Genomic DNA, 43,922 nt, shown 5'->3' on the forward strand with positions numbered 1-43,922 from the left:
AGATCTTTTCTTCAGTATGCAGGTGCAGGCGCTGCTGGCATCGCCTTGGTTGCAGCCGGTTGTAAAAAAGATCGTGGTTACGAGAATCCTATTATGGGAGGCGCAACCTTAGATTTTAAAGATGATTTCGGCGTATTAAATTATGCTTATGCTTTAGAGCAATTAGAAGCTGCATTTTATATAAAAGTTGCTTCAGCACCTCCTGCAAGTTTCACAGCTGCTCAAAAAGCATATTTCCAGGATATTCAGTTCCATGAGATTGCACACAGGGAGTTTTTTAAAGCTGCTTTAAGTACAGCTGCAATTGGAAGTTTGGAGGTAGATTTTTCATCAATTGATTTTACCAGTTCTGCTAGTGTTTTAGGTACGGCAATGGCTTTCGAAGATTTGGGAGTGGCAGCATACAATGGTGCCGGGCCAAGAATTAAAAATGGCACTTATTTATTGTTAGCAGGTAAGATTGTTTCGGTTGAGGCTCGTCATGCAGCTTATGTTCGTGATTTAATCTCAAACGGTTCATTTGCTGATCTCAATAGCCTGGCTCCATTGGGTGCCAATAACGCAGCTGGTTTAGATGCAGCTTTAACACCAGATAAAGTGTTAGCCATTGCTGGAAAGTATATTAAAACCAAAATTAATGTTATCAATCTTTAATTTTTAAAATCAGAAATTATGAATATCGTAAATATATTAGAAGAAATTGAAAAAGTTGACGGTGAGATCTATGAAAGATTAAATCCGAGAAGAGCTGCAATGAAAAGCTTTTTCAACATGGGCAAAAAAATCTCTTTGGCTGCTATGCCGCTAGCCCTAGGTTCAATGTTTCAAAAAGCGTATGGACAAACAGCTTTACCTGCTGTGGTTGTTGATGTATTAAACTTTGCTTTATCGCTAGAGTATTTGGAATATCATTTTTATAATCACTGTATTGTAGGCAAAACTCCAGGATCGGCAGTAACTGATGTTACTTTTAATTTTCCTAATGCCGCAAGTCAAGCAGCCATTACTACTATTCGTGATCACGAAAAAGCACACGTTGATTTATTGATAGGTGCTTTGGGAAGTTCTGCCCGTGCACCAATTGCCTATGCGGATACCGATTTTAGAGCAGGTGGAACGTTTTCTACTGTATATTCTGATTATGGTACTTTTTTAGCGGTAGCACAAGGTTTTGAAGATACTGGAGTTAGAGCATACAAAGGTCAGGCAGGAAACTTACTGGTAAGTCCGGGCGTATTACAAACCGCTTTACAGATCCACTCGGTTGAGGCACGTCATGCTTCGCACATCCGTCAAATGCGTACAGCAGCTGGTACAGCAATATATAAGCCATGGGTTAGTCTTGGTGCTTCAGGTCAGGCAAATGATTCTGGAGTTCCTCAGGTAGACGCAGTATATGCTGGCGAAGATTTAACGGTACAAGCTGGTGCAAATATTGTAGGTATAGGTGGCAATGCAGGCATAACCAAAGCAGTAGCAGTAGAAAGTTTTGATGAGCCTTTGGATAAAGCCAGTGTAATCACAATTGCTAACTTATTCTTGAAAGATGGTAAAAAGCTATCATAGCAAAGTTTTTACATTATTGATTAGGTAATGTTTTGTTTAAGGTAGGGAGGTAGAACTTGGTTTTACTTCCCTTTATTTATTAAGATTATTAAGATGATAGGATTTTAAAATCAATGTGTATAATAGAATATGTTTCCATCTTACATATTCCATTCACATTATCCATCTCTATCTCTAGTACGTGATCACCTGTTCTTCCAAATGCTCAGGCAAATCCCTGTAATTGTATTTTTGTCCGCGTAACTGAGGTTCGAAACCGGCAGCTTTGATTGATTGCTGGATACCATTCGCCGTAAAACGGTGTGGTGCACCAGCAGCCGATACTACATTTTCTTCGATCATAATCGATCCAAAATCATTTGCACCTGCATGTAAACAAAGCTGTGCGGTTGCTTTACCAACGGTTAACCAACTGGCCTGAATGTTTTTAATATTAGGCAGCATAATGCGGCTCAAGGCAATCATGCGGATATATTCATCAGCTGTTACATTGTTGCTGATGCCACGGAGTCTTTTTAATAAAGTTCCATCATCCTGGAAAGGCCATGGAATAAAAGCCAGGAATCCGTTTGCATCGGCTGGTTTTTCACTCTGTACCTGACGGATCCATACCAAATGTTCAAAACGCTCTTCGATGGTTTCTACGTGTCCAAACATCATTGTTGCTGATGTGGTAATATCTAATTGATGGCACGCGCGCATTACATCAAGCCATTCCTGTCCGCCGCATTTTCCTTTTGAAATTAAACGCCTTACACGGTCATTTAAAATTTCGGCACCTGCACCAGGAAGCGAATCCATTCCTGCTTCTTTTAACGCTTTTAATACTTCAGTATGCGTCATTCCTTCCAGCTTTGCAACGTGTGCAATTTCGGGTGGCCCCAAAGCATGTAATTTTAAATCAGGATATAATTCTTTTAGTTTTTTGAAAAGATCGGCATAAAAGGCTAAACCTAAATCTGGGTGGTGACCGCCTTGTAATAATAACTGATCTCCACCTAAACGGAAAGTTTCTTCAATTTTTACCTTATAGGTTTCGATATCAGTAATATAACTTTCCTCGTGGCCAGGCCTGCGGAAGAAATTACAGAATTTACAGTTGGCAATACATACGTTTGTCGTATTTACATTACGGTCGATCTGCCAGGTTACTTTGCCACTTGGTACCTGAATTTTCCTTAATTCATTCGCTACAAACATCAACGACGCCGTATCGGCATGATGGTATAAATGTACGCCTTCTTCAAGGCTCAAAAAATCGAAATGTAATGCCCGTTGCAGTAAATCGGCTGTATTCATACTACAAAGATAAGGAAAAGGGAGGGAAGGTTGAGGGGCTAAGGTTTAAGGTTTGTCAAAAAAATAACAAACACAGTTAATGCACCAAAATCTATTAAATCTTCCTCATCAGTGAAATCATTTATTATATCTTTACGGTTCTAAAAATTAATATGGTAGATTTTAATCGTTTTACACTTGCCAATGGTTTAAAAGTTTTGGTGCATGAAGATGCGACAACGCCAATGGCAGTTTTAAATATTTTATATGATGTTGGTGCCCGTGACGAGGACCCTGAAAAAACTGGTTTTGCGCATTTATTTGAGCATTTAATGTTCGGCGGATCGGTAAATATTCCGAATTATGATGAGCCTTTGCAACGCGTAGGTGGTGAGAACAACGCTTTTACGAGCAATGATATTACCAATTATTACATCACGCTGCCTGCAGAAAACATAGAAACGGCATTTTGGTTGGAAAGCGACCGTATGCTGAGCCTGGCTTTTTCTGAAAAGAGTTTAGATACGCAAAGAAATGTGGTGAGTGAGGAGTTTAAGCAACGTTATCTTAACCAGCCTTATGGCGATGTTTGGTTAAAGTTGCGTCCGCTGGCTTATAAAAAGCATTCTTATCGCTGGGCAACTATTGGAAAAGAGCTTTCGCATATCGAAAACGCTACAATGGACGATGTAAAGGCATTTTTTAAAAAACATTATACACCACAAAATGCAATTTTGGTTGTAGGTGGAAATGTGAAAACCGAAGAGGTGAAAAAACTGGCTGAAAAATGGTTCGAACCGATCCCAGCGGGAGAGAAGTACAGCCGTGACTTAGTTCAGGAAGAACCGCAAACAGAAGCGAGACAAGAAACTGTGAAGGCAAATGTGCCTTTAAATGCAATTTATATGGCTTTTAAAATGCCAGGGAGGTTAAATCAGGATTATTATGCCTTTGATTTATTATCTGATATTCTATCACGTGGGCAGTCTTCGCGCTTGTATAATAGCTTGTTGAAAGAGCAGAAACTTTTTAGCGATATCAATGCCTACATTTCGAGCAGTTTAGATCCGGGTTTGTTTATTGTTGAAGGTAAATTGGTAGAAGGAATAACAACCGAAACTGCAGAAAAAGCAATCTGGTCTGAACTGGAAAAATTAAAAGCCGAGCTGGTTGCTGATAACGAATTAACCAAGGTAAAAAACAAGGTAGAATCTGTACTTGTTTTTTCTGAAATGAGTTTATTGGATAAAGCGATGAACCTGGCTTATTATGAGCTTTTAGGTGATGCGGCTTTATTAAATCAAGAAACAGAAGAATTTTTAAAGGTTAAAGCAGAAGATATTAAACGGATATCCAATGAAACTTTCCAACCAAATTCATCATCAACTTTATATTATTTAACTGAAGAAAATGCTTAACAGACAACAAGCGCCTGATTTTAAGCAGGTATCTACAATAAATTTTATCCATCCAGAAAAAAAAGCATTGGATAACGGAGTGCCCGTTTTTACAATCTATTCAGGAGAACAGGACCTGGTACGTATCGAATTTATTTTTGAAAATGTAAACTGGAAGTTCGAAAAGCCATTACAGGCCATTGCGGTAAGCGCATTGATCAATAATGGCACAAATAAATTATCGGCGAAAGAAATAGCCGAACAAATTGACTTTTATGGTGCATTTTTCCAAACAGAATATGTTCAGGATCAATCTTCAGTTACATTATACACTTTAAATAAGCATTTACATTCGGTATTACCCATTGTTAAAGATGTTTTATCAGAAAGCCAGTTTCCACAGCATGAACTTGATATTTACATTCAGAACCAAAAGCAAAAGCTACAGGTAAACCTAAAGAAGAACGATGTTCTTTCGAGAAAAGAATTTGCACATGCTTTATTTGGCGATACAGCTTATGGAGTAAACATACAAGCTGGTCATTATGATGCATTAAAACGCGAAGATTTAATTGAATATTTTAAAGCTGCCTACGCGCCAAATAATTGTACCATCATCGTTTCGGGTAAGTTTGATGATGCCAGTTTTAACCTGCTGAACGATGCTTTTGGACAAGATTGGGAAAAAAGTAATGCGGTAAAGAACAGTTTCAATTTTACTTCAACAAAAAAACAGTTTGTTTACACGGAAAAACCAGAAGCTTTACAGTCTGCGATCAGAATTGGTCAGTTGGCCATTAACCGTAAACATGAAGATTTTTCTGGTCTTCAGATTTTAAATACCGTTTTAGGTGGATACTTTGGTTCGCGCTTAATGAATAACATCCGTGAAGATAAAGGCTACACTTATGGCATTGGTTCTGGGATTTCTTCGCTACAACAGGCTGGTTATCTTTTTATTGCTACTGAAGTTGGTGCCGATGTTTGTTCGGCTGCATTAACTGAGATTTACAAAGAGATAGAGATATTGAAAAATGAACTGGTAGGGGAAGAAGAACTGGATCTTGTTCGGAACTATATGTTGGGTTCGATGTTGGGCAGTTTAGAAAATGTGTTCTCACATGCCGATAAATTCAAGAACATTTATTTCGCAGGATTGGATTATGATTACTATTCCAAATATATAGAGAAGGTTAAAACCATTACTGCCGAAGAATTATTAGCCTTGGCAAATAAATACCTTACTACTGATAGTTTTACCGAGGTAGTAATTGGGAAGAAATAATTATAAATATCCCCCGCTATTCGTCATCTCGACTGAAGCGTAGCGAAATGGAAAGATCTATCCAGATAGATTTTGCTTCGCAGAGCCTTCGGGTTCTCGGCTTCGTTACACTCCGCTCGAAATGACGACTTTTTCGGTTTGTTATTCTTTTATTAACTACCTATACTGGCATAAATAGGCCGTTTGAACACTAGCCTTTACTTTAAAAGATGAGTTTGCAGGCACTTCAAAATTACTACCGGCTTTAATGCTTTGCCAATCTGTAGTACCTGGTAAAAGCGCTGTTAGTTCACCCTCCATAATATGCATAATTTCTTTCTGGGCTGTTCCAAAAGTATATTCTCCTGGATTTATAACGCCGACAGTCGATTTTCCTTTAGCGGTTTCATAGCCTAACGATTTAACGTTGCCATCAAAATATTGGTTTTCAGTAATCATATGCTAATTTATAAAGTTTTTGCTAAAACAGCTTTTTGTTTATCAGCCTGGTAAATCTTTTTATAAAAATCTACATACTCACCATATTTTTCTGGTGGATACTTTTTATTGTTCATGGTTTGTATACGGCTATAAACAATCATATTATCCTTAATACTAAATTTCGCGGTGTACGATCCAAACTCAGAGTTAATCACAATATCTTTTGGAATAAACTCTACATTATACCCTTTTGGTAAAATGTAATTAATTTCATCATCGTCATTATAACTAAAAGGAACAGCAAAGTATGTTTTTCTTCCCTCTACTTTAAGCGGAACACTCTCGCGGCGGTTAACCTGGTTTACCACCAGAAATAATTTATCTCCACCTTTGGTTAACAGCGGATTAGTTTTAAAATTAATCTCTTCGGTAAGCACTGGTAACGTTTTATCTGGCTGTGCATACTTATAACTAATCAGCTCTGCTACCGGAATAGGACTATCTTCAATTATTTTTTTCCGGAGATCAACGGGTTCCATTAAAGTCATCGAAAAATTTTCTTCAAACTGTGCGTTGCCATAAGTAGATTTTATTTCAGAACTGGCTGTACCATCTTCTGCCAGTGTAATTTTGGTTCTTCTGATCTGATAATTTTCTTTGGCATTGTAAGCAGGGGTATGCACTATTTTTCCCCCATCTTCGGTAACCATTAATACATTCCGGTCAGAATTGCTGTAGCCGATAAATCCCATTGGCTTATATTGGCTGGTACATTCTAAAAAAGTAGTATCTTTTGCCAATGGAACACACAAAATCATGTGGTTCGCCTGCCCCATGCTCGAGTAATTCGGATTTAAACTGGGCATATCATTTCCAATTACAATTAGATTGGAAGCAATTCCTGCTTCGTTTAGTAAGGCCTTCATATAATTAGAAAGCGCTTTACAATCGCCGTAATTTACCTGGGCAACTTTTTCAGCTAAAATTGGTCTGAAGCCGCCAATCCCCAGTTGAACACTTACATAACGGGTATTTTGCTGCAAATGGTTATACAAAATCCGTATCTTTTCTTTTGGTGTTTTGGCATCCTTGATTAAATTCTGTACCATTAATTTGGTTGCTTCAGGAAGTTTATTCCCACCCTGATTTAAGGTAAACAGCCACGATCCGAAATTTTTCCAGTTATCGAAATTTCCTGTCGAACCATCGTATTCAAACTGATTAGGGGAGGCTTTAACCCAGGCAGAAATGTTATCGATGCCTGTACTTAAAGGCTCTTCAGCAACTGCTGCAACATTGGCACTTTTCCATTTGTACTGTACTTTTTCTCCGTTAATTACCGAGTCGGTCTGTAAATTCGAACTCGTAATGTACCGCATTTTGTAGTTTTTTGCCTTCTGGATAGTGTGGGCCGATTTCTCTACTGATACTCCAAAACCTTTAATGTCGTGCCACGAAGGAAAAGAAAGCAATCCTTTATAATCCTGGCTATAACTGTATTCTATGGTGTATGGATAAGTTATGCTTACGAATTTTAAGAGCTTAAGCCTGTTGTCTTCGAAGATCGAAAAATCCGAAATCAGGCTTTGGTCTTTAATATCAGAACTTTTATAGTCTTTTACTTTTTTTCCTGCTGCATCGTAAAGGGTAGCTCTAATATTGTATATGCTGCTGAATTTATCGTAAACTTCAGCCATTTCACCATATTCTTCGCCTGCCTTGTTCAAAATGGTTATCGCCACTTTATAATCCATTTTTGCTTCACCTAAACCCTTAACATCAAAGAAAGATTCTTCGTTTCTAATTACCACAACAGCATCCTTTTTAAGGTTTTCGGGGATCTTCGCCACATCGTAATCTATCTGTGCCAATGCAGTGTTAATGCTTACAATCGTAAGCACCAAACTTAAATAGTATTTCATTATACTTTCTTTTTAAATACGATTTGTTCAGCTTGTTTTTCTACAACAGCTTTAAATAATTCTTTTAAATCAAAATATTCTTCAGGTGTATAAAGCGATTTACTCACATTAATGGTACTTTTCACCATTAGGGTTTTACCTTCAGTTACATAATTAATGCTAAAGGTTCCGTTGTTTTCCGGAAGTTTGTAAATGCCTCCTTTAGGAAGTTTATCTATTTCATAATCATCAGGGAAGTTTACCGTAATGCGGTAGCTTTCTTTAAATGGATAAGCAAAATCGACCGGGAATTTTCGTTGTTCTAGTTTGAATAAATTTTCCTTGGTTCTTTCGAAAAGCAGGGGTGTAAAATACACCAGATTTCCGGCTTCTTCCACGTTATCTTCAATTACTGCATCCATGGTTTCAGTCAACAGCTCATCAAGATTGTCGAGGTTATCTATTTTATAATTAGAAACTTCAAGACCTGTTTTGTCTTTTTTTAAGTTTTTAACAAATTCGGTTTCGTTATTTGTTTTTCTGTATTTATTGCGAAGGTTTAATGCGCTATAACCTTTTGAGTATTGATTAATTTTTCCTGTTAACTTACGGTCTTTATCGAGCGTCATGTTATAAACAAAAATCTTTTCGCTCGATACACTTGGTTCAGTAGAAAGCCATTTCCCATTAAAGCTTTTTAAATCCATATAAAAGCCCTGGTGACTCAGGTTTTCATAATCTAACATGCCTGCTGGAAGATCTTTATCTGTAGCATCAAGAAAATATAAATTATTCCCAATTTGGGTAACACCAATTACGTTATTGAACGCCGATACTACCGGGTATCCTGGGTGTTCACCATTTTCTCTTGTGCTAATTAAAACAGGGTAGGCATCAATTTTTGCTTCCTTTAATAAGCTTAATAAGGCAAGGTTAATATCAGCAGATGAGCCTGTTTTCTTTTCGAAAATACTTTTTGGATTGGTTTCGTTAGCATACTTCGAATATTCCTTATTCCATTTTAAGTTGTTTTTAACATAGTTGACAATAAGCTTTACTGCAGCCAAGGTATCCTTTTCTCCTTTCAGAATGCCTGGAAGTACAGATTTGGAATAACTGTTTTTATTAATAAAACCACCAAAATTTTCATCTTCGGCCAGCCCTTGAATGATTTTTGGCCACGAACCATTAAAGTCTTTATATAGTTCGCCTGGGAATTGGGTCCCCCTAAGTTCAAATTCTATTTTAGGGGTATAATCAGCCATTGTGGTTACATATGGCTCTTCTTTTAGTGCAGGTACATTTGCAGCACAATATTTGTCATAAACAGCATTAGAACTTAAGCCAGGGATATAGGATGCAGTTACAGTTTCATGTACTGGATGCTCAATTTGGTAGTATCCGCTCATATTGTTTTTGTATACGAAGTAATCAGGAATTCTAACATTATACTCAGACCATAGGGTCGGAATATTTGATTGGAATTCCCATCCGCGTAGTGTAAATGTAAAATCGGATCTAATTTTATACTTAAATTCGATAATCGATCCTTCTTTAACATTAGGCAATGCAAATTTTTTGATCACAAAGTTTTTGTTAAATTCCTCAGTAAACTTGGCATCTTTGTTCAGTTTACTGGTAACCATTTTGCCATCAACCATATTATAAGTTGCGGCATCCATAAAGCTGAGATCTTCTTTTGCAGAATTACTACTTCTGTAAAGTTCTACGTGATAATTGGCCAGATCATAAGCATTTTTATTTAAGATCTTGTAACGAATATGTCGTTCAAACACATAAATAAATCCTCCAGTAGAGTTATATTCGAAATAACAGTTGCCAACATCAAACAGTTTAATCGCTGAGGCAGAAGAGTCTTGGCCAGAGGCTTTCACTTCGAATTCTGTTGGTGCAATTTTACCAAACTTAAATTCTCTTTTTATGGGTTGAGCGGTTTGGGCATAAGCGGTGCTAACTCCAATGCATAGCATTAAAGTCAGAAATTTGAGAGCATTTTTCTGCATTTATAAAATTAGTTTTTTGGTTACTGCAATATTAAAAAGATTTAATTAAATATGATCAATTAATTGACAACATATTTTTAATCCAGGACTTTTAAATCAGCCTAATAAGGTATAAGCAAAAATTTTATAAAGTAGTTCCGTTAGCTCATCCTATGAGTTAGCCATTTCAGGTTTGTAGTTTTTCAAATATTCCGATCTCACTATTTTTGCCGTTTTATGGTCTTTGGTATGGCTCCATCCGGGAGGCATAAAGATGTATAGAAACTTGTTTTTAATACCTGGTGCACGCCAAACATCCTTGGCCAAGAGAACAATTTCACCGAAATAAGCATCTAAAAAGCTGTGTTTTTTCATTTCTCTGGTAATACCATATTCAATTTTTACTGTTTTATCTTCTTCCTGATAGGTTTTAAAAACATGGTCCCAGATGGGTAACAGGTTACAGAAGTTGGTATCCATATACAATGCATTCTTGGCATGGTGTACACGATGGTGAGAAGGAGTAAGGATGATTTTATTTAAAAACCCAAAACGGCCATCTTTAGAAATGTTTTCTCCAATGTGGATAAAAGATCCCCAAAAACCGTCGATAAACATGATTAAAAAAAGCAGGGCAGGGCTTACCCCCAAAAGAATGCATGTTGTAGTTCTAATCAGGTCTGCATAAGGTGCTTCAAGAAAAAAATGTGCAAAATTTACCGATAAGTTCATGGTTTCAGGAGCGTGATGGGTGGAGTGCAAACACCAGAAAAGCCTTACTTTATGTGCTAAAAAATGATAAATAAAATGACCGAATTCCCAGATCACATAGCCATATATTAGCCAATACCAGGTAATCTCAGTTTTAAAAATGGCGTACCTGCCAAATAAACCAATACAGATAGACACCATTCCGATAGAAATAATGCGGCCGATAAAAGAATTAATCACCAGTGAAAAGAAAGAAATCCGGTAATCAACCACTTTAAAACGACGGTAAAATGCCATCCTGATGATTTCAAAAACTAATAAAAAAGGAATCAAAGGCCCCATAAGCGCGCTAATGCCATTCCAGCTCATAAACTGGCTATAATCATTGGTTTGCAGTAGTTTTAACAGCGCGGGTAAGCCGAAAAATCCAACGAGCCATTCCTTTACGCCCTCAAGAAAATCTATCATCTTATTATATTTGGTTTGTTGAAATTATATAAAACTAAAATTTTATTCAAATAAATTCGCTAAATAGTTAGGTCATTGCTACCATATACTCATTAAACCTTGATTTTGCTTTGTAGTGATAGCGATTGTCAGACAAGCTCAATATTTAAGCATTTTTATTATTATACTTTTATATTCCCTCAATTTTCGTATCTTTGCCTGGCAAATAATAAATCCTAATTTATTTGCTATGCAACTCGATTCCACAAAGTTTATTGCCACAGGTTTAACGTATGATGACGTACTTCTAGTACCCGCATATTCCGAAATTCTGCCCCGTGAAGTAAATACAGCCACTTTTTTAACAAAAAAAATTAAACTTAATGTTCCATTGATTTCTGCGGCAATGGATACTGTAACTGAAGCCGAACTAGCCATTGCCATTGCGCAAAATGGTGGTATTGGTATGTTACATAAAAACATGACTATAGAAAGACAAGCCGGAGAAGTACGTAAGGTTAAACGTTCTGAAAGCGGTATGATCCAGGATCCAGTAACCTTATTGGAAACAGCTGTTGTGGCCGATGCTTTCAAGATCATGAAAGAGCATAAAATTGGTGGTATTCCTGTTGTAAGCAGCGACAATAAATTGGTGGGTATTATTACAAATAGGGATCTACGTTTCCAAAAGGATATGAAAAGACCGATTTCTGAGGTAATGACTAAAGAAAATTTAATCATTGCACCAGAAGGTACTACTTTGGTTCAGGCAGAAGAAATTCTTCAGAACCATAAAATCGAGAAACTTCCTGTAGTAAGCAAAGATGGTTACCTAAGCGGTTTGATCACTTTTAAGGATATTTCGAAAGTTAAAAATTATCCTGCCGCCTGTAAAGACGAACGCGGCCGTTTACGTGTAGGTGCTGCGGTTGGTGTAACGGCTGATACTATACAACGTGTTGATGCCTTAGTTCATGCAGGTGTTGATGTAATTACCATCGATACTGCTCATGGTCACTCTAAAGGAGTAGTTGATAAATTAAAGGAAGTTAAAGCGAAATATCCTGATCTTCAGGTTATCGTTGGAAATATAGCAACTGGTGCTGCTGCAAAATTCTTAGCCGATGCTGGTGCCGATGCAGTTAAAGTAGGTATTGGTCCTGGTTCTATATGTACCACCAGAATTATTGCCGGCGTTGGTGTTCCCCAATTATATGCGGTTTACGAATGTGCCAAAGCTTTAAAAGGCACAGGTGTTCCTGTTATTGCCGATGGTGGCATTAAACACACAGGTGATATTGCCAAAGCAATTGCTTCTGGAGCAAGTACGGTAATGGCAGGTTCGTTATTTGCAGGAGTTGAAGAATCACCAGGCGAAACCATTATCTACGAAGGACGTAAATTTAAATCTTACCGTGGAATGGGCTCAATTGAAGCAATGGAGCAAGGTTCTAAAGATCGTTATTTCCAGGATGTGGAAGATGATATTAAAAAGTTAGTTCCTGAAGGAATTGTTGGCCGTGTGCCATTTAAGGGTACCTTAGCGGAAGTAATGTATCAATATATTGGTGGTTTACGTGCAAGTATGGGCTATTGCGGTGCAGCAAATATCGAGGCATTACAAGAAGCACAATTTGTGCAGATTACGGCTGCAGGTATGCGAGAAAGCCATCCGCACGATATTACGATTACTAAAGAAGCACCTAATTATACAAGATAAGGTATTTCCTTTCCAATAATCGTGATTGCGAGGAACGAAGCAATTTCAATTAGTCAAGATTTTTATAGAATTCAGCGGGGCATCGTTTACGATAGCCCCGTTTTGTTTTAGACCTTATAGGTTTTAAAAACCTATAAGGTCTGGAAATCAATTAAAAATAGAAAAATCACAAAATAAAATTTGGCAGATAAAATTTTTTAATATATTTGTCGACTAAATCTATAGGATTTATATAATAATCATGAAAACGAATCAAAAAACACGCTCGTATTGTTGTTGTAGCCATTCTAAAACAGTAATCGCATACTTTCGAACGAGTCATTAATCAACAACATTTAAACAAACTATATAACTAATCATGAACAAAAGTTTACTAATTCTCTTTTCATTTTTACTTTCGGCAAGTTTTACCTTTGCCCAAAGCCCAGTAACAGGTGTAATTAAAACAACAAATGGCAGTACAATACCACATGCTACTGTAAAGGTAAGGGGAACAAACCAAGCCGTAGTGGCTGATGATAATGGCGTTTTCAGTATAAATGTAAAACAAGAAACTCCATTTTACCTTCAAGTGAGCTCAGTTGGCTATAAACCACAGGATTTTCAGATTTTAAAACTTCAGGAAACACCAATAGAACTGGTTCTGGTAGAAAACGCATTATTGGATGAGATCGTTGTAACGTCGAGAAGACGTTCGGAGGTTTTACAGGATGTGCCTATTCCAATTACTGTAATTGGCGGCCAGGCAGCAGAAAATGCAGGTGCTTTTAACGTTAACCGTTTAAAAGAGTTAGTGCCATCTGTACAATTGTATGCTTCTAATGCCAGAAATACCACACTTAATATCAGAGGTTTGGGTTCAACATTCGGTTTAACAAATGATGGTATCGATCCGGGTGTAGGTTTTTACGTAGATGGTGTTTATCACGCGCGTCCGGCTGCTACCTCAACCGATTTCCTGGATATCGAACAAATAGAAGTAATCCGTGGTCCTCAAGGTACGTTATTTGGTAAAAATACTACTGCGGGTGCATTTAACATCACCACCACAAAACCTACCCAAACACCAAGTGCAAAAGTAGAATTGAGCGTTGGAAACTATAACTTTATCCAGGCAAAAACGTCAGTTTCGGGAGGAGTAGCAAAAAATCTTGCTGCAAAAATATCAATCTCCGGTACTCAACGCGATGGTACAATCTGGAATACCAGAGAAGAACGTAAATATAGCGGACAAAACAACCTTGGTTTTAAAGGCCAGTTGTATTTTACTCCTTCAGATAGGTTACAGATATTGTTGAGTAGTGATGTAAGTATTCAGCACCCTGCAGGTTACCCATTGGTAATTGCTGGTGTTGCACAGACAGAAAGAAGCGCTTACCGTCAGTACGCCAAAATTGTTTCTGATTTAGGTTATCAACAACCGAAAATTGATCCTTTTTCCAGAGAGATCAATACCAATACTCCCTGGAGACACAATCAGTCAATCGGTGGTATATCCTTAAATGTAGATTACAAGATTGGTGGCGGAACATTAACTTCTACTACTGCGTGGAGATTCTGGAACTGGGATCCTACCAACGACAGGGATTTCTCTGAATTATCAGCATTGACCAAATCTCAAGGTAACTCCCGTCATGATCAATATTCACAGGAAATTAGATACGCTGGTAATATCACCGATAAATTAAGTGGTGTAATTGGGGTGTTTGCCCTTGCTCAGAACTTAAAAGGTTTGGCCCAAACGGAAGAAGTAGGTAAAGATCAGTGGAGATTTGTACAAACCAGCAATACTGGTAGTCAGGCATTATACTCAACACCAGGTTTATTAGATGGCTTTGGGATCAAAACCAATTCGACCATCAAATCGTTGAGTGCAGCTATTTTTGCTCAGGTTGACTGGGAATTTTTAGAGCACTTTCACGTATTACCAGGTTTAAGATACACCTACGATAAAAAAGATGTGGATTACGACAGGGTAACTTATGGCGGATTGCAGACTACAGACGCCGCTTTGCTTGCACTAAAAGCCGCTGTGTATAGTAATCAGCAGTTCACTACTAAAGTAGATAACAATAATCTATCGGGTAACTTAACGGTTTCATACCGTCCTAACACAAAATTGAACGTTTATGGAACTTTCTCTACTGCTTATAAACCAGTTGGCGTTAACGTAGGTGGTTTACCAACTACTTCAACCGGACAGGCAGACTTATCAGTTGCTGTTGTAAAACCAGAATATGTTCAACATTACGAATTAGGTTTAAAAACAAAACCAGTTAAAGGTGCCATATTAAATGTTACCGCATTTAATACCGATATTAAAGATTACCAAACCAATGTTCAATCTCCACAGTTGGGTGTAAACAGAGGTTATCTTGCTAATGCTGAAAAGGTTAAAGTAAAAGGTTTAGAAATTGATGGAACTTATCAATTGGAAAGGTTCTTAACTTTAAATGCAGCCGTTGCTTACCTTGATGGGAAATATGTGAAATTCACCAATGCACCACTTCCTTTAGAAGAAACTGGCCATACTGAATTAATAAACGGTGTAGCGACCCAAGTGGCATTTAAAGATGCATCAGGAGGCAGATTGCCAGGTATTTCTAAATGGAATATTTCTGGAGGTTCTGAATTTAGTACCCCAGGTAATTTAGCAACCAGGGCTGGTAGGTATTTTATTGCGGGTGATGCGAGTTACCGTTCAGAATATTCTTCAAATCCTACACCATCAAGCATCTTAAATGTTAAAGGTTATGCTTTATTTAATGCAAGGTTAGGATTCAAATCAGATAAGTTCTCTTTATTTGTTTGGAGCAGAAATATCGCAAACAAAAACTATTATGAACAATTGCAGGCTGCAGCAGGTAACTCAGGCTTATATGCAGGTGTACTCGGAGATCCAAGAACTTATGGTGCAACAATCCGTTATTCTTTCTAAGATCGTTTAACAAAAAAATCTTTTCTCTTATATTTGGTTAAAAGGAGTGGCGTTAATGCTGCTCCTTTTTTTATTAAACCTATCAGGTTTTTAAAACCTGATAGGTTTAATAACGAATAACAAAAAACTGTAACAGCTTTGTGTAGAATTAAAATTTACAGAAAGCCGATAAAGTCTTAACTTCGGTAAATTTTAACTAAATGAATAAGCTTAAATCAGTTTGTGTGTATTGTGGCTCAAACTTTAATGGCGATGTAGCGCTGCGTAACGCAATAAAGCAACTGGCAGAAACACTTGTAAAACAGCAGATCAGATTGGTGTATGGTGGCGGAAGTGTAGGCGTGATGGGTGTATTAGCCAATGACGTACTCGAGTTAGGCGGTTTAGTTACGGGCGTAATTCCACAGTTTTTAATGGATAAAGAAGTTGGTCATAAAGGGGTAACCGAAATGATTGTAACGGAAAATATGCACCAAAGAAAACAGAAAATGGCCGATTTAAGTGATGGTTTTGTAATTTTGCCAGGTGGTTTCGGTACGCTTGAAGAGTTTTTTGAAGTATTAACCTGGTTGCAGCTCGGCCTGCATACAAAACCAATTGGCGTATTAAATGTAAATGGTTTTTACGATCCTTTATTTGCCCAAATGGATATGATGGTGCAAAGTAAATTTTTGAAACCGGCCAATCGTGATTTAGTTTTTAATGAGGCAAAGGCCGAAACTTTAATCGATAAAATGGATGATTTTTCTGCCATTCCAGATGAGGTTTGGTTTAGAGAAAGAAATCTGAGTTAATTATAGCGAAGTACTTCGGATTATAGTCAATGGCTAATAGTCAATGGTCGCACTGTTGATACTGATATGCTATAAACTACAAGCCATCATATTGGTAATCATACTAAAAATATAACAATATTATAAAATACCTGAATAAAGGAACTAAAATTACAAAAATGCAAATCATTACCTCCCACGCAGAATTTGAACAATACCTTGGCAAGGAATTAGGCGTTTCTTCATGGCATACCATTACACAAGAACAGATTAATAAATTTGCCGATGCCACATTAGACCATCAATGGATTCATGTTGATGAAGAAAGAGCCCAAAATGAAGGCCCTTTTAAAGCAACTATAGCGCATGGCTATTTAACGCTTTCGTTAATCCCTTATCTATGGAAAGAAATTGTTGATATCCAAAAACTAAAAATGGAGATCAATTATGGGATCGAAAGTTTAAGGTTTGCACAGGCTGTTACCGTAAACAGTAAGGTAAGGTTAAAAGCTAAACTGGCTTCTATTATCAATCTCCGAGGTGTAACTAAAGTAAATATGGCTATCGAAATGGAAATTGAAGATCAAAAGAAACCTGCCTTTAGTGGTGAGGTTGTTTTCTTGTATCATTTTGTGAATTAATAGCTTACAGTGTAGCGCATTGTTTATCTTTAACGTTAAATAAGGAAAAACAAATGCCTCATGATCGTAAACTGGAAATCTTTAAGTTTTATTTTAATTAGTCTCGCTATCCTTTCTTGCCAGAAGAATAAGGCTCAAAACAGTGCTGCTGATTCATTTTTGCCCATGCAGATTGGCAATTTATGGTATATGAATGCCCAATCCTACACCGAAATCAAGGATACTGTTCGCATCAATAAAAAGCTTTTTTACCAGTTTTATTCTTTGGTTGGTGGCGATGCAGTGAGTACAGTTTATTTAAGGATAGACGAGCAGAATAAATTAATTGAGGGCTATCCCGACAGTCCTTTGAAAACTTATACCAGAGCTGATTTCAATGCAAAAATTGGCGATAAGTTTTTCACGACAGGAGAAAAGGATGAAAATGATAACGAAGTAACTGTTATTCAAAAATCGGATACGGAAATTACTTTTTCGTTTGATCCGGTTTATCATCCAAATTTAAAAGGATACCCATCGCAGGTAAAATACATAAAAGGTAAAGGCTGGGCCGAAAAGTTTAAAAAGCTGAAGATTGATGGTGTAGTTTATCAAAATTAGCCTTTACGTTTATATACTTTTTCATATTGTTCAATCCATTGTGCTGGTGTAACCTTTCTGGTGAGCTCGGCAATTAATGCATACGGAATATCATCAGGTTTTTTAAAACGAACACAGCCTTTGCCCATATCAAGTTTGTATTTAGCGTGTTTAGGATATTCAGCCTGAAACCATTCCAGTAAATCAGTAAAAGCATACAATCCTAAGTGATGCATAACAATAAAATTCTTTTGCGAACCAATATTGATAAAAGGTAAAGCCTGTTCTGGTGTACAATGGTAACCTGGAGGATAAAGCCCGAGTGGAATAACATATCCCAGCATGCCGTAGGTAATCTGTTCCTCGAAACCAGCTGGCAGGTTTTCTAAAATAGTATCTCTCAATTTCGAAACCGGCGCTTTCCTTTCTTCAGGGAGGCTGTTTAAATATTCTTCTGGTGTATTAACAGATAGCTGCATATCAATCTTTATCAAATTTCTTTTTAAACCTACTTACAATTGATGGATTATCGAGCTCCTCTAAACTGCTCAATTCCAGCTCCAGTGCTTTTGTACTGATCTGGATTTCTATTAACGAAATGATTAACGATATCATAAAAAATATCAAACTCAGTGCAAAAAGAATTTCAGCAAAGGTATTCCACTCCAAATAAATAAAAAACATACAAAAAAGGCAGCTGGCAAAGCTAAGTACACCAAAAGCCTGCATGTTTTTGATCAGTCTTAAGCGGTAACGCAGGTTTTCGATCTGTTTATGAAGGGCTGCATTTTTATCGCCATCTTCATATTTCGATTTTAAACTTCTCACTAAACTGGCCAAAGCCAAAAAACGATTGGTATAAGCCAGCATAATTAAGCTGATGGCAGGAAACAATAGCGCAGGAATATTGATGGTTAGTTCCATTTTTCGGATTTACCCAAAAATATCATTTTAAACGGATAATTAACCACAGAGGGAACAGAGTTTTTACACAGAGGTAAACTGAGAAAATACTTTAGTTATCACTCAAATTATAGGAATCTAATCTTAAATAAAGCATTCAGATCTCTGTGTCCTCAGTGATTTCTCTTGTTTTCTCTGTGGTTTAAAATTTGCTGTGTACCAGAAACCGTTTTGGTCAATACTGTTTTTCTAAAATTAAATTTAAATTGCCACCATGAATATCGAATTCAATAAAAATGAGGATGTAAATAAACAGTTGGTATACGAACTGAAAACCAGACTCAAAAAAATATATTTAGGTGGTGGCGAAAAAAATGCGGCCAAACAAAAAGAAAAGGGAAAATTATTGGCCCGCGAGCGCATTGCTTATTTAATTGATAAAGATACCGACTTTTTAGAAGTAGGTGCTTTTACGGCTGATGGCATGTATGCCGAGCAAGGTGGCTGTCCTTCGGCTGGAGTGGTGTGCGGTATTGGCTATGTAAGCGGAAGACAATGTATGATTGTAGCCAACGATGCCACTGTAAAAGCAGGAGCCTGGTTTCCGATGACTGCAAAAAAGAACCTGCGCGCGCAGGAAATTGCTATGGAGAACCGCTTGCCAGTAATTTACCTGGTTGATAGCGCTGGTGTATATCTTCCGATGCAGGATGAGATTTTCCCCGATAAAGAACATTTTGGAAGGATGTTCCGTAACAATGCCATTATGTCGTCGGAAGGAATTGTACAGATTTCGGCCATCATGGGCGCTTGTGTTGCCGGGGGAGCCTATTTGCCCATCATGAGCGATGAAGCGATGATTGTTGATAAAACCGGATCGGTTTTTTTAGCGGGTTCTTACCTGGTAAAATCGGCCATAGGTGAGGAGGTTGATAATGAAACTTTGGGCGGAGCCACAACTCATTGCGAAATATCGGGTGTTACCGATTATAAACATCCTAATGATCAGGCCTGCTTGGATAGCATCAGGAACATCATGAGTATGTTGGGTGCGCCTCAAAACGCAGGTTTTGATCGGATTAAACCAGCGAAACCAAAAGAAAATGAAGAAGAACTTTATGGTATTTTACCTGAAAACAGGGATAAACCTTACGAAATAATGGAGATCATTAACCGTTTGGTTGATCAATCTGAATTTGAAGAATACAAAAAAGGCTATGGACAAAGCATTGTTTGTGGTTTAGGCCGTATTGATGGCTGGGCAGTAGGTATTGTAGCCAACCAGCGTAAAGTGGTGAAGTCGAAAAAAGGAGAGATGCAGTTTGGCGGTGTAATTTATTCTGATAGCGCCGATAAAGCCACCCGTTTTATTATGAACTGTAACCAAAAGAAAATCCCATTGGTATTTTTGCAAGATGTTACTGGCTTTATGGTAGGCAGCCGATCAGAACATGGTGGTATTATTAAGGATGGAGCTAAAATGGTTAATGCTGTTGCCAATTCTGTAGTGCCAAAATTTACAATAGTATTGGGGAATTCTTATGGCGCAGGCAACTATGCTATGTGCGGTAAGGCTTACGACCCTAGATTGATTTATGCCTGGCCAACGGCTAAAATTGCGGTAATGGGCGGTTCGCAGGCTGCAAAAACTTTACTTCAGATTCAGGAAGCCTCTTTAAAAGCAAAAGGTGAGGTAATTACGCCAGAAAAAGAAGCTGAATTGTTAAAAGAAATCACCGACAGATACGATAGCCAAACCACACCTTATTATGCCGCATCCCGGCTTTGGGTAGATGGTATTATCGACCCCTTAGAAACCAGAAAAGTTATTTCAATGGGAATTGAGGCCGCCAATCAATCGCCGATTACTAAGAAGTTTAATGTTGGGGTTATACAAACTTAGCGTTTCGATGTGCTGTCAGATGTTACCGTCTGACGGTTAATATTACATAATTTTTTTTATCACCTGAGGTACCTTAGTTTTTAATGTGCTGTCAGATGTTACCATCTGACAGTTAATATTACATAATTTTTTACCACCTAAGCCATCTTAGCACACCTGAGTTCTGAACATAAAAATGTCTTTGTTTTTTAGTGGTGAAAAAAATAGATGGGAACTTGAGTGTCTATACTGGTAAAAACAATTAATATTATATTTAGCGCATGAAAAATCTTTATCTTTTTCTTGTCCTTACACTATTGCAGATTAATCTCTTTGCCCAAAATTCAGATAAAATTCATCAAAATGCGATTGTAATCGATACCCATGGAGATATACTGTTCAATCAGATCAAATCGGGCATCGATATTGGGAAACTTCAGCCTAAAGGGAATTTCGATTTAGTGAGGGCCAAACAAGGTGGGTTGGATGTTCAGTTTTTCTCCATCTGGTGTGATGAAACAGGTGGGTATGCTGTAGCTAACCAGGAAATAGACTCGCTTTATAGTTTAATTAAACGATACCCCGATAAAATTAAACTGGTAACAAGCGCTAAAGATCTCGAGCAAGCGGTTAAACAACAAAAATTAGCTGCTATGATAGGGGTAGAAGGTGGTCATATGATCGAAAACCGTTTAGACTATATCGATAGCTTGGCAAAACGCGGAATGGCTTACCTCACCTTAACCTGGAACAACAGTACTACATGGTCCAGTTCGGCCGCCGAAGAAACCTCGGGTAAAGTAAAACCCGAAAATGCAGGTTTAAGCGATTTTGGAAAACAAGTTGTAAAACGATTGAATAAACTTGGGGTAATGATCGATTTATCGCACGTAGGCGAAAGAACATTTTATGATGCCATTGCTGCATCTGTCAAACCCATAATTGTTTCCCATAGCTGTGCTTATGCTCTAAATCCGGTTCCGCGAAATTTAAAAGATGATCAGATCAAAGCTGTCGGTAAAAATGGTGGTGTAGTCTGCATTAATTTCTACAGTGGTTTTTTAGACCATACCTTCAATACTAAACAAAAAGAATTCTTTGCAAAATATGATACCGAACTTAAAACATTGAGTGCTAAATATGGTAGAAGCAATGCAATTGATACCTTAATTTATAACCATCAGGTTGATGCCGATGCTACACGCCCGCCTATATCGTTATTGGTTAAACATATCGACCATGTAGTTAAATTAATTGGTATTGACCATGTAGGCTTGGGCGCAGATTTTGATGGCGCTGAATCTTTTCCCTTAGGTATGAGCAGCGTAGCAGATTATCCTAAAATTACAAATGAGCTGATTAAAAACGGATATTCGGAAAACGATATTAAGAAAATTTTGGGAGGCAATGTAATTCGGTTGATCAGAGAGAATAAAGGGAAGTGATTTTTGTGCTGTCAGATGTTACCATCTGACAGGTAAAAATCATCACGCATATATGTAGTCAATGTCAGATCGAAACATCTGACACCACGAATCTCTGCACCGGGCACGCGGCACTAAGTTCGTGATGTTAATAAGTAAACTATGTTGACAATGTGCACTTGCCAACAAATATTTAAAGCATTAAATTTGCGCTACGATTAATGAATTTCAAACACACAATATAATGTCACAAGAAAACGAACACGTTCAGTGTTTAATTATAGGCTCAGGTCCTGCAGGTTATACTGCTGCAATTTATGCTGCCAGAGCTGATTTAAAACCAATTATGTATACCGGTATGCAAGCTGGTGGTCAGCTTACGCAAACTACAGATGTAGAAAATTTTCCAGGTTACCCGCAAGGAATTATGGGGCCAGAAATGATGGAAGATTTCCGCAAGCAGGCAGAGCGTTTTGGTACCGATATCCGTTTCGGTTATGTAAGTTCGGTAGATTTCTCATCAACGCCACATAAAGTAGTGGTTGATGAAATTAAAACCATTACAGCTGATACCGTAATTATTGCTACAGGCGCTACAGCAAAATGGCTGGGTTTACCAAGTGAGCAACAATACAATGGTTTTGGGGTTTCGGCCTGTGCCGTGTGCGATGGTTTCTTCTTTAAAGGACAAGATGTTGCCATTGTAGGTGCCGGAGATACTGCTGCAGAAGAAGCAACTTATTTAGCAAAACTTTGTAAAACCGTGCATTTATTGGTTCGTAGAGACGAATTCAGAGCTTCTAAAGCAATGGTGAGTCGTGTGTTGGCTACACCGAATATTGTGGTGCATTACAATACCGAAACCCAGGAGATTTTAGGTAACGGTAAAAATGTAACTGCGGTTAAAGTTTTAAATAACAAAACCGGTGCCGAATCTGATATCGCAGTAGAAGGTTTCTTTGTGGCTATCGGTCACAAACCAAATACCGATATTTTTAAAGGGCAGTTGGATATGGATGAAACAGGTTATTTAGCTACCAAACCGGGTTCTACTTTAACCAATATCGAAGGTGTTTTTGCCTGTGGCGATGTGCAGGATATGTATTACAGACAGGCAGTAACTGCTGCAGGTTCTGGATGTATGGCCGCGCTCGATGCTGAAAGGTATTTGGCTGCTAAAGAACATCCTGTAGAAGCGTAAACAATACCGATAATATATTAAAAGCTCCATAAATAATTTTATGGAGCTTTTTTGTTATGTTTAAAAACATAAAAACAGCCGTTGAAAAAAATAGTAATTATACTCATTACCATTATTAGCATAGCATTGTTTTGCCTTATTGGGGGCTGGATTTATTTTGTTGGCCAATTCAGTGCCGTTTATCCGCCAATAACGAAGTACGTTTTTTCTACAGACATTATACAATTTGAAGAAAAAACTATTGATGTGGTTAATAAAAATCCGTCATTCTCATATAAACTGAAGGATGTAACAGGAACAGACGAACCCCGGAATCATTATATGGACATTGACATAAAAAAGAATGCTAAAAAATATATTTTTAATGTTTTTTATGTGAATAAAGAAAATTTTTGGACTAAAAAGCAATACGTAGAACTTAACGTGGTAGGCGCCTTTGAACAAACAACTGGAAAAGGTGGATATAAAATAGATGATGAGGGGGTGAAAGTATTTATAAACCTTTTCGAGAAAGAAATTGTTGAGCGAATCAGAAATTAAATACTGCTTACTCAAACGTTTGATTTCGATTGTAACAAGAATGTGAGATTCGGAATCTGGTCATTATCTCTATCTTGTTTCAAAAAATCAAATAAATCTATAAAATCAAAAACACAACATGAACAAAGCATTATCGATTTTTATTGGAGTATTAATCAGCACGAGTGCATTTGCGCAGAGTGATCCTAATCTGGGTATCATACCTGCACCTGTAGCCATTACCAGGGCAAACGGAAATTTCATTTTAGATAAAACCACGGTTTTAGTAAATCAAAGCATCGACGGCGCAAAGATGGCCGATTTATTAAACGCTTTTATCGTTACCAAGGCAGGTTTTGCCTTACGTGAAACTAAAATTACCCAACCTAACCAGAAAGCAATTGTTTTAACATCTGTTGGAGCAGATCAATTGCCTGCTGAAGGTTACACGATTAAAGTTACCCCTAAACAAATTATTTTAACAGGAAAAGGTGCAGGCCTTTTTTATGCGGTTCAATCTGCTATGCAGATGATGCCAGATAAATTGGCTGATAAAATTACCATCCCGGCAGTTGATATTAACGATTATCCCCGTTTTGCCTACCGCGGAACCATGTTGGATGTAAGCCGTCATTTCTTCCCGATTTCTTTTATCAAAAAATACATCGATCAGTTGGCTTATTATAAAATCAATACTTTCCATTGGCATTTAACTGATGATCAGGGCTGGAGATTGGAGATTAAAAAATATCCAAAACTGGTAGAAATCGGTTCTTCACGTAATGGATCGATTATTGGCAATTATCCGGGCAATGGCAATTATCTTACACAAGTTAAGGGATATTACACCCAAGAAGAAGCTAAAGAAATTGTGAGATATGCAGCTACGAAATACATTACGGTAATTCCTGAGATCGAATTGCCAGGACACGCTTCTGCTGCAATTGCTGCTTATCCTGAATTAAGCTGTTTTCCTGATCGCGATACTTTTATCAGCGATAAAACACCATGGGCGGGTAGCAGAAAAGGCAAACAGGTACAACAAACCTGGGGCGTTTTTGATGATATTTTTGTACCATCAGCCAATACTTTTACTTTTTTAGAAAATGTGTTGGATGAAGTGATTGCTATTTTTCCTTCCAAATACATTCATATTGGTGGCGATGAAGCACCTAAAACCTATTGGAAAGAATCTACCTTTTGCCAGAGCCTGATGAAAGAGAAAGGTTTGAAAGATGAGCATGAATTACAGAGCTATTTCATCCAAACGATAGAAAAACATGTAAACGGAAAAGGACGCTCAATTATTGGTTGGGATGAAATTTTAGAAGGTGGTTTGGCACCTAATGCAACCGTAATGAGCTGGAGAGGTGAAGATGGTGGGATTGCAGCTGCACAACAAAAACACGATGTAATTATGACCCCAGGATCGATGGGTTTATATATCGACCATAAACAATCTAACTCTCCTGATGAGCCGGTAACCATTGGTGGATTTGCCCCTTATCAAAAGATTTACGCTTACGATCCAATTCCGAAAGTATTAACTGCTGATGAAAGAAAATACATCAAAGGTGTACAGGCAAACATGTGGTCTGAGTATATTAAAACAACTGCAAAAGCAGAAAATCATGCTTTCCCACGTTTATTGGCTTTATCTGAAATTGCATGGTCGCCGGTTGAGCGTAAAGATTTAAAGAACTTTTCTGAACAACGTTTACCAGCTCATTTGGCCCGTTTAGATAAAATGAATGTTAATTTCTGGGTTCCTACACCAATTGGTCAGAGCGATAAACCTTTAACAGGCGGAGAATTTACAATTGATTTAAAAGCACCTGTTACCGGAGCTAAAATTTATTATTCGATTGATTTGTCACGTCCATCAGAAAATGCATTCTTGTATACCTCACCAATTAAAATTACAGTACCACAAGGCGAAAAAAGAGTGTTAAAAACCATTGTTATTGCACCAAGTGGCAGAAGAAGCGTAGTTACCGAAACCGTTTTAAATAACGGAGCACCTGAAGTTAAAACAGATGCAAAGAAATAAATTGTTGCTTTAAAAAGCTAAAATACTTAATTTGGGGCAACCAAAACGTCCTAAATAGAATGAAATTACAGAAATATACATTACAGCATCTCTTGTTAATAACAGGGATGCTGTTTTGTTTTGCATGCACAGAAGAAAAACCTAAAGAAATTAAGACAGAAACTGAAAAAGTGCAGAAAAACCCTTTCCGTTTTTATAAAGATATAGAAGTGAGACCTGGATTAAATTTCGAAATTGTAAGCTGGGGAAAAGGGGTTGACTCTATTGGGGGATATCAGATTCTGATGTCTGATTCTGTGCGTAATAATTATAAATCTGCTGCTGTGGATCGTAAAGGTATTCTGATTGATGCCTGGAATATGGATTTAGACAATGATGGAAATCCTGAATTGTATATTCAGCTCTTAAGCAAAAAAACAGTTTCGGATTTAAATGTTTTTGAATACACGCGTGGCGATTTCAATAAAATCAGTTTCCCTTCTTTAAGTAACAGTCAAAAGAAAGGTTATAATGGTAACGATAATTTTTTTATTAAAAATGGTGACCTGTTCCGTTCTTTCCCGGTAAAAGATGCTACAGATAGTACTAAAACAGTTACCCGGACCTATCAATATAAATTAAGCGGAAATAGTTTTTCTACAAGCGAGGTAAAGTAGGGTAGAAGGTGTAAGGTGGATGACGTTTAACGTATTGTGTGTGTTGAAGGCAATTCTATCCAGGTAATCGTCACTTCGAGCGGAGTACAACGCAGCCCACAAGTCTGTCTAGATAGATCTCTCCATTTCGCTACGCTGCAGTCGAGATGACGCCTCTTCAGCACGGTGTCATCCTGGGCGTAGTCGAAGGATCTTTTATGCAATTAACCATATATTAACAATGAACAACGAAAAATTTTCTATCATCGATCGGATCAAGAGCTTTAAATATGCCTTTAATGGTCTGAAGCTATTTTTCGTTAACGATCATAACGGAAGAATTCATTTGTGTGCAGCAATCGTTGCTATTGTTTTATCCTTTTACCTGAAAATTTCCGGTTCGGAATGGATTGCCATTTTATCTGTTATTTCGGCTGTTTTTGTTGCCGAAATTTTAAACTCTGCTCTCGAGAAACTGGCCGATGTGGTTTCTCCAGATTATCACCCAAAAATTAAAATAGTAAAAGATTTGGCTGCTGCTGCGGTTTTGGTGGCTGCATTTCTGGCGGTAGCGGTTGGCTTTATTGTTTTTATCCCAAAACTATTTTTGTAATTCGGCCATAGCAGTTCTCGATTCTTCAATCTTATCCTGGATAATGTCATCCCATCGGGCCTGCATTTTATGATTGCTGCCATGCTCGGTTTCTTCATCATAGTTACGTTGCATGGTGTCGAAATAATTGCTGATCTGATTGGCGAGTTCTGATATTTGAGCTTTATAGTTGCTTACAGAATAGTTCCGGTTTTTTAATACCCTTTCGGCCTCCAATAATAAAACATACTGGATATCGGCGTGTCCTTGTTCGTGGTGTAAAAGGCTTGCCCTAATTTCAGGGTCTTTAATTTTATCCCACTTAACCCACGACCTAGTTTTATCAATGCTCACATCGTTTTTAAGCTTAATGGCAACACGATTACGGTAAACAGTGCTGGAGTAACTGTATTTCCATGTCATTGCAGTCAGAGCAAAAAATGGCGAGCGCATATCGGCTTTACCTTTAAAATGCGTTTCCCAATTCAATTGAATGGGACCGGAAAAATCTTGTTTAAAAGCAAAAGTACATGGCAGTGCCAGTAAAAATAAAAGGGATATAATATGTCTTTTCACCTGTGTAATTTTAGTTTCAACGCTGGTGAAGCTATCATGACTTAGTTATTCCATTGTTAAATGGTAAATCATAATGGTTTCATGTGTTGGTTTTTACAATGAAAAAACCGTGCCTAAAATTATTCGGGGGTAGAAATTTGTCCGCTAATGCGCTCAAATTTCTCGATCAATAAAGCTATACGTTCTTTTTCCCTGCTCATTACCGCTTTTCTTAATATCGTTGAGCAAAATAATATCCATAATGCGGTTAAGCCTACAGCCAAAACTTTTTGAACAGTATTAAAGTGCGCAAGAATTTCTACGAAATAAAATATGATGCCCAACGAAAGTGCAATCATATAAAACCAATATAAAGAGTTGTACAGTTTATAACGGTTTAATTGATAGGTTTTTAAGTTGTTTAAATATTCGTGCGGGTGAGCGGTGAAATCGGTTTTCGAAATTAGCCTGTAATCGCGATACAGAATTAAGGTATATACGCCAATGGCAATAATGGTGATGCTGATCCCGACGTGTGTAGTCCACGATTCGAAGTGAAAAAAGATCCACAATGCAGCAATGGCAATAAAGGATGCCAGCATACCCAAAATGTTCAAAGCCGACTTCAGCTTGATGCCATTTACTTCTTTCTTCGCTTGTTGCAGCATTTCATCAGCAGAAACCTTAACTTCTACCTCGTGCTTTTGCCACAACTCCTGTATTTGATCAAACGCTTGCATACTGGCTATATAGTTCTGTTAATTTTTGTTTAATGCGGTGAATTTTTACCCTCAAATTGCCTTCGCTTATTCCAGATATATCGGCAATTTCATGGTATGGTAATTCATCAAGTACCATTGTAATAATTAAACGGTCATTCTCTTCGAGCTTGGATATACATTTATAAAGTAGGGCAACCTGTTCATTTTTCTCTGAAAATTCCTCTATTTTATTTTCTATGATATTATCTGTTAATTCGTCTTTCGCCTGTCTTTTTTCCGATCTCAAATAAGTTAAACAGGTATTCACGGCAATTCTATAAATCCACGTAGAAATTAAAGATTTGTTTCTGAACTTATCCAGATTTTGCCAAACCTTTAAAAAAGTTTCCTGTAGAAGATCATTTGCAGCGTCGGTATCGCCAGTATAACCATAACATAAATGGAATATCTTTTTGGAATTTGAATCGAAGATCTCTTTAAATAACTTGTCTTTTTGTTCCATTTAGGGGTTTATAGTTGCGTTTTAGATGATGATGTGCGTTTTTTGTTACATCAAGAACCAAAAATAATATATTTTTTGATGCCATTGAGTTAAAAGTTTTTAATCAAAGATGCACACAGATAAACACGGATTTTTACATCTGTGTGCATCCTTTCTATCTGTTGTTAAATTATTTCTGCTTCGCCGAATGGCTTAACTCAACGACGTTGATATATTTTTTAATCTCAGCTGTTATCAAAATTTGTTACACGCTGTAAATATCGTAGTTTTACCAAATTAAGAGTACTACAAACTTTTTATATTCATGAAGAAAAACAAACTCACGCTTTTCATTTTCTTAGCGCTGATTGCGGGTATTGCATTGGGCTATATTTTAAATGTCAATTCAATCGATGTCTATAACCAGAAAATACTCACCGCCGATGCGAAAGTTAAAAGTATAGAGGTAAGCATTGCCAAAACGACCGATACCACCAGTATTGGCTACACACAGCTTAAGGCTGAAAGAAAAGCAAACGCTAAAATCAAAAAAGAGAACGAAGATATCAGAGAGAAAAAATTAGAATACTTTACGTTATTGAGCGATATTTTTCTTCGCCTGATTAAAATGATTGTTGCACCATTGGTATTTACAACCTTAGTGGTTGGTGTAGCCAAAGTAGGCGATATTAAAGCTGTGGGCAGAATTGGTGGTAAAACACTGGGCTGGTTTTTGGCCATGTCGTTAATGTCGCTCGTTTTGGGGATGGTTCTGGTCAATTTATTTGAACCAGGAAGACACATGAAATTATCATTACCCGATCAATTGGTAAATACGGGGATCCAGAAAGCATCGATGAGTGTGAAAGATTTTATCGCACACGTTTTTCCGAAAAGCATTGCCGAATCGATGTCAACCAACGAAATTTTGCAGATTGTTGTATTCTCTTTATTCTTTGGTGTAGCAACGGCTGCTATTGGCGATTTAGGCCAGATTGTAATCAAAGCGTTTGATGCCATTGCCCACGTAATTTTAAAAATGACAGGTTATGTGATGAATTTCGCACCTCTGGCGGTTTTTGGTGCCATGACAGCCATTGTAGCGAAACAAGGACTTAACGTATTAAATACCTATGCCATATTTATAGGCGAATTTTACCTGGGACTAGCCATACTCTGGGCGGTGTTAATTTTCTTAGGATTTTTAGTATTGAAAAAACGAATTTTCCGTTTGGTTAATGATATGAAAGAACCAGCACTTCTGGCTTTCAGTACAGCAAGTAGCGAAGCAGCTTATCCGAAAACAATGATGCTTTTAGAGCGTTTTGGCTGCAAAGATAAAATTGTAAGTTTCGTACTGCCATTGGGTTATTCATTCAATTTAGATGGATCAATGATGTACATGACCTTTGCTTCTTTATTTATAGCACAGGCTTATGGTATCCATTTAGGTTTCGAGCAACAAATTTCTATGCTTTTAATATTAATGTTAACCAGTAAAGGAATTGCTGGTGTACCAAGAGCATCATTAGTGGTTATTGCCGGTACTATCGCGAGCTTTAATATTCCGGAAGCAGGATTAGCTTTGTTAATTGGTATCGATCCTTTATTGGATATGGGCCGTTCTGCAACTAATGTTGTTGGAAATAGCATTGCAACAGCAGTGGTAAGTAAGTGGGAAGGGGAGCTTAAGGAGTCGTAAGTCTAAAGTCGGTAGTCCTGAATCTTATTAATCATTCAATAATGCTCTTATTTAATCATTTAATATTCATTCAATAATTCAACATCAAGTGTCAAGTAGAGGAAAAAAAATATTCTTAGCCATTACCATTATCGTTCCGATGATCATTTATTGTTACATCTATTATAAGCCTATTATACAGAACGCGCCTTTTCGTAAGGATGATTTTGTTTCAATGCAATATAGTTATGGCTTAAAAGATACTTTGGAAAATACGTATGATTCAAAGACTGGTGTTTACCAATACGTAAATAATAAGGACTCAGTGGTTACCAAAAAGTTCTTTTTAAAGAGCAATGATGTGTTATACATGCATAGAAAGGCAAATGAAATCGGCCTCTGGAATTTTCCAGATACCATTGGTAAAAAAAGTGATAAATCCAGGTTGGTACCGCGTTATAATATAACTTTCAATTATAAAAAAAAGTCAAAACACGTAACCATTTATGGTGACTTTGATGGCAATCCAAAATTACTGGATGCAGCTGTTCAAATGAGAAAAATCATTCAGGAAACCCTATTACAAGCCGAAAAAAGAAGCGGGAAGTAGGTGAGGTTAGTCCAAAATCGGGAGTCCAGAGTCTCAAGGCGATTAAATTAAATTGGCGTTTGAGACAGTTAACCGATTAAATCATTGACTAATGGCCAATGAACCAAAAAAGACTTTAATAAAGCGTTAAATGTTAGCGTTTTGTTAAAGTCTTTTTCCTTTTAGGATGTTTTCGTATATTTACGATATATTCGTAATAATGGAAAAATTAACATTACAGGAAGAGGAAGCTATGCTGGCTGTTTGGCAGATAGGTAAGGGCTTTATCAAAGATTTTATGGATGTACTTCCCGATCCCAAACCACCGTATACTACATTGGCCTCTACCATCAAGAATTTAGAACGCAAAGGTTATCTGGTGAGCGAACGTTTTGCCAATGCCAACCGCTATAGTGCAAAAGTTAAGGAGGTAGAGTATAAAAAGCGTTTTATGAGTGGTTTTGTGAATAATTATTTCCAAAGCTCTTATAAAGAACTGGTTGCTTTTTTTGCAAAGGATAAAAAAATAAGTGCGGAGGAACTTAAAGAGATTATAAATTTAATTGAGAACCCTGAAAAGTAAATGCCATGCCACATTTCTTTATCATTTTATTGAAAATTAATCTGGTGCTGATCTTGTTTTCGGTAACCTACTACCTGGTGTTGCGGAGACTAACTTTCTACTCCATCAACAGGATATTTTTGCTGTTTGGGATCATCTTTTCTTCTGCCTATCCATTTATTAACCTCACCGAGTTTTTTGCTGCTCAAAAAGCCGTACCTGCCTTCGTTCCGCAACTCAACCAACAGGTAAGTAAATTGGTACAACAGGATGCTGTTTCGATATTTTGGCAAGGTTTAACTGTACTTTTTTATGTTGGCGTTGTATTAATGGCCATGAGGTTACTGGTGCAGTTTATTTCGCTTTATAGAATGCATAAAAATTCTTCGCCCGATCATTTAGATGATTATAAGGTAAGGATTTTAAACGATGAAGTAAGCCCATTTAGTTTTTGGCAAACCATTTATATCAATCCGCGCCTGCACAAAAAGCAAGATTTAAACAATATTCTCGAACATGAAAAAGTACACGTAGAAGAATGGCATACTTTAGATATTATTCTGGCCGAAATCTGTGTGGTTTTCTACTGGTTTAATCCAGGAGTTTGGTTGATGAAAAAGGCAGTAAGGGAAAACATTGAATTTATTACCGATGCCAAGATTTTAAAAAAAGGAATCGATAAAAAAGCTTATCAATATAGCTTGTTAGATGTTGGAACGTTACAGTCATCGGTAGCTATTGTGAATAATTTTAATCTATCCGACCTTAAAAAGCGGATTAAAATGATGAACGCGAAACGTTCTTCAAAAGTAAATTTAACCAGGTATTTATTCGTTTTACCTGTATTGCTTTGCGTTACTTTAGCATTTACCATCGATAAAAAGGACGTAAAGAAAAGTTTAGCACCCATAACCAAAATAGTGAATGATGTTTTGCCAGAAAAGGTTGCTGAAGTAGCTGTACAGCCAAAAACAGTTTTAAAATCTAAATTCAAAAATAAAATTTTTATTGATACACTGAAAAGACCTGATACTGCTACCAAAATGACTTTTGTTTTTAAAAGCATTGTAGACGGTGCAGATTCTTCGGGAAAATCGATAGAAGAGACTTTAAAAGGTTTAGGTAAGCAAGTGAAGATCATGAGCTTTAAAACGGATGGAAATTTTAAAGGCAAAACCTTTGTACAACATTTTAGCTTTACTGATACCTCAAATGCAGACCATAAAAGCATTGCTGTTAATGTCTTAGCTGATAAAAACAGTGATTTCGAGAATTTGCCTTTGCCTAAGAAAAACGGTGTTGCGATGTTTTATTTTTTAAAATCAACAACCAAAACCTCAGCTGATAAAGATGGAAATCAACATGTAACAGGCAATGGGACTATGGTTAATGAAACCACAACCTATTTTTTAAATGGTAATAAAATCTCAAAAGAGGAGCTTGATAAATTGAATGTAAATAAGATTTCTGATCTCAAAGTTGACAGAAATAATCAGGCGATTCAGATTAGTATGAAGCCATGATCGGTTTGAAATAATTAAATTCTAAAAAAAGTCGTCATTGCGAGAAGGCTTTTTCAGCCGACGAAGCAATCTTTATGGCAAGAATCACTAGCATGAAAGATTGCTTTGTCGTTCCTCCTCGCAATGACGAATCTATTTATTAAAAATTAAAAGTAGCTTTCAGCATGGCCACCCTTCCCGGTATATAATAGGTTCCGGTGGTGAGTGAATTTGCTGAAAGATAAATCGCATCAAACCTTTTGATATTGGCCAGATTGGTTAAGCCAAATTCTAAATCCGTTTTCATTTTCAGGTATTTATACTTAATATTCATATCAGCAAAAAGGTATTTCAGGTTCGGCTGGGTAGATTGATGCGTAAATAAATGTTCGGCTGATAAATTTAAATACACATTTCTCAGGGTTGTAATGGCCAGGGTGGATTGCTGTCTAAGCTGTTGGAAATTTGTTTTTATCGCATCAGCAACTTTGGCTTTATTATCGGTTACTGCCAAATTTGCAAGGTAAGACCAATTGATAAAATTAGTAAGTTTTGCTTCTATACCTACTTTATAAGAAACCGTTTGCGCGTTAAAGGCAAATAGTTCATTATTCTGCAATTGATCGTATTTACTTTGCGAAAAAGTTACACCTGCACTCACTGTACTTCTCAGGTCGAAAAGGTATTTGCTTGCGTTTGCACTAAATGAGAGCGTACGGATGTGATTGCTTAAAGGCAGTACAACCCTTTGTTGAATGTTGTTGCTCAAACTGTATGAAGAAATGGTGTTCAGTTCGGCATCGCTGTAGTTAGCCGTTAAATTAATAAACAGCATCTGCATCGCTTTTCTAAAGTTAAATCCAGCTCCAATATTATGGGTTTTTGATTCTGAAATTGGGGCATTGTTGGCGAAAAGCGAGCGATAATTTTTTAAAATTGTACCGCGATAAACATCGTCAATTCCTCCCAAATCATTCCGGAAGGCATAATTTGCCGTTACATAATTCTCCGGACTGGTTTGATATTTTAAATTAAGAGATGGGTTTAGGAATAATTTGTGCAGGCTTTTGTCTAGTTGGTTCATCTCATCGCTATAATTAATTTGATTGTAACTCAAAGGCAAACTCAATCCTGCTTTTATTTTATCATTTGTGAAATCGTAGTTTGCCTCAGTGTATAGCTTTGTTTTAAGCCAATCGAGGTCATTTACCGCATTACCCGAAACCAGTTCTGTTTGCTGTTTATTTTGTGTACGGTAAAGCTCAGAGTTGAGCTGTTGCTGTTGCACATTAAAACCAGCCTTATAGGTTTGCACGAAATTGTTTTTTACAAAAGCGAACGATGCATAATTATTGGTGTACCAGGTTGGTATTTTGATGTACTGGTTTAAACCCAGGTAACTATTTCCATTATTTAAAATATCAGCATTAAGTCCTGGGGTAATGTTTAATGTTTCGGGCTGCGTTGTTCTATTTAAATAGGAGTAGAGGTTAATCACGTCTTCCGACTTCAATTTTTTTCGGTAATTAAATTCATTTGAGATATCGAGCGTTTGCTGACGCAAAATCTGATTCGCGGCCACATTGTTGATTACAAACCCTGAAGAAGTTTTAAATGGCGCATAATCCAATACAAAATTATTGTTCAGGTAATATTTGTCTGCGTTTCCATTCAGGTTAAACTGAGTACGGAGTTTTTGCGGATTGATGGCATTGTTCTGCGATTCTGAATAGCTAATGGTTTGACCTGAAAGATAGGTTTCTGAAAATTTATTGTATTGTTGGTCGCGCTGATCGTACAGATACGAAAGGTTTGCCCTTAATTGCAGGTCCTGGTTAAACTTATATAAGTTGTTTAGATTGATCAATCCAGCTTTATTAAAAAGATACCTGCTTTGCGGTAAAGAGGGCACACCTGCTGCTCCTGTTGATAACAAACCGCTTGGCTTATCGTTGTCGAGGCGTTTTAAATAATCCGATAAATTATGCGAGGTGAGGTCAATACCCGGATCGTTGCCAATGTTGTTGCCTTTAATATTATTGATGAACTTCAGCTTTTTATTAAATAACATGGCCGTTAGGTTTTCATCAAAGCGGTTAGGCATTCCGGCACCAACCGTCGCATCGCCCATTACCTTCAGTTTAGCATCGTCTTTAATCACCAGGTTAAGTGCAACATCATCACTCATGTTGTTTTTACGCATCATTTTAATCGGTTGGTCATTCTGGATCACCTGCACCTTGTCTACGGCGCTTTGTGGGATGCTTTTAGTGCCGATGTTATACTTGTCGTCCAAAAGATTGTCGCCATCTACATAGAGGTTAGAAATCGATTTTCCGTTATAACTGATCTTTCCATTTTCGGCAACCTCGATACCAGGCATTTTTTTAAGTACATCGCCGATACTTCTATCTTGTTTATCGGCAAAATCAGATGGCCTGTAATTTAAAGTATCGCCATTTGCCTTTAAAGATGGTCTGTTTTTTACGGTAACCGTTTCCAGTGCTGTTTCGCTATTTTGTAAAACGAGATCGTAACTTTTATTTATATCCGTTATAATCGTGCTCAGTTTTTTATACCCAATGCTCGATGCTTCTATTTTATAGCCGGTAATCTGATCATTTTTTAAAGTAATGCTAAACTCGCCATTGCGGTTGGTCCTGGTGAAATTGATTATGTTCCCTTCAGGATCTTTTAAACTGACATTAACAGACTCAATCGCTTTTCCATTGCTATCCTTAACAATTCCTTTGATCGGTTTTTGTGCTAAAGCCGAAAAAGCAGCGAGCAAAAGCATCAGCATTATCGCGTAGTTTCTCATTTTTTCTCCGGAATTTCGATTGGATTGTTGATCTCGGGTTTGTTTATAGTTGTGCCTCCCGCCGGACGGGGAGCAGGATTGGCCTTAAAAGAACCTTGCATACCACTTGCGGCCATTTGAGCCTGCATAAAACCTTGAGGATCTTTATCTCTTGCCGCTTTAAGTTTATCTAATTCTTTTCTGGTCGTTTTAATGGCATCTGCAGGTAATTTAATTTCCGATCCAAGGTAAGAGGTGCTTACATCTATTCCCACCATTTTGACTACACCTGTGCCATTGGGCATTACAATTTTGCCATCCTCACCCGGGTTTATTTGGTTGGCATCGTCTTTTACGTTTTCGAGACCAGCGAATGTAAATTTTACTTCTTTTTTCTCATCATAAGCCTCTATAATTAAGCCGGGTAATCCATTTAATTTCCATGGACCACTTTGAAAAGGTATTTCTGTGGCAAACCAGGCAATCCATTTTCTGCCTTTAAAGGTTGCGGTTGCTTTCTGGCATGCAATGCCTGAAAAACTCGTGGTGTCTTTTAAAATCTTCCAGTCAATTTGTGGAGCAGTTTCTTCAATAAGGTAATTGTTAAACAGGCGCTCCTTGGTAATCATTTTATGTTCATTGGCAAAAAAGAAATAATCTTCCTGTGTTAATGGAACTTTCATTTCACTTTTCACCTCGATTTTGATATTGGAGTTGCCTGTTTGGTTTTTCATCTGCTCCTGAATCTGCTTCTGGGTGTTTAACGATTGATTCAGCTTATCGTAGCTGGTATAAACAGAAGCATTTTTTCCAGTTACGAGTAACATGTTTTCGGTTTTCGGTTTATCGCGCTGCGTAGTATCCTGGATGTGTGTGAAAGTATACCTTACTCTTGCTAAAGCCTTATCGGGGTTTTGGGCTTTTGCGGAAATGGTTAAGGCAGTTGCTAAACAGATGGTTAGTGTTAGTTTCATGAGATTTGTTTTTAAGTTATCTATTTAATTTTCGTAAATCTACGAAATATTCGTAATAAGAAAAACGCTTTAACATTTTTTAACGAAGAGAAAATGGAAAAATAGATCATGGGAGATAGAGGAGTGGCGTATTTTAGTCGTGAAGATTCATAAACAGGTAAATTCGTTCCGATATGTCATCCTGTCCAAAGGACTCCTGTGGAGAGCGGAGTCGAAGGATCTGCGGCGGAGCGTGAATAGCACAGGGGCATTTTTTTACTATTTGGAAATGAAGGTATAGCGGTTCTTGGCAGGCTTCAGTCCCGCTTTCCGTTCTTTCCGATGAAGAATCGGAACCACTGCAATCGGGTTTAGGAACTAGGGATTCTGCACCCGGCAACCCCGGAAATGAAATGCTGTTTTGGCCCAATAGCCCCGGTTGAAGCGTTACCCTGCAGCAACGAGGAACGAGGAAGCGAAGCGTATAAGCGTAAAACGGGAAGAAGCTTTTTGCCTTGTACAGGCTATGCGCTACAGTATAACTGTTGCAATTGGCAGTAGGGTAGGCTTAGCCTAAGAATTATTGAGCCTTGATTTTCGAAAAATGCAATTAAAATAGTCGTCAAATCGATCTTGAAATCCTTAATTTCTCTGAATCCTGATACCGTATGATTTTAGTGAAAAATATTTTCGATATGTATTTGTGTGTTAATTGAATTTGTTCTATATTTGCACCTCGTTAAATAAAAATTAAAAAACTAATATTTAAACAATGTACGCAATAGTAAATATAGCAGGGCAGCAATTTAAAGTTGCTAAAGACCAGCACCTTTTTGTACACAGATTACAAGGAGATGAAGGCGCTAGTATTGAATTTGATAATGTATTGTTGGTTGACAACGGTGGTGCAATTACTGTAGGTGCTCCTGCAGTTAAAGGTGCTAAAGTTTCAGCTAAGATCGTATCTCATTTAAAAGGTGATAAAGTAATTATTTTCCACAAAAAACGTAGAAAAGGTTACAAAAAGAAAAATGGTCACCGCCAGTTTTTCACTAAGATTCAGATCTCTGACATCACTCTATAATTAATTGTTAACCCAATAATTCGCTTTTTAGCGAGTTACAAAATATAAAATCATGGCACACAAAAAAGGAGCCGGTAGTTCGAAAAACGGACGTGAATCGCATAGTAAGCGTTTAGGTATTAAAATTTTCGGTGGGCAATTAGCTATCGCTGGAAACATTTTAGTACGTCAACGTGGAACAAAACACCACCCTGATAAAGGTGTTGGTATTGGTAGAGACCACACTTTATTTGCTTTAGTTGATGGTACTGTAATTTTCAGAAAGAAACAAGATAACAAATCTTATGTTTCTATCCTTCCTATCACTGAAGCTGAAATTGAAGCAGCAGTAGCTAAAGCACCAGTTGCGAAAAAAGCGGTTGCGAAAAAAGAAGTTGTAGCTGAAGAGGTTGTTGAAGCAACTCCGGTTGCTAAAAAAGCACCTGCTAAAAAAGCAGCTAAAAAAGACGAAACTACTGAAGAAGCTGCACCTGCAGAATAATTAGTATCAAAGTTATAAAGGAAAGTCCCGATGCAAATCGGGACTTTTTTGTTTTTATGTGGCTCGGTAGTTCATTAGTCATTCGTTCATTGGTCAATTCGGTTAATTGGCACTCAACTCAAGACCTGTTAATTACCCTTCGACTCCGCTCTTCACAGGAGTCCTTTGGACAGGGTGACATATTGTGGGGACCGATTAATCGACTCCAAACCAAATCCCCCAACTCCAACCAATTGTTAAAGCCTGTTAAATAACAAAATTTAACAATTCATCGCGATACATTCGTATATCATTATTTAATTATTGACGATGAATTTTAAAATACTCAGCTTATCTGTTTTTTCTATTATGTCAGTCGGCTTTTCGGTTAAAGCACAAGATGTAGAAGAGAATATCCGCATGGTGAAACCCTTTAAGGCCGATGGTATATCGAACGAGTGGAACGAACCGCTTAACCAATACAACGATGCTACCAAACTGGCTTTTGCTCTGGCCAATGATGACAAAAACCTGTACATCATTATTGAATCGTTAGATCCCCAAACCACTTTTAGTGTATTAAGAGGGGGAATAACGCTGAACATCAATACTGAAGGCAAGAAAAAAGATGGAATGAAATTAACCTTTCCTTTAATGGATAGGCCTCCAATGCCGAAGGAAGGAGATGAACACCTTGAACATACTCCTTTATCACCTGATAAAGATAACGAGCTGCATGATCCGGCCGCAATGAATAAAAGTATTAAGGTTTCCGGATTTAAAAATATTGCTGATGGTGAGTTGCCAGCGATGAACCAGGACGGCATTGAAACGGGAATGAGCATTCATCCCAATAGAGATCTTATTTACGAATTAAGCATTCCATTAGCACAGTTACAAGTAGGATTAGACCTTAAAAAGCCGTTGGTTTACAATATTAAAATTAATGAGCCGAATAAATCTGGTTTTAAAAGAGAAGGTAGGCCTGAAGGTGCAAACGGTGGCAGAGGTAGATCGGGTGGTAGAGGTGGAATGGGGGGCGGAGGAATGGGCGGTGGTGGCCGTGGCGGTATGGGTGGTGGAAGAATGGGAGGTGGAGGCCAACGACAATCAGAAACCGGCGAATCGGCAGCTAAATCTTCTGATTTTTGGATCAGGTATAAGTTGGTAAAGGCCTAAGATATGGAAATTTTGAGTGTTTAAATGAAAAACATGTCATCCTGAGCTTGTCGAAGGACATTTTTTTGATTTAACCATGAAAGGGTCTTCGACAGGCTCAGACTGACAAGTAAAGGAAATATAGAGTTGTCAACTTTCGGTCCGTTTGGCTATAAAAGTTGACAACTCTTTTTAATTAATACTCCCTTGCCATTAACTGATCGGTAAGTGTTAAAAGATTTGCTTTCTTTTCATCGCTCACATTAATTTGTGCAAATACCGCTAAGGCTTTGTTGAGGTAGTTATTCATGCTTGCCTTGGCAATATACTGAATGTCCAAAGTATCGTATACCTGGCGTACAGTATCTACTTTTTCCTGCGCATTAAATTCTTTATATGCCGTCCAGGTATCTAATGATGCCCTGGTTTCTCCATCGGCAAGTTCGAAAGCCTTTAACAGGAGGAAGGTTTTTTTGTTGGCTATAATATCGCCACCTACCTGTTTCCCGAATTTTTCAGGATCAGCATATACATCCAAAATATCATCCTGTAGCTGGAAGGCAATGCCGATATTTTCGCCAAACTGATAAATTAAGTCTGCATCTTTTTCTGAGGCACCAGCGATAATGGCACCAAGCTTTAAGGCGCCACCCAAAAGCACTGCCGTTTTTAACCTGATCATGTTGATGTATTCTTCAATACTCACATCATCACGACCTTCAAATTCCATATCCAATTGCTGACCTTCGCAAACACCCTGAGCGGTTGCATTAAAGGTATTTAACACCGGAGCAAGAAAGGCTGGGTTAACTTTTGCAAGGTTTTTATTTGCTTCCACCATCATTACATCGCCACTTAAAATCGCAATATTGGTGCTCCACTTTTCGTGTACGGTGGCTTTCCCGCGGCGGAGTGGCGCATTGTCCATAATATCATCATGAACCAGCGTAAAATTATGAAAAACCTCAATGGCCATAGCAGCGTGGATCGATTCGTTTGCATCTTCACCAAATAACTCTGTCGCCATTAAAACCAATAGTGGCCTTACCCGTTTCCCGCCAAGATTAATGATATAAGTAATCGGATCGTAAAGCTGTTTGGGATGATCCGGAAACTTTAAATTTTGTATTGCAGTATCTAAAATTTGTTGTAATTCTTCTGTAGTATGCATTGTAATTATTGCGTAAACACTGTGTTTAAGGCACAATTTTGTATTTTTAATCTGGAATTAGGGTAAAATCGATTTGACGTTTAGAAAGATCTACTTTTTTCACCCTGATCATCACTTCATCACCCAATTGGTATTTTTTCTTTTTGCGTTGGCCTACTATGCAGTAATTTTTCTCATCGAGCACATAAAAATCGTCTGATATGTCTCTTAAGCGGATCATACCTTCACATTTATTCTCTTCAATCTCTACATACATACCCCATTCGGTAACACCCGAAATAATACCTTTGTACTCCGTACCGATATTATTCTCTAAGTATTCGGCCTGTTTGTATTTAATAGAAGCACGTTCGGCATCAGCAGCTCTTTTCTCCATGGCTGAAGAATGAACGCAGGCCACTTCGTAAAACTCCATATCTGCCGATTTACCACCGTCTAAGTAAGTTTGTAAAAGCCTGTGTGCCATTACATCGGGATAACGACGGATAGGGGAAGTAAAGTGCGTGTAATATTCAAATGCCAGACCATAGTGGCTGGTTTTTTTAGTAGAATAAATTGCTTTTGCCATTGATCTTATGGCCAGTGAAGTTAGAATATTTTGTTCTTTCTTACCTTCAACATCATTCATTAGGTTATTTAGCGATTTTGCAATTTCTTTATCCGATTTGGTGTTGATTTTATAACCGAAACGCGAAGCAAAGGTTGCGAAAGTATTCAGGGTTTCCATATTTGGTGAATCGTGCACGCGATAAACAAAGGTCAGTTTGTCTTTTCCTTTAGTCTTCTTGGCGATAAACTCGGCAACTTTACGGTTGGCCAGAAGCATGTAGTCTTCAATCAGTTTATGGGCATCTTTACGTTCCTTAACATAAACACCAATTGGCTTGCCAGCTTCATCAAGCTTGAATTTAACTTCAGTACTTTCGAAACTGATGGCCCCGTTTTTGAATTTGCGGTCGCGAAGGATATAAGCCAATTCATTCAGTTTCAATATTTCTTGAGCATAATCGCCTGCTTTATTTTCGATTACTTCCTGCGCTTCTTCATAGCTGAATCTTCGATCGGAGTGGATCACCGTTCTTCCATACCATTCAGACTGGATGTTGGCTTGTTCATCTAATTCAAAAACCGCTGCAAAACACAATTTATCTTCGTGCGGGCGCAATGAACATACTCCATTACTCAAACGCTCTGGCAACATCGGAATTACACGGTCTACCAGATAAACAGAGGTCGCACGACTATAAGCTTCTTTATCCAGTTCGGTTCCCTGAATTACATAATGCGAAACATCGGCAATGTGTACACCTATTTCGTGGTTTCCATTAGGAAGTTTTTGATAAGAAATGGCATCATCGAAATCTTTCGCATCTGCCGGGTCTATGGTAAAAGTTAATACTTTTCTAAAATCTTTTCTTTTGGCAATTTCTGCTGCAGGAATTTCTTCAGGAATGGCATTGGCTTCGCGCTCAACCTGAGGTGGAAATTCTAATGGAAAACCGTACTGTGCTAAAATAGCATTCATTTCAGTATTGTTTTCGCCCTGGTTACCCAGTACATGTTTAACAATACCGATCGGGTTTTTTGCACTTTCAGGCCAATCTGATAGGGTTACCAATACACGCTGGCCGTTTTTGGCTTCGTGGATATCGGCCAATGGTACAAAAATATCGTGCATCATTTTTTTATCATCAGCAATTACAAATGCAAAACGATCTGAAATCTTGATTACACCTGTAAAATCTGATTTTGCTCTTTTAATAATTTCGACAACTTCACCATCGTTTTTACGACCGCTTTTCTTTGCAAAAACATAAGCCTTTACGGTATCACCGTGTAATGCATTTTTGAGTTTTCGCGGGGCTACAAAAATATCCTTTTCAAATTCATCTTCTGGAACGATATATGCAGATCCATCGGCAGTCATATCAACCGTACCGATAATAAAATTCTGCAGTTCTTTAAGTTTAAATTTACCTTTTTCTGGTTCTAAGAAAATCCCTGCACTTTTTCCTTCTTTTAAGATCTCGAGAATGGTTTCTCTAGATTCTTGATCGTTCAAATTTAATTTGGCCGAAACCTGCTTGTAATTAAGCAGCTGATTATTGTTTTTTTCAAAAACATCACTAACCAATTGATTCAGAACCAATTTTATATTTGCCGATTTTTTCTTTGCCATATGCTAAACTGAATTTACCGAAGATACAGAAAAGATGCTCAGGATGGAAAATATAGGGCACAATATGTAAAATGGATGATGGTTTATGGTTCATTGGTTCATCGGCCATTGGGTTTATTGGTACAGCAAACAGGTTACGTGCTGATGGTTTAATAACACATGGTTAATAGACAAGACGGGGTAGAGAAAATTGCTATTGACTATCAGGGATTAACCATTAACCAAAATAAATAATACTCCAGATTAAACCTTATTTCTAATCTTCATTCCACCTTATGGACTATGGACTATGGACTATGGACTATGGACTATGGACTAACCTTGATTTCTACATAAGTAATTTTCTTCCGCTCGGCGGTATAGCTCAAATGTATGTTGCCGCTTCTATCCTGAATAATGGCCGGATAGCTATATTCGCCTTTAGCATGGTTTTCGAGTGTGTAAATATCCTGCCAGTTTTCTCCATTGCTTGATACGGCCAGTTTTAATGCTGATCTGCCTTCCCACCAGTTTTTGCCTGCTGTTAACGGATTATAAACAAGTAATTGCCGTCCATCTTTTAAGGTTACGGCATCGCTACCCGAATTTGGATTAGGCAATTGAGTAGCCTTAAGTTTTGACCAGGTTTCACCATTATCTTTCGACCAGCTTTCTACAATCACATTCTGTCTGCTTCTACATAATAACTGTAACCTGCCGTTTGGATAGGTTAAAATAGAAGGTTGGATTACACCAAACGTATCACAGTTGATATTGATCTTTTTCCAGTTTTTACCATCAGCATCTGATTTCTCAATGTGGATTGCCCATGTTTTTTCATCTAAACTTTCAGTACTTGAGGGATAAAGAATTGTTCCATTTGGTAATTGAATGGGTTTGTTTTTAATTGGTCCTAAGAAATCTTTAGGCAATTTCTGTGCTTTAGACCATGTTTTGCCATTGTTAACAGATGTTTTATATTCTGCCCACCAGGTCCTGGGATTTGGACCGACCTTATAATGTAAAAACAAAGTGCCGTTTTTTGTTTTAAAAAGAACAGGGTTCCAGCAGGCAAATCTGCTGGTATCGTTTATTATCCCATTTGCAATTTCGATTGGTAAACTCCATTGCGTTCCGGTTTTTATTGACGACCAGATTACTACGTCTTTACTTCCTTCGTG

The 43,922-nt window shown here is 37.6% G+C and carries 38 protein-coding genes; 23 read left to right on the forward strand and 15 right to left on the reverse strand.

The annotated features are described in order from the left end of the window. Positions 1-654: ferritin-like domain-containing protein (locus ASU31_RS25290; protein ID WP_057935029.1), on the forward strand; the 654-nt coding region annotated here is incomplete at its 5' end. A gap of 18 nt (positions 655-672) precedes the next feature. Continuing rightward, positions 673-1,566 (forward strand): ferritin-like domain-containing protein, encoded by an 894-nt coding sequence (locus tag ASU31_RS25295; RefSeq protein ID WP_057935030.1) that lies wholly within the window; start codon positions 673-675, stop codon positions 1,564-1,566. 174 nt (positions 1,567-1,740) lie between these two features. Here ASU31_RS25295 and ASU31_RS25300 read toward each other — a convergent pair whose 3' ends face one another. Beyond that, a complete protein-coding gene (locus ASU31_RS25300; RefSeq protein ID WP_057935031.1) occupies positions 1,741-2,865 on the reverse strand; it encodes a CofH family radical SAM protein in 1,125 nt (374 codons plus the stop codon). A 152-nt stretch (positions 2,866-3,017) separates the two neighbouring features. Here ASU31_RS25300 and ASU31_RS25305 point away from each other — a divergent pair, with 152 nt between their 5' ends. Continuing rightward, on the forward strand, positions 3,018-4,262 hold the full coding sequence (locus ASU31_RS25305; protein ID WP_057935032.1) for a M16 family metallopeptidase: 1,245 nt from the start codon (positions 3,018-3,020) through the stop codon (positions 4,260-4,262). Further along, positions 4,255-5,526 carry a M16 family metallopeptidase gene (locus ASU31_RS25310; protein WP_057935033.1) on the forward strand — a complete coding sequence of 424 codons (1,272 nt, stop codon included), beginning with the start codon at positions 4,255-4,257 and terminating at the stop codon, positions 5,524-5,526. The genes ASU31_RS25305 and ASU31_RS25310 overlap by 8 nt, the downstream gene beginning before the upstream one ends. Positions 5,527-5,682: 156 nt before the next feature. On the opposite strand, the gene ppnP is transcribed toward ASU31_RS25310, so the two are convergent. The 4 genes from ppnP to ASU31_RS25330 all read right to left on the reverse strand — a co-directional run bounded on the left by ppnP (position 5,683) and on the right by ASU31_RS25330 (position 11,029). Then, complete coding sequence (gene ppnP / locus ASU31_RS25315) at positions 5,683-5,964, reverse strand: pyrimidine/purine nucleoside phosphorylase (protein ID WP_057935034.1); 282 nt, start codon at positions 5,962-5,964, stop codon at positions 5,683-5,685. 8 nt (positions 5,965-5,972) lie between these two features. Next, positions 5,973-7,868 carry a DUF3857 domain-containing protein gene (locus ASU31_RS25320; RefSeq protein WP_057935035.1) on the reverse strand — a complete coding sequence of 632 codons (1,896 nt, stop codon included), beginning with the start codon at positions 7,866-7,868 and terminating at the stop codon, positions 5,973-5,975. Next, a complete protein-coding gene (locus ASU31_RS25325; RefSeq protein ID WP_057935036.1) occupies positions 7,868-9,871 on the reverse strand; it encodes a DUF3857 domain-containing protein in 2,004 nt (667 codons plus the stop codon). The genes ASU31_RS25320 and ASU31_RS25325 overlap by 1 nt, the downstream gene beginning before the upstream one ends. 150 nt (positions 9,872-10,021) lie before the next feature. Next, the gene (locus ASU31_RS25330) at positions 10,022-11,029 is read right to left on the reverse strand and encodes a sterol desaturase family protein (protein WP_057935037.1); all 1,008 of its coding nucleotides are present in this window, start codon (positions 11,027-11,029) and stop codon (positions 10,022-10,024) included. Between the two features lie 229 nt (positions 11,030-11,258). Between ASU31_RS25330 and guaB the strand changes: the two genes are divergently transcribed. From guaB to ASU31_RS25355, 5 genes are all read left to right on the forward strand, one after another. Then, positions 11,259-12,728 (forward strand): IMP dehydrogenase, encoded by a 1,470-nt coding sequence (gene guaB, locus ASU31_RS25335; RefSeq protein WP_057935038.1) that lies wholly within the window; start codon positions 11,259-11,261, stop codon positions 12,726-12,728. A gap of 358 nt (positions 12,729-13,086) precedes the next feature. After that, positions 13,087-15,666 carry a TonB-dependent receptor gene (locus tag ASU31_RS25340; protein ID WP_057935039.1) on the forward strand — a complete coding sequence of 860 codons (2,580 nt, stop codon included), beginning with the start codon at positions 13,087-13,089 and terminating at the stop codon, positions 15,664-15,666. Between the two features lie 200 nt (positions 15,667-15,866). Continuing rightward, positions 15,867-16,460 carry an LOG family protein gene (locus ASU31_RS25345; RefSeq protein WP_057935040.1) on the forward strand — a complete coding sequence of 198 codons (594 nt, stop codon included), beginning with the start codon at positions 15,867-15,869 and terminating at the stop codon, positions 16,458-16,460. A 158-nt stretch (positions 16,461-16,618) separates the two neighbouring features. Beyond that, positions 16,619-17,080, forward strand: coding sequence for a MaoC family dehydratase (locus ASU31_RS25350; RefSeq protein ID WP_029275744.1), 462 nt, complete (start codon positions 16,619-16,621; stop codon positions 17,078-17,080). Positions 17,081-17,140: 60 nt separating this feature from the next. Further along, the gene (locus ASU31_RS25355) at positions 17,141-17,680 is read left to right on the forward strand and encodes a hypothetical protein (protein WP_057935041.1); all 540 of its coding nucleotides are present in this window, start codon (positions 17,141-17,143) and stop codon (positions 17,678-17,680) included. Here the strand turns inward: ASU31_RS25355 and ASU31_RS25360 are convergent. Together ASU31_RS25360 and ASU31_RS25365 are read right to left on the reverse strand one after the other, a co-directional pair. Further along, a complete protein-coding gene (locus tag ASU31_RS25360) occupies positions 17,677-18,138 on the reverse strand; it encodes an iron chaperone (protein ID WP_057935042.1) in 462 nt (153 codons plus the stop codon). The two genes, ASU31_RS25355 and ASU31_RS25360, sit on opposite strands and share 4 nt — an antisense overlap. A 1-nt stretch (position 18,139) precedes the next feature. Then, the gene (locus tag ASU31_RS25365; RefSeq protein WP_057935043.1) at positions 18,140-18,583 is read right to left on the reverse strand and encodes a DUF2721 domain-containing protein; all 444 of its coding nucleotides are present in this window, start codon (positions 18,581-18,583) and stop codon (positions 18,140-18,142) included. A gap of 253 nt (positions 18,584-18,836) precedes the next feature. On the opposite strand from ASU31_RS25365, the gene ASU31_RS25370 reads away from it, so the two are divergent. From ASU31_RS25370 to ASU31_RS25400, 7 genes are all read left to right on the forward strand, one after another. Next, positions 18,837-20,465, forward strand: a complete 1,629-nt coding sequence (locus ASU31_RS25370) for an acyl-CoA carboxylase subunit beta (RefSeq protein WP_057935044.1) — start codon at positions 18,837-18,839, stop codon at positions 20,463-20,465. Between the two features lie 260 nt (positions 20,466-20,725). After that, a complete protein-coding gene (locus ASU31_RS25375) occupies positions 20,726-21,889 on the forward strand; it encodes a dipeptidase (protein WP_057935045.1) in 1,164 nt (387 codons plus the stop codon). Between the two features lie 223 nt (positions 21,890-22,112). Next, complete coding sequence (gene trxB / locus ASU31_RS25380; protein ID WP_057935046.1) at positions 22,113-23,069, forward strand: thioredoxin-disulfide reductase; 957 nt, start codon at positions 22,113-22,115, stop codon at positions 23,067-23,069. An 81-nt stretch (positions 23,070-23,150) separates the two neighbouring features. Then, positions 23,151-23,609: a hypothetical protein gene (locus tag ASU31_RS25385; protein WP_057935047.1), complete on the forward strand. Its 459-nt coding sequence runs from the start codon at positions 23,151-23,153 to the stop codon at positions 23,607-23,609. A 118-nt stretch (positions 23,610-23,727) separates the two neighbouring features. Then, entirely contained in the window at positions 23,728-25,638 is a 1,911-nt protein-coding gene (locus ASU31_RS25390; RefSeq protein ID WP_057935048.1) for a beta-N-acetylhexosaminidase, read from the forward strand. A 59-nt stretch (positions 25,639-25,697) separates the two neighbouring features. Continuing rightward, on the forward strand, positions 25,698-26,294 hold the full coding sequence (locus ASU31_RS25395) for a hypothetical protein (protein WP_057935049.1): 597 nt from the start codon (positions 25,698-25,700) through the stop codon (positions 26,292-26,294). Positions 26,295-26,514: 220 nt separating this feature from the next. After that, positions 26,515-26,886, forward strand: coding sequence for a diacylglycerol kinase family protein (locus ASU31_RS25400; RefSeq protein WP_057935050.1), 372 nt, complete (start codon positions 26,515-26,517; stop codon positions 26,884-26,886). On the opposite strand, the gene ASU31_RS25405 is transcribed toward ASU31_RS25400, so the two are convergent. The 3 genes from ASU31_RS25405 to ASU31_RS25415 form a co-directional block, all read right to left on the reverse strand. After that, complete coding sequence (locus ASU31_RS25405) at positions 26,875-27,441, reverse strand: DUF922 domain-containing protein (protein WP_157258305.1); 567 nt, start codon at positions 27,439-27,441, stop codon at positions 26,875-26,877. The two genes, ASU31_RS25400 and ASU31_RS25405, sit on opposite strands and share 12 nt — an antisense overlap. A gap of 119 nt (positions 27,442-27,560) precedes the next feature. Continuing rightward, on the reverse strand, positions 27,561-28,160 hold the full coding sequence (locus ASU31_RS25410; protein WP_057935052.1) for a hypothetical protein: 600 nt from the start codon (positions 28,158-28,160) through the stop codon (positions 27,561-27,563). Beyond that, on the reverse strand, positions 28,147-28,644 hold the full coding sequence (locus ASU31_RS25415) for an RNA polymerase sigma factor (RefSeq protein WP_029275756.1): 498 nt from the start codon (positions 28,642-28,644) through the stop codon (positions 28,147-28,149). Before ASU31_RS25415 ends, ASU31_RS25410 begins: the two co-directional genes overlap by 14 nt. Positions 28,645-28,948: 304 nt before the next feature. Between ASU31_RS25415 and ASU31_RS25420 the strand changes: the two genes are divergently transcribed. The 4 genes from ASU31_RS25420 (at position 28,949) to ASU31_RS25435 (ending at position 32,978) form a co-directional block, all read left to right on the forward strand. Continuing rightward, a complete protein-coding gene (locus ASU31_RS25420; protein WP_057935053.1) occupies positions 28,949-30,325 on the forward strand; it encodes a dicarboxylate/amino acid:cation symporter in 1,377 nt (458 codons plus the stop codon). Between the two features lie 88 nt (positions 30,326-30,413). Next, on the forward strand, positions 30,414-30,914 hold the full coding sequence (locus ASU31_RS25425; protein WP_057935054.1) for a hypothetical protein: 501 nt from the start codon (positions 30,414-30,416) through the stop codon (positions 30,912-30,914). A gap of 199 nt (positions 30,915-31,113) precedes the next feature. Continuing rightward, on the forward strand, positions 31,114-31,476 hold the full coding sequence (locus ASU31_RS25430) for a BlaI/MecI/CopY family transcriptional regulator (RefSeq protein WP_057935055.1): 363 nt from the start codon (positions 31,114-31,116) through the stop codon (positions 31,474-31,476). Between the two features lie 5 nt (positions 31,477-31,481). Next, the gene (locus ASU31_RS25435) at positions 31,482-32,978 is read left to right on the forward strand and encodes a M56 family metallopeptidase (protein ID WP_057935056.1); all 1,497 of its coding nucleotides are present in this window, start codon (positions 31,482-31,484) and stop codon (positions 32,976-32,978) included. A gap of 139 nt (positions 32,979-33,117) precedes the next feature. Here the strand turns inward: ASU31_RS25435 and ASU31_RS25440 are convergent, their stop codons facing one another. Then, on the reverse strand, positions 33,118-35,778 hold the full coding sequence (locus ASU31_RS25440; RefSeq protein ID WP_083505543.1) for a TonB-dependent receptor: 2,661 nt from the start codon (positions 35,776-35,778) through the stop codon (positions 33,118-33,120). After that, complete coding sequence (locus tag ASU31_RS25445; protein WP_057935058.1) at positions 35,775-36,731, reverse strand: GLPGLI family protein; 957 nt, start codon at positions 36,729-36,731, stop codon at positions 35,775-35,777. The genes ASU31_RS25440 and ASU31_RS25445 overlap by 4 nt, the downstream gene beginning before the upstream one ends. A 751-nt stretch (positions 36,732-37,482) precedes the next feature. Here ASU31_RS25445 and rplU point away from each other — a divergent pair. From rplU to ASU31_RS27895, 3 genes are all read left to right on the forward strand, one after another. Beyond that, positions 37,483-37,794, forward strand: a complete 312-nt coding sequence (gene rplU, locus ASU31_RS25450; protein WP_025146774.1) for a 50S ribosomal protein L21 — start codon at positions 37,483-37,485, stop codon at positions 37,792-37,794. Positions 37,795-37,846: 52 nt separating this feature from the next. Next, the gene (rpmA, locus tag ASU31_RS27320) at positions 37,847-38,275 is read left to right on the forward strand and encodes a 50S ribosomal protein L27 (protein WP_083505544.1); all 429 of its coding nucleotides are present in this window, start codon (positions 37,847-37,849) and stop codon (positions 38,273-38,275) included. 309 nt (positions 38,276-38,584) lie between these two features. Beyond that, on the forward strand, positions 38,585-39,433 hold the full coding sequence (locus tag ASU31_RS27895) for a hypothetical protein (protein ID WP_057935059.1): 849 nt from the start codon (positions 38,585-38,587) through the stop codon (positions 39,431-39,433). Positions 39,434-39,608: 175 nt separating this feature from the next. On the opposite strand, the gene ASU31_RS25465 is transcribed toward ASU31_RS27895, so the two are convergent. The 3 genes from ASU31_RS25465 to ASU31_RS25475 all read right to left on the reverse strand — a co-directional run. Further along, a complete protein-coding gene (locus tag ASU31_RS25465; RefSeq protein WP_057935060.1) occupies positions 39,609-40,583 on the reverse strand; it encodes a polyprenyl synthetase family protein in 975 nt (324 codons plus the stop codon). A 46-nt stretch (positions 40,584-40,629) separates the two neighbouring features. Continuing rightward, the gene (gene rnr, locus ASU31_RS25470; protein ID WP_057935061.1) at positions 40,630-42,762 is read right to left on the reverse strand and encodes a ribonuclease R; all 2,133 of its coding nucleotides are present in this window, start codon (positions 42,760-42,762) and stop codon (positions 40,630-40,632) included. A 308-nt stretch (positions 42,763-43,070) separates the two neighbouring features. Continuing rightward, positions 43,071-43,922 (reverse strand): sialidase family protein (locus ASU31_RS25475; protein ID WP_057935062.1); only part of this gene is annotated, 852 nt, incomplete at its 5' end.

The sequence above is a fragment of the Pedobacter ginsenosidimutans genome, assembly GCF_001442625.1.
Classification (GTDB): domain Bacteria; phylum Bacteroidota; class Bacteroidia; order Sphingobacteriales; family Sphingobacteriaceae; genus Pedobacter; species Pedobacter ginsenosidimutans.

What these genes read in the sequence shown, in the direction of transcription:
- trxB (WP_057935046.1), top strand. Translation starts at nt 22,113, where the DNA reads ATGTCACAAGAAAACGAACACGTTCAGTGTTTAATTATAGGCTCAGGT.
- ASU31_RS25365 (WP_057935043.1), bottom strand. Translation starts at nt 18,583, where the DNA reads ATGGAACTAACCATCAATATTCCTGCGCTATTGTTTCCTGCCATCAGC.
- rplU (WP_025146774.1), top strand. Translation starts at nt 37,483, where the DNA reads ATGTACGCAATAGTAAATATAGCAGGGCAGCAATTTAAAGTTGCTAAA.
- ASU31_RS25340 (WP_057935039.1), top strand. Translation starts at nt 13,087, where the DNA reads ATGAACAAAAGTTTACTAATTCTCTTTTCATTTTTACTTTCGGCAAGT.
- ASU31_RS25325 (WP_057935036.1), bottom strand. Translation starts at nt 9,871, where the DNA reads ATGCAGAAAAATGCTCTCAAATTTCTGACTTTAATGCTATGCATTGGA.
- ASU31_RS25420 (WP_057935053.1), top strand. Translation starts at nt 28,949, where the DNA reads ATGAAGAAAAACAAACTCACGCTTTTCATTTTCTTAGCGCTGATTGCG.
- ASU31_RS25445 (WP_057935058.1), bottom strand. Translation starts at nt 36,731, where the DNA reads ATGAAACTAACACTAACCATCTGTTTAGCAACTGCCTTAACCATTTCC.
- ASU31_RS25360 (WP_057935042.1), bottom strand. Translation starts at nt 18,138, where the DNA reads ATGCAGCTATCTGTTAATACACCAGAAGAATATTTAAACAGCCTCCCT.
- ASU31_RS25440 (WP_083505543.1), bottom strand. Translation starts at nt 35,778, where the DNA reads ATGAGAAACTACGCGATAATGCTGATGCTTTTGCTCGCTGCTTTTTCG.
- ASU31_RS25370 (WP_057935044.1), top strand. Translation starts at nt 18,837, where the DNA reads ATGAATATCGAATTCAATAAAAATGAGGATGTAAATAAACAGTTGGTA.
- ASU31_RS25395 (WP_057935049.1), top strand. Translation starts at nt 25,698, where the DNA reads ATGAAATTACAGAAATATACATTACAGCATCTCTTGTTAATAACAGGG.
- ASU31_RS25415 (WP_029275756.1), bottom strand. Translation starts at nt 28,644, where the DNA reads ATGGAACAAAAAGACAAGTTATTTAAAGAGATCTTCGATTCAAATTCC.
- ASU31_RS25320 (WP_057935035.1), bottom strand. Translation starts at nt 7,868, where the DNA reads ATGAAATACTATTTAAGTTTGGTGCTTACGATTGTAAGCATTAACACT.
- ASU31_RS25345 (WP_057935040.1), top strand. Translation starts at nt 15,867, where the DNA reads ATGAATAAGCTTAAATCAGTTTGTGTGTATTGTGGCTCAAACTTTAAT.
- ASU31_RS25300 (WP_057935031.1), bottom strand. Translation starts at nt 2,865, where the DNA reads ATGAATACAGCCGATTTACTGCAACGGGCATTACATTTCGATTTTTTG.
- ppnP (WP_057935034.1), bottom strand. Translation starts at nt 5,964, where the DNA reads ATGATTACTGAAAACCAATATTTTGATGGCAACGTTAAATCGTTAGGC.
- guaB (WP_057935038.1), top strand. Translation starts at nt 11,259, where the DNA reads ATGCAACTCGATTCCACAAAGTTTATTGCCACAGGTTTAACGTATGAT.
- ASU31_RS25305 (WP_057935032.1), top strand. Translation starts at nt 3,018, where the DNA reads ATGGTAGATTTTAATCGTTTTACACTTGCCAATGGTTTAAAAGTTTTG.
- ASU31_RS25410 (WP_057935052.1), bottom strand. Translation starts at nt 28,160, where the DNA reads ATGCAAGCGTTTGATCAAATACAGGAGTTGTGGCAAAAGCACGAGGTA.
- ASU31_RS25295 (WP_057935030.1), top strand. Translation starts at nt 673, where the DNA reads ATGAATATCGTAAATATATTAGAAGAAATTGAAAAAGTTGACGGTGAG.
- ASU31_RS25465 (WP_057935060.1), bottom strand. Translation starts at nt 40,583, where the DNA reads ATGCATACTACAGAAGAATTACAACAAATTTTAGATACTGCAATACAA.
- ASU31_RS27895 (WP_057935059.1), top strand. Translation starts at nt 38,585, where the DNA reads ATGAATTTTAAAATACTCAGCTTATCTGTTTTTTCTATTATGTCAGTC.
- ASU31_RS25390 (WP_057935048.1), top strand. Translation starts at nt 23,728, where the DNA reads ATGAACAAAGCATTATCGATTTTTATTGGAGTATTAATCAGCACGAGT.
- ASU31_RS25375 (WP_057935045.1), top strand. Translation starts at nt 20,726, where the DNA reads ATGAAAAATCTTTATCTTTTTCTTGTCCTTACACTATTGCAGATTAAT.
- ASU31_RS25435 (WP_057935056.1), top strand. Translation starts at nt 31,482, where the DNA reads ATGCCACATTTCTTTATCATTTTATTGAAAATTAATCTGGTGCTGATC.
- ASU31_RS25400 (WP_057935050.1), top strand. Translation starts at nt 26,515, where the DNA reads ATGAACAACGAAAAATTTTCTATCATCGATCGGATCAAGAGCTTTAAA.
- rpmA (WP_083505544.1), top strand. Translation starts at nt 37,847, where the DNA reads ATGGCACACAAAAAAGGAGCCGGTAGTTCGAAAAACGGACGTGAATCG.
- ASU31_RS25430 (WP_057935055.1), top strand. Translation starts at nt 31,114, where the DNA reads ATGGAAAAATTAACATTACAGGAAGAGGAAGCTATGCTGGCTGTTTGG.
- ASU31_RS25310 (WP_057935033.1), top strand. Translation starts at nt 4,255, where the DNA reads ATGCTTAACAGACAACAAGCGCCTGATTTTAAGCAGGTATCTACAATA.
- ASU31_RS25355 (WP_057935041.1), top strand. Translation starts at nt 17,141, where the DNA reads ATGATCGTAAACTGGAAATCTTTAAGTTTTATTTTAATTAGTCTCGCT.
- ASU31_RS25330 (WP_057935037.1), bottom strand. Translation starts at nt 11,029, where the DNA reads ATGATAGATTTTCTTGAGGGCGTAAAGGAATGGCTCGTTGGATTTTTC.
- rnr (WP_057935061.1), bottom strand. Translation starts at nt 42,762, where the DNA reads ATGGCAAAGAAAAAATCGGCAAATATAAAATTGGTTCTGAATCAATTG.
- ASU31_RS25350 (WP_029275744.1), top strand. Translation starts at nt 16,619, where the DNA reads ATGCAAATCATTACCTCCCACGCAGAATTTGAACAATACCTTGGCAAG.